This window comes from Marinobacter fonticola, assembly GCF_008122265.1.
In the GTDB taxonomy this organism is placed as follows: domain Bacteria; phylum Pseudomonadota; class Gammaproteobacteria; order Pseudomonadales; family Oleiphilaceae; genus Marinobacter_A; species Marinobacter_A fonticola.
On sequence record NZ_CP043042.1, the window covers coordinates 2,356,551 to 2,414,221 of the forward strand.

Here is a 57,671-nt window from a genome sequence, read left to right on the forward strand (position 1 = left end):
GAGCCATGATTCGCCAGGACGCCGCACGCAATGCCATCAACTTCGTGCTGTTTCAGGCCGGGTGGCTGACCTGCACGCTGTTTCCCGGCATCGCGGCAGTGGGCGCCGCTACCGCTATCGTCGCCATCCACCTGGTTCTGGTGAGTTGGAAGCCCAAACGGGAGATTCAGTTTATTCTCCTCGGCACGGTGCTAGGCTCGCTGTTGGACGGGCTCTGGTTCAAGCTTGGGGTCTTGGTCCAGCCCGGCACAGCGCCCTTGTGGATACCGGTATGGCTGGTGGGTTTATGGGCGGTTTTTATGACGACCCTGGCTCACTCGCTGGCCTGGATGGGCCATAATCGCTGGCTTCCTTTTGTACTGGCACCGGTCGCCGGACCGTTTGCCTATTGGAGCGCGACGCAGATCGGCCCCATCCGGTTTGAGGATCAGACGTTCAGCCTTGTGGCCCTGGCCGTAGGCTGGGGCCTTCTGTTTCCCGCGTTGATGCAGCTCAAGCATCGTTACTTCAGGGAGATTACGCCACCATGAAATTGATCGCTGCGGCTTCCCTAGCGTTTATGGGCCTGTGTATCGGAGCTTCGCCGGCATTAGCCCAAACGTACCGACTCTCCGCAAAAGCAGAGTCGTTCGATGGACAGCCAATTTACCGGGAGCAACATGTCATCAGCGGAGAATGCCGAGACGGGCGATACCAGGCTTCGGATGATCGCGTCGAGTATGTCTCGATGACTAGCTCACTTGGCACCAAGGGTGAGGTCTTCGCCACCAAACAGCTCGACTACGACATCGCGCGCCAGCGCCCGTCAGTGATTTTCGATCAGCCATTGTTCGATGAGCGCATGAAGATTACGAACGTCGACGACAGCGAAGCCCGTATCGTCTGGAACACACCCGAAGGAAACACCGAAACTTCCTCGGTAGCGCTGACAACGGAGGTGGTGATCGATTCCGGCTTTGTCCACTTCGTGCGGGACAACTGGAAAACGCTCACCGAAGGCCGCCAGGTTGATTTCGAGTTCCTGGCGCCGACCCGGGGCGATGTTTATCGCTTTGTCGCCGAGCCCACTGAAAACGAACACATCGACGCGCCTCTTGTCGTCTCGATGCGCCCCTCGCAGATGTTCCTGCGCTGGATTGTGGATCCGATCTACCTGGGATTTGACGACCAGGGGAGAATCACCGACTACCGGGGCCTGGGCAACATCCGCAAAAACGACGACCGCAACTACACCGTGCACCTCCGTTACACGTCCGAAGAACCGCCCTGCCCCTTGCTACCCTGAGCATCACGGCGTCACGGTCGGTCATTCCACCTATAATACGCTGACAGTGGAATTTACTGGCGGCTTAAGGGTGAAGACAGCCGAGACTAAACGTGTTGGCTAACCCTTCGCCCCCGACCTATGCCTCCTAGACGGCTGTGATAGACTTTGAGAAATTTTGGCACACGCTCAAAGAAGACTTTACCCAAGCCACTGCAGGCAGCAAGACGCTCAGGTATTCAGACAGCAAAGGAAACCCGGCTCCCATGATTGTCGTCTCGTTCAACGTCAACAGCATTCGCACGCGTTTACACCAGCTTCAAGCCGTCATCGACACCTACCATCCGGATTTCATCGGTTTGCAGGAAACCAAGGTGACCGACGAGGCGTTTCCTGAAGAAGACATCCGCGCCATGGGCTATGAAGTGCATTTCCACGGCCAAAAAACCCACTACGGTGTGGCGCTGCTTTCACGCCAGACCCCCGAAATCGTTCAAAAAGGTTACCCGTGGGACGATGGCGTATCGCAACGGCGATTGATCATGGGGCGGTTCAACGTAGGCGGCCAGCCACTGACGATTATCAATGGCTATTTCCCTCAGGGCGAAAGCCGCGATCACCCGGTTAAATTCCCGGCCAAGCAGAAGTTCTACGCCGATCTGAACCGTTACCTCGACACTATATGCAGCCCGCAGGACGCGCTCATCGTCATGGGCGATATGAATATTTCCCCTCGGGATCTGGATATCGGTATCGGCGCCGACAATGCCAAGCGCTGGTTGCGTACCGGTAAATGCAGCTTTCTGCCCGAGGAGCGTGAATGGATGGGTACCCTGGAAGGCTGGGGGCTGACCGACGTCTTCCGCAGGCTTCACCCTGAAGAAGACAATACCTTCAGCTGGTTCGACTACCGCAGCAAGGGCTTTGAGAGGGATCCCAGGCGCGGACTCCGTATCGACCTGATTATGGCGAGCAACGGCTTGCTGCCCAAAGCCAAGTCCGCTGGCGTGTCTTACGACATCCGAGGCATGGAGCGGCCCTCGGATCATTGCCCCATCTGGGCTGAATTCGATCTCTGAGCCGGGGCTCGAAACGCTCGTGTAATTTCCCGACGTGCTCGCCTACCGGACAGGCATGCGATATGAAAAAGGACGTCCATGAAGGTTAAGACCCGTGACAGGATTCTGGACACCAGCCTCACCCTGTTCAATGTCGTGGGCGAGCCCAATGTAACGACGCTACTGATTTCCGATGAGCTGGATATCAGCCCGGGGAACCTCTATTACCACTTCAAGAGCAAGGGCGATATCGTTGGCGAGCTGTTCGAGCACTATGAGGCGGAAATGCTGGACTTGCTCGCCGTCCCCGAGGACGTTGACGTCAGCCTCGAGCAGATCGGCATCTTTCTGCATCTAACATTCGAAGCTATCGCGCGCTATCGCTTTCTTTACCAGGACCTGGTGAATGTTCTCTCCCGCTACGACAACCTTCAGCGTCGTTTCCGCAACATACTAAGGCTGAAGCGCAAGGCGTTCACTACGCTCTGCAATAGTCTGCGCAGTCAGGGACTGATGTCGATCAGCGATCACGAGCTGGACGCGCTCTGCGAGCAGCTTACCCTGACCCTGAGCTACTGGGTCAGCTTCGAGCTGCTCTCTCATCTCAACAACAAAGACAACGTGGATCTGGGACGGGGCGTCTTCCAGATGATAAATCTGGTCAGCCCCTATCTGGCGGAAGACACCCGGATGCAGGCCAACCTCATGGCCGAAGAGTATTTATAACGAGAACACCATCGAGAAGACGATAAAGAGAACACCCGGAAAAATACCTGAGAAAATACTTTGAATGATTTTTTGCCAAACAAAACCGGGTATTTACTGCTTACTGTTATCCGCTTTACGAGCTTTCTTTTGCTCCTTGCGAACCGTCGAAAGTTCCGACTCCAACGCGGCGATACGTGCTTCGAGCGCCTCGATTTCTTCCCGGCGGTGGATGCCCAGACGTTTCAACGCGCCGGAGACCCGCTCGTCAAACAGGCCTTCCAGTCGATCCCATGTGCCGGTGGCCCGTTCCTTCACTTCCTCGACACGCCCCTCTACGTTGCGAACGTGACGCTCGACCACGCCGCGGGTTTTGCTTTCCAGCTCCTCGCCCTCATGGACAAGCCGGTCAAAAAATTTACCGGCGTCTTCCTCCGCCTTGGTGTAGGCGCCCAGCCCGGCAAGCCAGATCTGCCGGGCTGAACCCTTGATCTTGCCCGCAAGCTGGGCATCGCGATCCTGATCGTTTTGATTGTCACTGCTCATGAGTCGTACTCCACTTGCCGATTGCCGGGCTGTCAGCCGTCATTGTATTACAGACTGGGTGCGGAATCAGTCTCCCGAGCGGCGCGATGAGCTCTAAACCGATTTCTGATATTTGGCATCGCACGCATCTGAGTAAAGTCGGACGGCCCTGTTAAATCGCTCCAAACAACCATTTAAAACGACCGGTTCCGCAACGCTATAAGAGTTCGTTAGTTAGAAGAAAATAGTTTCAATTGTTTCCGATAAAAACTTGAGATGTGCAAAATATGAACAATACTGTGAATACCGGCATCCCTGCTGATGCCGGTTTGTCTGGAAGTCTTTCATGGATACTACTCGCACGCCTCTGCCCGGCCTTTTGTGCCGGGCTTTTTTCTGCACGGCTATAAAGCCAACCCTCGGTTATTTATTCTCCATCTTCGGTTTTAATGGTTTATTACATCTATTATTTTCTTATCAAAGAACGCCGTTATAACACGGTTTTTTATGCATCGTTCTACACCGATAACGCCTTTAGCGTTGTTATGGCCTGGACTGTTACGACTTGGATTGTTATGACCTGGCGTCAGCGAGGAAACGCCGTGTCGTCACCGGCGGGCGCATCCAAGTCGCCCCTTAAATGTTAAGCTGTTGAAAAGCTGTCGTTATCCCCTCCAGAAAAGAACCCTATGGGCAAGCGCCCGGCGAAGAAGGAGACGCTGTATGGAACTGCACAAACTCGACGATGATTTGACCGTGGCTCCGCAAATTTCGGTGGACGATGTCGCCAAAGCAGCACAAGCCGGTTTTCGCACGCTGGTATCGAACCGTCCGGACCGGGAAAGCGAAGACCAGCCCGCCACCGAAGCCATCGCCGAAGCCGCCCGCGAACACGGCATGGAATGGATACATCTACCGGTACAGTCGGGCAATGTCACCGAGCGGGACGCCCAGACGTTCACCCCTATCTTGCGGGATGCACCGAAACCCATTCTGGCGTTTTGCCGCTCAGGGACCCGTTGCGCAACACTCTGGGCTCTATCGAGGGTGCGCAAAGACAATATCGACCAATTACTGCAAACCGCGCGCTTCGAGGGTTATGACCTGAGCCCTCATCGTGAACGCATGATGGAGCTCTCCAACCAGACCCACGACTGATCGTCCGGACGATGCCGACTCGACTGCAGCGATTGTTCCCGCCACTGGTCTGGTTGCGAGGCTATCAGCGCCATACCTTGGCGCAGGATATCCTCGCAGCCTGCATTATGACCGTTCTGGTCATCCCGCAATCGCTCGCTTATGCGCTACTGGCCGGCCTGCCACCGGAAACAGGTCTCTATGCGAGCATTCTTCCGCTGCTGGGCTATGCGCTTTTTGCCAGCAGCCGCACGCTCGCCATTGGCCCTGTGGCGCTCATCGCGCTAATGAGCGCGACTGCGGTAGGATCTATCGTGGATCAGGGTTTGGCCGGGTACGGCGCCGCGTCACTGGCGCTGGCCCTGCTGTCTGGCGTTATTCTGTTTTGCATGGGCGCGGCCAGGCTCGGGTTTATTGCCAATTTCATCAGTCATCCCGTGATCTCCGGCTTTATCACCGGATCGGCACTGGTCATCATCGTGAGTCAACTCGGCTCGCTGTTTGGCGTCGACACCCGGGGGGCTAACGTTATCGCCCTGTTGCGGTCGTTGTGGACCAACCTGGCGAGCTTCAGTTTGGCGACCCTCGCCATCGGCGGCAGCGTCATCGTTTTCCTGGTCTTGGCACGGCGCTTTGCTCGGCGGTTACTGGAAAGCATGAAGCTGCCGCCAACGGTCGCGTCGACCCTCGCCCGGCTGGCACCGATGGTGGCGGTTGTAGCAACCAGCTTGCTGGCGGCCGGCATGCAGCTGGATAGCCAAGGGGTAGCCGTTATTGGCAATCTCCCCCAAGGCTTACCTCCGCTGGCTATTCCGCAGGTCACCTGGACGCTACTCGAAGCGCTGGTCGTGCCGGCGTTCCTGATCAGTCTGGTGATTTTCGTGGAGTCCACCTCCATTGCCCACCGCATGGCCGCACGACGCGGCGAACGCCTCGACCCTAACCAAGAATTGATGGGTCTCGGCGCCGCCAATGTCACGGCTGCATTCACGGGTGGACTGGCGGTCGCCGGTGGCTTCTCCCGCTCGGTGGTGAATGACGAGGCAGGTGCCCAAACCCAAATGGCCAGCGTGTTCACGGCAATCGGTATCGGCTTGGTGACGGTTTTCTTTTCGGGCCTTTTCTACTTTCTTCCCGAAGCCACCCTTGCGGCCACCATCATCGTTGCGGTCACGACATTGGTGGATCTGCGTGGCTTAAAAGACACTTGGCGTTATTCCCGGCAGGACGGAATGGCGCTGGTTGCCACGCTATTGGTCACCTTGCTGATAGGGATAACCGAAGGGATCGTCGTTGGCGTAGGCCTGTCGCTTTTGCTTTACCTGTATCGTACCAGCCGGCCGCATATCGCCATCGTTGGGCGCATCCCGGGTACAGAACATTTTCGCAACGAAAAGCGTTACCAGGTGGAAACCGATCATCGGGTCGTGATTATGCGTGTCGACGAGGCGATCTACTTTGCCAACGCCCAGTATCTCGAAGACCGTATCGGTGGCGTGATCCGGCAACGGCCGGAAGCGACAGACCTGATTTTGATGTGTACCGGCGTCAACACCATCGACGCTTCGGCTTTGGATATCCTCGACACGATCAACACGCGACTGCAGGGCGCGGGTCTGCGCTTCCACCTGTCCGAGGTCAAGGGGCCGGTCATGGATAAGCTGCAAACCACGCGGTTTATGGCGAACCTCTCGGGCCGGGTTTTCCTGAGTACGTTCGAGGCTTGGCACACCCTCACCGTAAGGCCACCTCAAACAACGACCGAGGTTGCTCCGTAGATAAAATCATATAGCATTACAATAAACGATTAAGATTAGCTATCAACGTTCAGCATTGACTCGCTGTAAAAAAAAACTAATCCTTCCCGCCCAGATAGGCGTAAAGCCTGTGCCGTCATTGATACCTTTTACCCAAGGACACGTCGAAGATGCACTATCAGGGTCCAACCGGATTCCACCACCAACAACCGGATCGAACCGGTGTCCTCATCACTAATTTGGGGACGCCAGACGCCCCGACAACCAAAGCGCTACGCCGCTATCTTCGAGAGTTTCTCTCCGATCCCCGGGTTGTCGAGTTTCCCCGCCTACTCTGGTGGCTGATCCTCAATGGCATCATCCTTCGTATCCGTCCCTCTCGCTCGGCCGCAGCTTACCGCAAGGTCTGGAAACCAGAAGGTTCTCCGCTGTTGCTACATACCGCCGATCAATGCGAGAAACTTCGCGAACGTCTTCACGCCCGTTACGGCGATAAGATCGTGGTGGCATTTGCCATGCGCTATGGCTCGCCCTCGATTGCGTCGGGGCTGGAACAGCTTCAGCAGTCCGGCGTACGCAAGCTGGTGGTATTGCCCCTTTATCCCCAGTACTCGGGATCGACGTCGGCATCGACGTTTGACGCCATCGCGGCAGATTTCACCAAGCGCCGCTGGCTACCGGACTTTCGATTTATAAGCCACTATCCGGATTACCCGCCCTACATCGAAGCGATGGCCCGGCATATCGAGTCGTTCCGACAGGCCCACGGTGCCGGCGAGAAGCTGATCCTCTCCTACCACGGCATACCGAAGAAGTACCTGCTACGGGGCGATCCCTATCATTGCGAATGCTTTAAGACGTCGCGGTTGCTGGCCGAACGACTGGGCCTGAACGACGAACAGTACATGACCACCTTCCAGTCACGCTTCGGCCGTGAAGAATGGCTCCAGCCCTACACCGATGAAACCCTCAAATCACTACCGTCGACGGGTATTAAATCGATTGACGTCTTCTGTCCGGGTTTCTCGTCAGATTGCCTGGAAACCATCGAGGAGATCGACGAAGAGAACCGGGACTATTTTATGGCGGCCGGCGGAGAACGATTCCAGTACATCCCTGCGTTGAATGCCGAGAAGCCGCATATCGATGCCCTGGAACAACTGATTGAAGAAAACCTCAAGGGATGGTCCATCGGCGCCACATCGAGCGAAGAACTCGTAGAGCGGGACCGGCGCGCTAAAACGTTAGGCGCCGAGCGATAGGCTCGGCCCAATTGACCGCTATTTAAGCCGATAGTCCATGAGTATTCATCGATGCACCAACCGTCCATAAACGTTGCAGCGCATTAAAATTTATTGTCAAAGACTGGTAAAACCCCGCGTATAACCTCTAAGTTATACATTACGCATTGTTGGATCCTCAATATGAGGCTTTGCCCTGACAATTCGCGGCTTTAGGGGCCCGGTCGCAAGACCTGTCCGTCGTCCATTTCGTGACTGTCTGGCTAACCAGGAGAACGCCAATGAACAACGCTGAATTGCAAGCCCTCAAAGAAAAGTATGTTGCTGCCGGGGCAGCGAGCCCCAACAACCAATTCGCAGACCGGGCCGAAAACGCCGAAGTCTGGGATGCGGACGGTAAGCGCATGGTCGATTTTGCCGGGGGTATCGGCGTATTGAATGTCGGCCATCGCCATCCCAAGGTGGTTGCTGCGGTGAAGGCCCAACTCGACAAACTCATGCATACCTGTCAGACGGTCATGCCCTACGCGCCTTACGTACAGCTCGCTGAAAAACTGTGCAAGATTACGCCCGTCACCGGCGACAGCGCCAAGGCGTGCATGTTCAACGCCGGCGCCGAAGCTCTGGAAAACGCCGTTAAAATTGCCCGTTGCGCTACGGGCCGCCATGGCGTGATCTGCTTCGACGGCGGCTACCACGGCCGCACGCTGATGACCCTCGCCATGACCGGCAAGGTCGCCGGCTATAAATTCGACTTCGGCCCCATGCCGGGCGGCGTCTTCCGCGCCCAGTACCCCATTCCCTACCATGGCGTCAGCGAGGAGGACAGCCTCAAAAGCCTGAACATGCTGTTCAAGACCGACATCCCGCCCAAAGATGTGGCCGCAATTGTGATCGAGGCTGTCCAGGGTGAAGGCGGTTTCTACATTGCGCCGCCGAGCTTCATGCAGGCGCTGCGAAAACTCTGTGACGAGCACGGCATTGCCCTAATCGTGGATGAAGTGCAATCCGGCTTCGGGCGTACCGGCAAGATGTTCGCCGTCGAGCACAGCGACGTGAAACCCGACATTATCACCATGGCCAAGAGTATGGCCGGTGGCATGCCGATCTCGGCGGTGGTGGGTAATGCGAAGATGATGGATGCCTCGGGTCCCACCAGCCTGGGTGGCACCTACAGTGGCAACCCGCTTTCCTGTGCTTCCGCCCTGGCCGTGATGGATATCTTCGAGGAAGAAAACATCCTGGAAAAAAGCGTCGCCCTGGGCAAAAAACTCGAGCAGCGCTTTACCCAATGGCAGGAAACCTTCGAGCACGTAGACTTCGTGCGCAACCTCGGCCCCATGGCCGCGTTTGAATTGGTCAAGGACAAGCAGTCCCGCCAACCGGATGCGGAAATGGCCGGCGCGCTGGTCAAGAAATGCAAGGAGAAAGGCCTGATCCTGTTGAGCTGTGGCCTCTGGGGTAATTCCATTCGTGTGCTCATGCCCATCACGATCCAGGACGAGGTACTCGAAGAGGGCCTCAGCATTATCGAGGAGAGCCTGAAAGAGCTTGAGTAAGCCTGCTCCAGCCCTAGGCCCGGAGCCTTAGCGCTCCGGGTTTTCCCTTCGCTTCCCGCTGCTTTACCTTATCGCTCATGGCGCTTTCGATTTGAGCGTCAGACCGGTTCAGATGACTAACCGCCTTCTTTTCATCGAGAGCCCGTCCATAGGTGGTTCTGAAGACCTGCGCTCTCCGCTAAATCTGGAAACGGGCGATCAGGGCTTGAAGCGATTCTGACTGCTCTCGCAGTTGGACGCTCACGGCCGTGGTCTTGCCCACGTGTTGCTCGAGTCCTTGAGAGCTTTCTCCCAGCGCATCCGCGCGCCGGCCGACACGGCCAATCTCGTCACGCTGGACGACAATCGCTTCGTCGACCTCGCTGGTAAAGTGTTTGAGATCGTCGAATGTTCCCTTGAGCGCCACCAGGTGCGTCTTGAGCGTTGCCAGGGTTTCCCGGTTGCTGGCCCCAGCATCGCGGGTTTCTTTCAGCAGGCCGTGAGCGCTATCGACCTGCGCTACCAGTTCGCCGACCCACTGACGGATCTGGGTGGTGGACTCGCCGGTGCGGCGAGACAGGTTTCTAACCTCCTCGGCCACGACCGCGAAGCCGCGCCCCTGCTCCCCGGCCCTTGCCGCTTCAATGGCGGCATTGAGAGCCAGTAGGTTGGTCTGCTCGGCGATACCGGCGATAACGCTGATGACCTGTTCGATCTTCTCGCTGGAGCCCCGCAAGGCCTCAATCGAAGAGGCCACCCGGCCAATAACCTCCACCGCATGTTCCGCGGCGTATTCGCTTTCCCGTAGCTGGTTCTGAACCTCGTCGTTGCCTGATACCGCATCGGTTACTTTTTGCCGGGAATCCTCGGCGGCCTGCTCTATTTGCCCTGCGCTTCCGGTAATCGCCGACATTGAAGACACCACATCGCGAACTTGCGAGTGGGTATTCGCAGTCGAGCGGTGGACCGCTTCGGCCTGTTCGTCCAGAGAGGCCGACCGCTCTTGCAGCGCTATGGCGGCCCCGGTTACATCGCCGACGAACATCGTGAACTTGTCAATCAGACCGTTAATGGCCAGTGCCACCGAAGTGACCTCGTCGTGGCCGGACAGCGGCAGCGGTGTCGACAGGTCCGATGCCGACTCCATCTTGCGCAAACGGCTGGCGATCATCTGCAAGCGCGTAGTGACTGTCTTGCGTAGCCACCAGGTGAGCAAAACCACCCCCACGAGCACGACAACCGCCCCGATAACCAGGAGCCGCTGTTGCCGATCGAGAAATAAGAGAAGCGTCTCGGTACCTTGGTCCGTTTGCCGGCGACCGGCAGCGCGCTGCTCGTCAATGAGTGCAAGCATGGGATCGATGGCCGGATAGAGCTTGAAGTCGACCACCTTGCCAACCGAGTAATAGCTTTGTTCTTCAATGCCCTCGCGCATCTGCGCCAGTAGCTCCAGCACAGAAGCATGCTCTTCTTCGTGAGCCCGGGCCCAGGCCATCATTCGCGGGTTGTCGAGCACGCGCTGCCATTGATCGCGGATGGCTTCGGCTGTCTCCTCGAAGCCTTCGTTAATTTCGTCCCAAAGCAGCAACTGGGCTTTAATCTTGTAGGCCAGATCCTTGAGCTGGCGATGACTTCGGTCAAGGTCGGTCAGCAACCAGACATCGGCCATCTCTTCGCGTATAAGGCGATCCGTCGCCTTTTCCGCCTCGTGCACCACGGACATGGACAGCCAGGCTAGTCCCGCAAGGGCAATCAGACAGAACCCGGAGAAAACGACCAGGCGCAGACGGACGGTTAACCGCATAACATGAACTACCTCTCATCACGTTCACCGTGAGCGTATGCGGCTTATGTGTCACTTTTATTTCAACCCAGCGGCAACGTCTTGACTTGGCGTGTAATAATCAACTTTTGACTTGATTTAACAGAATACCCCTCCTCGAAGCGAAGGGGCTTTACCGCCCGACGGCGGCTGTTATCCTGAAACACACAGATCAGCGATTGGAGAAACGATTGAAGCTCAACTGCGATTTGGGTGAAAGCTATGGCGCTTGGACCATGGGACAGGACGAGCAGGTCATGCCCCTGATCGATATGGCCAACGTGGCTTGCGGGTTTCATGCATCGGACCCCACTATCATGCACCGTACGGTACGTTTGGCCGCTCAGCACGGCGTAGCGATCGGCGCCCATCCAGCCTATCAGGACCTCCAGGGGTTCGGTCGCCGTTCCATTCCGCATACGGCTGACGAGATTCGTGCGTTGCTCTGGTACCAGATCGGCGCGCTGGCCGGCATCTGTAAAGCAGAAGGCCAGCACGTTGGCTACGTCAAACCCCACGGTGCGCTGAATAATGACATGATGCGTAGCGACTACATTCTGGACGCGGTCATGACGGCGGTTGCGAGCTACGACGCTGAGTTGCCGCTAATGATTCCAGCCACGTGCCGATTCGCCGACCACAAGGCGCTGGCTGAACGCCTTGGATTACCGCTGCTACTGGAAGGTTTTGCGGACCGAGCCTACGACAACGAAGGCCAACTGGTCTCGCGCAGCAAAGCGGGTGCGGTGCATCACGACCGGCAGGTCATCGTCGATCAGGCGCAAAGCTTCGCTGACAAAGGCGGCCTCAAGAGCATGGATGGCCAGTGGCTCGATCTACCGGTGGACAGCCTCTGCGTTCACGGCGACAACCCGGAGTCGCTCGCTGCAGTCAAAGCCATTCGCTCGGCGCTTGGTCCCCGCCCGTGATTGTCGAAGCCGTCGGTGAAAACGGGCTGCTGATCCGCTTTGGCGAGGAAATGGACGAGGCGTTAACGCCATACATTCTGCACGTACGGAATGCGATTGCGGCGCAGCTTGGACATTGGGTGACAGACCTGATTCCAGCGTACACCACGCTATTGTGCCTTTACGATGTTAGGAAGGTGGACTTCCGCCGCATGCGCAATGCGGTTCAGGCGGTCGTTAACGAAGCGGCCGACCCAGCCTCGGACATCGATGGGACCGGACGACTCGTCGAGCTACCGGTGTATTACGCTGCCGAAGTCGGCGCCGACCTCCAAGCAGTCGCCCAGCGGGCGGAACTATCCATCGAGGAAACGATAGAACGGCATAGTCAGCGCACCTATCGCGTCTTCGCTATGGGGTTTAGCCCTGGGTTTGCCTTCATGGGTTCAGTCGATCCCCATATCGCCACTCCCCGCAAAGATACGCCACGCGACAGGGTGCCCGCCGGCAGCGTCGGCATCGCCAATCGGCAAACCGCCGTTTATCCGTCCGTGTCGCCCGGCGGTTGGAATCTCATCGGGCGTTGCCCCTATCGATTGTTCTCTATGGACACCCTCTCGCTGCTGCAGACGGGTGACCGGGTTCGGTTTAGGCCCATTGACCGCGACGCGTTTCTCGACGCCGGTGGAGAGCTATGACGACGCTCCGGGTGACCAAACCGGGCTTGCGCGCCACCCTTCAAGACGAGGGCCGCCAGCATAGTCAACACCTGGGTTTGGCGCCAGGCGGCGTGGCCGATCTGCATGCCTGGCACTGGGCGAACAAGCTGCTTGATAACCCGCCCCATGGTGCTTGCGTTGAGGTGCTGCTGGGTCAATTCGAGGCGATAGCGGAAGGCTCGCTGAGTATCGCTGTCACGGGCGCCTCCACCCAAGCCTGCATCAATGGTGAGGCGGTGGGCAACTGGCAAACCCACCATTTGAGCAAGGGCGACCGGCTGACGCTAACCGAAACCAAATCCGGCCTGATCAATTACATCGCCGTCTCTGGCGGCTGGCAAGGCGACACGTTCTGTAATAGCCGATCAATGACCCCCAGGGAGGGCCTTGCGGGCTTCACCGTGATCGGGGAAGACACAACGCTGACTGCAGCACGGGAGGCTGGCCATCCAAAACGCTTTGTTCCCGCGCACTTCATCCCGGACTACACCTCACCGTTAGTGCTCCGCGTTGTCCCCAGTTACCAATATCATTGTTTCGACAACGCCGCCAAAGCAGCGTTTACGCAGCAACTCTACGCCGTTAGTGACCGCATCGATCGCATGGGATACCGGCTCTCCGGTCCTGCCCTGGACGTACCGAATATCCAACTACTTTCCGAAGGTATCGCCCTGGGCGCCGTGCAAGTTCCCGCCGACGGTCAACCCATTGTGTTGTTGAACGACAGACAGACCATCGGCGGCTACCCCAAGATCGGTACCGTGGCCGCTCTGGATTGCAGCAAGTTGTCTCAGCGCGGTCCAGGCACTGACGTACGGTTTGCTTTTGCAGACCTGGCAGACATTCAAGGCGAGCGAATGATATTTGAGGCGTTCTTCGCGCAGACCGGCTGGACGGACGACGGGAAACTGATCTGGCGTTGAATAAACAAACAACATCACCCGCCACAGAAGTACGGTAAAACTGAATCCTTACGGCTCACTCTGTTGCCCGCCAGAACGGAATATTCATTGTGACGATCTCTAAAGCACCCTGTAACCGGCTGTTCAAAAACTGCACTCCACGTTGTTTTTGCACGAAAATAACGAATGACAGTTGCCAAACCCTGGCAAAACCATTAGAGTTTGCGCCCTCAGATTGGCAACCCCATCTGGACCTGTTTATTGGAGAGGTGGCCGAGTGGCTGAAGGCGCACGCCTGGAAAGTGTGTATACGTTAATAGCGTATCGAGGGTTCGAATCCCTCCCTCTCCGCCAATAAAGAAACCCGGCTCCAAGCCGGGTTTTTTATTGGCCGATTGGGCGGGTGAAAGAACCCTCGCGGGTTCGACCGGAGCAGGCGCAGCCTGCGGAGGAACGTCGGAGCGAATGCGACGACGGCCCCGAAGGGGTGAGGCGCGAAGCGCCGAATAATCCCTCCCTCTCGACCAATAAAAACCCGGCTTCAAGCCGGGTTTTTATTGGTCGATTGATCCATCCTGAAAGACGGTCATACAACGAATAGAAAGCCTGTCTGTTCTTCTATTTCTTCTTCGCCCGGTAAATAATTCCCGGCTGACACTGCACCATCTCGTAGAGATCCGGTAGGCCGTTCAAGGATTCCGAGGCTCCTAGAATCAGATAGCCCCCGGGATTCAGCGTAGAGTGAATACGCGTCAAAATGTCCTTCTTCAATTCCGCTGAAAAATAGATCAGCACGTTGCGGCAAAACACCAGGTCGAATTTTCCAAATACGTAGCGTTCCAGCAAGTTGAGTTCCTTGAACTCGACCATGCTCTTAATCGACGGCTTTATCTGCCAGCCGCCGGTAGAACTCGCGGTGAAGAAATTCTTCTGGCGTTCCGGCGATAGGCCGCGGCCGATGGCGAGCATCTCGTACTCCCCTTTTCGCGCCACGTCGAGCACGCTACGGGAAATGTCAGTGGCGACAATACGCACATCGCCACGGAGTTTGCCCGGTTTTGTACGCCGGAACTCATCGACCGCCATGCCTATCGAATACGGTTCCTGGCCGGTCGAACAGGCCGCCGACCATATACGTAGCGATTGTGCCCCTTTGGTTTCGGAAAGCTCCGGCAACAGGCGATCAGTGAGGATACGAAACGGGTGAGTATCGCGAAACCACAGCGTCTCATTGGTGGTCATTGCATCGATAACCACCTCACGCAAGGGATTGCGTCCGGGGCGCTGCAAGTGTTTAACCAAATCGCCGAGGGTCTCGTGACCGTTTTCTTCGAGAATTTTGCGCAACCGGCTCTTGACCAGATACTGCTTATTTTCGCCCAGCAAAATGCCACACGCATCCTGCAGGAACGTCTTGAATGCTTCGTATTCCTGGGGAGTTATCTCAGATTTCATGTGCTCTCAGCAGTTGCGGTGACAGCCTGACCTGCCACCGTTGGTTTGGATCAGAGCTTGTCCATCACTTCCATCACGCGCTCGGCGAGTTCATCAGGACTGAACTTGGCCATGAAGTCGTCGGCACCGACCTTTTGCACCATAGCGCGATTGAAGACCCCACTAAGCGAGGTATGGAGCATAATATAGAGCGATTTGATCTGTGGCTGTTCTTTGCAGCGCGTGACCAGTGTGTAGCCGTCCATTTCCGGCATCTCGACATCGGAGATCATCAGCGATAGGTGATCTGAGATGTCCGAGCCGTCGGCTGTCAATTCCTTGACATAATCCAGCGCCTGCTTACCATCGTTTTTGGTGACCACCTGCAATCCGATAGCCGTCAAGCACCGCTCAACTTGCCGTCGCGCTACCGTCGAATCGTCTACCACGAGCACCGGGCGACTGGCTGTGCGGTCGGTTTGCGCACTGCGAGTAACCAATTCTTCACCCACATCCTCCTTGAGGGGAGACACCTCGGACAGGATCTTCTCAACATCGATAATTTCGATCAACTGGTCTTCGATTCGGGCCACCGCCGTCAGGTAAATTTCCCGGCCGGCCCCTTTGGGTGGCGGCGACACACTTTCCCAATTGAGGTTTACGATGCGGTCGACGCCGCTCACCAGGAAGCCCTGCGTACGGCGGTTATATTCGGAGATAATAATGAAACTGTTGGGCAATTCAGCAGCCGGAATTTCCGGCAGTTTAATCGCTAACCCGAGATCGATAATGGGGATGGTTTCACCGCGGATATGAGCTACGCCGCGGACCACCGATCGACTTTGAGGAATCGAAGAGAGCTTGGGGCATTGGAGAACTTCTTTCACCTTGAATACGTTGATGCCGTAGACTTGGCGCCCCCTGAGCCGGAATAGCAGAAGCTCCAGGCGATTCTGCCCGACCAGTTGGGTACGTTGGTTTACACTGTCCAATACGCCTGCCATAACGCTCTACCTGTTGTTTTTCGCTTTCGTGCGATCCGCTCTTCCGAATCTGTGCCGGTGAAAGAAACCAGGCACGGTTCTTGCGATATCTTTTTCCCACAGGCCTCGATGATCCGTCGAAGACAAAAAATCGTCAATGGGCCGTAGGGGGAGTTGACCTTATTTACCCCCACCGTTCAACTGTAAGCATAGGACATACTGCCGGTTATGCGCATCATCATTTTATTGCTCCTGGCTGGGCTGGCCCTGAATTCCTCACTGCAAGCCGCCGAAAAAACGACGTCCGAGGATTTAAGGCACGCCGCGAAAGCGTTCCTTACCGACTTTGCCGAACAAAAAAAGAATGAAGGTTATGCCGTCAAGCACAGCCTGGGCACTATCGATTCGCGCCTCAACCTCGCGCCCTGCCCGGCCGGTCCCGCCGTCAAGTTCTCCAGCAACCCGTTGGAGACCACACAGCCCACGCTAGAACTGTCCTGTTCTGGCAAGCGCCCATGGCGATTGTTTCTGTCCACATCCGTAGAAATCCGTGGCGAGGGCTTGGTCGCTGCCCAGCCTCTCAGCCGGGGGGACCGAGTCACAGCGGATATGATCGATAGCCACCCCATCGTTATCAACTCAGTCCGCCGCGGCGCTGTCACCGACCGGAAGAACCTGATCGGTATGGAACTGCGCCGCTCGGTGAATGCCGGAACCATATTTACGCCCGACATCGTGATAAAGCCGGATGCCGTCGCTCGCGGAGATCATGTTATTATCGTAGCCCGTAGCGGACCCATTGCCGTCGAGTCGCGCGGCAAAGCGCTCGCCAACGGTCGTATTGGCGAACAGGTACTGGTTCAGAACCTGCGTTCGGAACGCACCCTGAGGGCCATGGTCACCGCACCGGGACGGGTGGAAGTGCCGATGTAATCACCGGGTTCGGATTTGCGGATCAGACTTGCCGCAAGGCGGCAGAATCTGGCCGTAAAATTCTTGCAAAAGACGCTAAAGGTTTGCCCGCTCCGGCCGATACACAATGAAACCGGATTGCGTAAAGCAACTCATCAGCATGTGCAGGTATCGTTATGACAGTTGACTTCAATGGAATTGGCCCCGGCCAGGTCAACACCAAAACCAGCTCCACCAATACCGACAAGGCGGCTCCAAAGAGCCCGGCCACGCCTACCGAGCAAGCCCGTACCCAAGGCTCGCGCCCGGATAATGTCAGCCTGAGCAGTCAGGCGCGAGACCTCAAGAAGCTTGAGGAACGCCTGGACAGTTACCCGGAAGTCGATGACGCGCGCATCGAGCAGATCAAGTCGGCCCTGGCAGACGGCAGCTACAAGATCGATGCAGAAAAACTGGCCCAAAAAATGCTTGATATGGATAAAAGCATTTTTGGGTGAGTAAACCATGGCTGCTATTGACGAGTTAAGATCATTACTGCAACAAGACATCCAGCAACTCGAGCAATTGGGCGGGTTGCTGGCTGCTGAAAAGAACCATCTCAAGTCTTCGGATGTGGACGGTCTTCAGGCACTGACGCAGGAAAAGAACAGAATTCTCGGCGACATTCGAGAACGCGCCAAGCGTAAGATCCGCGCGCTAGTGAACATGGGTTTTAAGCCCCAGCAAGGCCAACCCTCAACGTTCATCCGTAGCGCCGGGCTAACGGAGCTGACCCAGCTCTGGACCGATGCCGAGAATCGCCTTAAGGCGTGCCAGCGCATGAACCAGGTCAATGGCCGAATTATCGGCAATTTGCAACTTCGCCTGGGTCGCCTCACCGAAATCTTCCGCGGCTGCTCCGAACAAGCCAAGTTGTATGGCGCCAAAGGCCAGTCGGCGGCCGTCAGCCACAAGAACGTTCTGGCAAGCGCCTGATCAGGCTGTATTTCGAAGGGCTGGCACTATTTCGAAAGAAAGACGGTTCGAAAGAGAGACGGGCTTCAAAGAAAAACAGGTACTGTTTCGAAAAGAAGGGGCGTTGAACACTCGTCCGTAAAGCCGGGGCCGAATCACTATTCAGCTCCGGTTTTTAATTGTTTATTGCGCGGCTCGCAGCTCAGTGCGCGTAGATCGTCATGCTCGACGCCGGAGCGAAGCGGATATCGTGTAGGCTCACATTGCCCATGGATGGCCCGCTGGAGCCGGAAACGCGAATGTCGTTCATCTCGATTAACTCAATCCGCTCCGGCAACGCCAATCGCAGGCCGCCATCCGCCAGCACCTCAAAGCGCGGCGTATCGGCCCGGTAATGTACGCCTGAGATCGTTAGATCGGAGTCGAGAAAGTTCAGCATCGGTACGAACGTGTTGGCGATCAGCTTTAATCCTTCAACGGCATCCGCCCGCCCCTCTTTCCCGGCCTCGACATCGGCGGGCATCTGCCCCACACGCGCGATTCGCGCGAGCAGAGAATTCGAGCCCTGCCCGGCTACACCACTCATTTCATTCTCGGACAGGGGTGAAAAGCCCGATGTTCCCGAATACGTCTGCGCTGGCTGATTCGCTGCCGCCGCCGAGCCCGGCGCTGACGCGGCTAACGTCACTATGGGCTGAAGCGGCAACGTGACCATGGCGACAAGCGCCGCGGCATTGCGGTAGCGTTTCTGGTGTTTCAGGACGCGACCCAACTCGCGCTCGGTGATCCAGCCGGACGCGATCAGCACCTCGCCCAGTAAAGCCCCTGACGCGCGTTGCTGTTGCAGCGCATTATCCAGCTCATGATCGGAGATGTAGCCCCGGTTGACGAGGAGACGCCCAAGACGCGATTTTTCCTGATGACCTTGAGTAACTTTCACTCCATTCCCCCGTGGTTAAGGCTACTAACGCATCCTTCAATCAGAAGCATGGATCGAAGAGTCGAGCCTGTACAGAAACCGTTCGATTTGTTGTGTGACGTTGGGTGATCAACCCCAACACATTGCTGGCGTTCTCAACGAATTCCAGTTTCTCTTTCCTAGCTCCTAGCTCCTAGCTCCTAGCTCCTAGCTCTAAGAGGCCTCTGATCAGCGTCCCGCCAAGTAGCATTCTTCGATAATTGCGCGCCTTGCATGAACTTGGGGGCCGAGAGAATCTGCTAAACTCACCCCTACGTTGATCAAAGCATGAGGATGCCCACGTGACGAGCTTGGTGTTAAAAAACAAGGTTAAATCTTCCGGTTATGTGAACCTATGCCGCACACTGCTGATCGCTGCTTTAGCTTTCAGCCATACCGCCTGCGCTGAAACCCCCACCACGAAAGCTCAATCAGGCGACTTTACAACCGTGAAGATACAAACCACCGAAGGCGTGATGACCGTGCGGCTGCGGCCGGACGTGGCGCCCAAGACGGTCGAAAACTTCCTGCAGTATGTACGTAACGATTTCTACGAAGGCACCGTTTTTCATCGGGTGATACCGGGTTTCATGATCCAGGGCGGCGGCTACACCGAGGATCTCGCCGGCAAGCCTACCGGTGCGCCGGTTGAGAACGAGGCCAAACGCACCTTCGGCAATGTGCGCGGGTCAGTTGCCATGGCTCGCATGAACGACCCCGATTCGGCCACCGCTCAGTTCTTTGTCAACCTTGTGGACAACCAGTTTCTCGACGAGGGCGTTCGCGGTCCTGGATACACGGTATTCGGTACGGTGGTCGAGGGTATGGGCGTAGCCGATGCCATTGCGTCGGTACCCACGACAAATAAACGCGGAATGGCCGATGTACCGGTCGATACGGTGACGATTCAGTCGATTGAGGTGGTTGAAGCCGGAGAAGCCGGCCAGCCCTGATGAGCACGAGCAACGCCGGACCCGATAACCTCGGGCCGGCCATCCAAACCGCCGATATCGAATGGCGGGATGGACACCCCGTCTCCAGAACATTTGGCGATGTCTACTTCAGTCGGGAAAACGGCCTGAAAGAAACCCGCTATGTGTTTCTGGGGCACAACCGTATTGAAGAACGCTTCGCCGCGCTCAAGCCCGGCGCCGCCTTTGTGGTGGCAGAAACCGGTTTCGGTACCGGGCTAAACTTCCTTGCCACCTGGCGAGCTTGGCAAGCGTATGCACCGTCCGACGCGACGCTGCATTTTGTCTCTGTCGAGCGCTATCCTCTTAGCCTGGAAGATCTCGAACGCGCGCTGTCGTTGTGGCCGGAGCTAAAGCCAATGGCGGAAGCCCTGCACCAACGCTATCCTGCGCTCGTCAAAGGTAGCCATCGCGTTGTATTCGCAGAGGGACGCATACGGCTAACCCTTTATTTTGGCGACGCCAGCGAGGCCTGGTCTAACCTTCGGTTCACCGCAGATGCGTGGTACCTCGACGGTTTTTCGCCTGCGCTAAATCCCGGTCTGTGGTTTGAACGGCTGATTGGCCAAATCGCCGAACACAGCCGGCCTGGCACGACGGTAGCCACTTTCACGTCGGTCGGCGCGGTGCGCCGGGCATTGCAAGCGGTCGGCTTCGCGATGAAGGAAGCCCCCGGCTTCGAACGCAAGCGAGACATACTGGCGGGCGAAATAACCCATAACCCTAGCCTCGCCTCGTCAAGCGACAGACACCGGCTTCCCGCGACAGCAAACAGAGATCTACCTTCGGTAACGATCGTCGGCGCCGGTATCGCAGGCGCTTTGACGGCCCGCAACCTCGCCGAACGTGGGCGGCACGTTATCGTTTATAGCGCTGGCGCCATGCCGGCGGACGGCGCCTCCGGTAATCCGCAGGCGGCCCTGTACGTTAAGCTCGGTGTCGACTACGGACCTGAAACCCAACTTGCCTTACGCGCCCTGCTCCATGCACAGCGTACCTACAGTCGATACGATCCCGAACACACCCGATTCTGGCACCCGACCGGGCTCATCCAACTGGCTACGGATCCGAAGGAAGCGGATCGCCAACGGCGTTTTTTGGAGCGTCACCGCTATCCGGCCGATATCCTGCGCGACGTTTCCCCGGATGAAGCAAAAGCGCTGAGCGGAAGCCCGGTCGAGATGGGCGGGCTTTGGTTTCCCGATAGCGGCTGGCTTGAGCCTCCACAACTTTGCCGTTGGCTACTGGACCACCCCAATATCGAATGCAAGTACGGCCACACCGTAACCGGTGTCTATGCCCAGAGCGAGCGATGGCGCCTGTCCTTTTCCCATGGCGACCCACACCTTTCAAGCCAAGTCGTCCTCACGGGCGGCCACCGGGTCGCCAGTCTTCTACCCGAAGGGCACCTTTACCGCTTTAAATCCATTCGCGGCCAAGTCACCGAGCTCCCCACAAATTGCATTCAAAATCCCAGAACGGTGCTGTGCGGCCAGAGCTACCTTAACCCCGCCCACGGCGACTACGCGGTGACCGGTGCCACATTCGACCTGAAAACCCAAGATTCCGCCGTGCTCCTTGCCTCGCATCAGCAGAATCTCGACAGCCTCTCCCGCTGGCTACCTAACGTCTGGTCCAAGCGCACCCCGCCGGCTGCTGCAGATTTGTCCGGCAGAGTCAGTTTCCGCTGTACCACCCATGATTATCAGCCGGTGATTGGCGCTGTCGAGGGCAAAGGGGAACCTGATGGCCTCTATGTATTCACCGGGCTGGGAAGCAAAGGGTTCGCCCTGGCGCCGTTGCTGGCCGAGTGGCTAACGGACCGCCTCTGCGGCGAGCCGGAATGTCTTGAACAAGCGCTCGTCTCACGCCTGGCGCTGGCCCGATGCAGGATTCCGTTAGACGGCGCCTAATAGGGTATAGACGGGCGAGTAGCGTCATGACGAGCTAGATCTTCCTCCGCCGGTAAATCGCACACGGTTACGATAAAAAGATTCACTTTTTCCAGATAATGGCCGATAAGGTCATTATTGGAGTCTATTTCTCCTAAACCTGTACTGAGGACGACAGATGCCAATATTTGTCAGTGAGCCTGGACGCCCCCAGCAAACCCGCTTGCCGGAGGCACTCCGCGGACGCCAGATCGGTGTGGTCGATGAAATGAACCAAGGTCAGGCCGCACACGAAAGCCGCAACGACGCTGACGACCCATCAGGCGAGTACCAAAATCAGGCGGCTGCACGGCGCGCCATTGACGAGTATGGCGAGCAGGCGCAGGTCGATCCGAACGATGTCGCCGCTTATCTACCGCTTTCACGCATGGCGTCACCGGCGGTCTACACGCTTCCTACGCTGGCGACATTCGACGAAGCCCTCAAGGAAATGGCCCGGCATACGATTCATCATATGGTGATTACCGCAGACGATAGCGTTGCCGGTTTGGTGGACCAACGCTGGTTGCTGGCCTGGCTGCATCAACACGGGGACGATGCGCGGCTGGTACGCTTTTCGACCGTGGAATTACCCTCGTTTTTGACCGCGACGCCGGAAACCGATGCCCACCAGCTGGCCCGGCTGATGCTGGCCCACCAGTTAAGTGCCGCGCTGGTGATCGGCACTCAAGGCCAGCCCAACGGCATTGTCACTAAAACCGATTTTTTGCGACTGTATGCCGAGAGCAGCGCCCAGGAAGGCGACGTCTAGACATGATGTTTAGGGCCCCGGATTCAGCCAGCGGCCATCTCCGTTAAACAGAAGGATCTCGTAGACCCGTCCGCCAGCTTCACGTGAGACCAGCGCGGTTATTTCCGCATCCTCGAAACTATCGAGTGCCTCTATCCTCGCCGATGCTCCCAACGACGGATATTGGGTGCGCCAGACTTCCTCCAGCTTGCCGAACGTGTGCTCAATGATTTCGTCGGGATTATCCTGATCTTTTTCCTCGACAATTTCGGTGTCGCGCTCGACCCGCGCCAGGAATAAACCACCGGCGGCGCTCTTGTCTTGGAATTCGCCCGTCGTCTGCCCTCCTAACACGGTGTCGCCGTCAAAGCGTGCCAGGCCGGTCAACGATTCCGTCCCGGCGTCACCCTTGTCATTGAGCGAAATCGCCGCATCGAACTCGCCGTTCAAGTTATAGGTCAGCAAATACCCGAGCTTTGAATTAGACTGGGGCCGGGCTTCAAGCCTCGCAATGTATTCCTCTTCGTCGATGACGCGATTGTAGCCAAACAGGCCGTCACCCATCATCCAGACAAACGAATCGGCCACCAGCGCTCCATTCAAAGTGTCGCTTTTCTCGGTGCCTAATTGACGAACCGCCGGGGGCACTTCGATAGACCCCGAGTACTCCGTAAGGTACAGATCCTGCCCGCCCAAGGCCGTGTCCTCAGCAATTTGGCCGAGAGTCGTGCCAATGCCATAAGCCACAGAGTTGCTGACTCCTAACCCATAAACGGCCTCCTCCGCAGATGAGCCGTTCTGGGCCGTCCAGGCTATTTCGGCCCGCTCGACGCCGCTGCTGGTCGTGGTGTCGATGCGCTGGATATAGGGGTCGGTCCCGCCACCGCGAGATTCGCCAGGCCAGGTGCCGGTTGTCGTTCCGGTCAGGAAGACGCTGCCATTGCTGTTCAGCGCCAGCTCGACGGGGATATCGTTACCTGAGGTACCGAACTGCCCACGCCAGACCTCCGTGTATTCGGCATCGTTGGCATCTCGTCTAAAGTAGTAGATCGCCGTGTCCACCCCGCCTGCGTGGTTACCGCCCGCGATAGCGCCATCGGTCCGGATAGCCACCGCAAACTCGCGGCGAGTGCGGGTTTCATTGGCCACAGTGTTGGTACGCTCTTGATAAGCGATGATCGGTTGCGGGGCGACAGCGCCCTGTGTTGGGAAGGTGAAACCCTGTTCAGGTTCGCTATCGCCAAACCGGTTGAAAATCTCGATGCGCAGATGATGGACGTCCGCGCTGTTTAACGAGCTGGCTACGAAAATACGGCCGCCGTCACCCACGGCGATATCCCCAGGCACCAGCCCTGCAGCGGCATCGCCAACCATCAAGGGGGCTGTCATTTCATTAATCCAGAGCTTGAGGTTATTGCCCTCGCCAGTGTATCGAGGCCGGCCATCGTGGTAGCTTTTATCGACCGTGATCGTCAGGTATTCATCACTATCGGCACCCACGTTCTCTTCCGGGTTTTCTTCCGCTGGGGGCGGATCCGCATCGTCGATGGCCTTAACCTGGAAGTTCACGGTGTTTGTCCCAGCCGGGAAAGTAAGGTCATTGCCTGGCACGAAGTTACCGGGAGCGTTCTCGTCGGCAACCAGGAACTCATAGTCTTCAGGTTCCGCGCCCCCGCTACTCTCCTCGTCATTGGTCAATCGCGCGTAGTAAACCTCTTGGGCGGGTGCGTCGCCTCGGTCGAGCACTGCTTTGAAGGTCTGTGTTTCACCCTCGTTGAGGGTCGATACCGTTTGATCGCGCAGTGAACGGAAGCTGACGGTGGGCGCGTTGTCGGCAATCGACAGGCTCCGCGCAACCTCACCCGTGGTCTCTGCCAGTGAGACGAGCCCCTGTCGCACCTCGGTCAACGCCAGTTCAAGAAACTCCGTCGGCTCGGCAAACCGGTCGTCTACGACTTCCAGGCGGATGAAGCACTCGGTAATGCCCCGCTCCAGAGTAATCACGCCGGACGTTTCACTGATGACCTGAATATAGTCCGGTTGGGGTAAGCGCTGGGAGCCGCCGCTGCCATTTTGGTTGCCAGCCAGTACCACATCGTTAACCAGCTGTGCCCTTTCCCGGTTTAGAGACGAAAATTCGCAGGCTTTGCTGGGCGGCGTCGCGCTATCGTCGCAATCGGCGGGGTCGTACTCAGACCTGAGCTCGAACGCGATTTGGGAGGTTTGCACGGAAGGCTGGTCGAGCAGTACTTTGACCAGCACCGGGTAGGTTTCCAGAGTTACCGTATTATCGGCACTCTTGAGATAGCCATCGTCAGCGTAGCTATTGTAGGTAATGGCGTGGCGTCCGGTGCCCTCCATATTGGGCATGGCGCAGATTTCACCTTCGCCGGCGCCTTCGACATCCGCACTTCGGCTACCTTCGACGAATCGCTCGGCACTCAGGCTCAGCTTGTTGGTTTTCACCTGTATATCGAACGGCTGTACGCCTAAGCGACGGCCATCCGTCGTCGTAAGGTTGATGTTGTCGTAGTCCCCAAGATCATCCTGACCACGCTCGCCACCCGTTACGCCCGGCACCCCGCGCATGATGATGCCCTGACGTGCCTTGTTGGATGTATCTTCCAGGCCCAGCCATGAAGGCGCATTGGTTAAAGAGTAGTCGAGGATGCCATCGCCCCCGTAGGCCCCGAAATTGTAATAGTACTCAACGCCGAGGTAGGCAGTACTCGATGGTGTGCCGATCACCGTTGGTGCGTCCGGAGACTTCTCGCTCTTACAGCCCGCCATAGCGAGCACGGCTAGGAGAACCCAACCCGGACGGAGACTTTTGGGACGACGAAAGACGGAAACCCGCAGGTAAGACAGTACGCAAGCAGATCGCAGGATCGATTCGGCACGCATTCAGAAATCCATTTACCGGAATTGTTGTTGTAATACACCGGCCCGGAGCGCTCAGTTAAGCTAAGCAGAGCACCGTTACAGGCCGTTACATACCAACGCCATGGTAAAGAATTTCGGCAAGGAGCTATCTGCACGAGTTCTCAGAATGAGCCTGTGCCGGGAACTTACGAAGACCCAACCCGGCCTCCGCTGCATAGCTGCAACGGCGCTGACTCAGGATGTCGAGTGGGCTGACTCATCGTGCTAGCGTTGATCAGACGCCTTGAGCTTCCAGAAACCGGAGGAATTCGACCTCATCCATAACCGGCACGCCCAGAGATTCCGCCTTCGTCAGTTTCGACCCAGCGGCCTCGCCGGCAACCACGTAACTGGTCTTGCCGGATACGCTGCCGGACACTTTTGCCCCCATCGCTTCCAGCTTTGCCTTAGCGTCGTCCCGGGTCATTTCGGTCAAGGTGCCCGTGAGCACAAAGGTCTTGCCACTGAGTGGCGACGAACGGGCGCTCGGCGCTTCCTGCTTCCAGCGAACCCCCGCATTTTTGAGGGCTTGAATAATTTCCTGATTGTGCGACTGCTCAAAAAACAGCCGGACATGTCCCGCTACAACCGGACCCACATCCGGAACGACCTGCAAGGCGTCCTCATCTGCCTCCATGAGCGGCTGTAGATCGCCGAAATGTGCTGCAAGCCCTTTGGCGGTCGCCTCGCCCACTTCACGGATACCCAGCGCATAGATAAAGCGCCAGAGTTCGGGCTCACGGGAGCCAGCTATGGCATCCACCAGGTTACTGGCGGACTTTTCGCCCATGCGATCCAGCGTTTTGAGATCGTCGATGGTGAGCGTGTAGAGATCGGCAACGGTCTTTATCATTCCACGATCGAACAGAATGTCGATCCACTTCTCGCCAAGACCTTCGATATCCAATGCCCGGCGTGAACCGTAATGCTTGATGGCCTCCCTCTGCTGGGCGCCGCAATAAAGTCCACCGCTACAGCGGGCGACGACCTCGCCTTCAAGCTGTACCACCTCCGAATCGCAAACCGGGCAGCGCTCCGGTCGCTTAACGTCTTGGGCACCCTTAGGCCGTTTATCCGCCACAACCTTAACGACTTGGGGAATCACGTCACCCGCGCGCCGGATAATCACGGTATCGCCTACGTGGAGATCGAGCCGTTCAATCTCGTCCATGTTATGCAGCGAGGCGTTGCTGACCGTCACGCCGCCGACGAAGACCGGTTTGAGACGCGCGACCGGCGTGACGGCGCCGGTGCGACCGACCTGAAACTCCACCGCCTCGACGACGGTCATTTCCTCTTGAGCCGGGAATTTCTGAGCAATCGCCCAGCGTGGCGCCCGGGAAACGAAGCCCAAATCCCGCTGCAGTTCCAGGGCGTTCACCTTGAACACGATCCCATCGATTTCGTATGGCAGCTCGTTGCGTAGCTCCAACAGATCGCTGTAGGCCTCGAGGCACTCGTCAACACCGGTTGTCTTGCGCATCTCCGGGTTAATGCGAAAGCCCCACCCTTTGAGCTTCTGAATACAATCCCAGTGCCTGTTAGGCAGATCGTTTTCGTTATCGACCGCCACACTGTAAGTGCAAAGCTCCAATGGCCGGCGGGCGGTGACGCGGGCATCCTTTTGGCGCAAGCTGCCTGCAGCGGCATTCCGGGGATTCACAAAGGTCTTTTCACCGCGGTCGGCCAAGGCCCGGTTCAGTTTTTCGAACCCGGCTTTGGGCATATAGACTTCGCCCCGGACCTCCAGCATGGCCGGATAGTCCTTACCGCGCAGCCTGAGCGGCACCGAGTAAATCGTCCTGATATTGGCGGTAATGTCTTCGCCGGTGTAGCCATCACCCCGCGTGGCGGCACGCACCAGCCGACCGTCTTCGTAGTGCAAGCTGACCGCAAGACCGTCGAGCTTGGGTTCTGCGACATACTCGACGGGCTCCGCCCGCTTCAGCCGGTCCCGAACGCGCCGGTCGAATTCGGTCAGCTCTTCGGCACTGAAGGCATTGTCCAGGGAAAGCATCGGCACCCGGTGGGTCACTTCCTCGAACGTATTCGAGGGCATAGCGCCCACACGTTGAGTTGGCGAATCCGGCGTGACCAATTCCGGATGTTTAGATTCGAGATCCCGCAGCTCACGCATTAGCCGGTCGTATTCGGCATCGGGAACAGCCGGTTCATCCAGAACGTAGTACCGGTAATTATGTTCGTCGATATCGGTACGTAACTGCTCAATGCGCTGAGTCGCTGAATCTACCATGATCTTTGCCTGTCAAAACTGGAACGAAAAATGCCCGGTAAAAACCGGGCATTATTGCATAAGGCAATGCCGCAGATAACGGCGAATTATCCCACGCGCTGGGACCGGCGTTTGCGTTCAAACTCGCGAATACGTTGCCTGCAGTGCTCAATCGTTTGCGGCGTCATTACGCTACGGCGTTCGTCCTTCAGCTCGCCGCCAAGGTTGTGCGTTACGCACTGCGCTGTTTCCAGCATGAATTCGAAGGCCTTCAGGGAATCAGACGGACCCGGCAGGCTCATAAAGAAACTGATGCCTGGCGTTTTCATATCCACCATGTCCTTGGCTCGGAACGTGCCCGGTTCCACCGCATTGGCTACGCTGAACTGGACCGGGCTGCGCGTATCGCTCGCCTCGTGGCGGTGGTAGATGTCCATGTCGCCAAATTCCAGACCGCAGGCCTCGAAAAGCTTCTTCAAGGCGGCGCCGTCGAACGCCTTCTCCTTACGGGCTAACACATTGATGACGATGACTTCTCGGGCGTCCGGCCGGTTGGCGCCCGCTTTTGGGCGATCATTGTCGACCGGTTGCGGCGCTGATTCGCCATTGCGTGTCGCCGTATCTTTTTCGACGGTGCTATTGCGGATAGGTTCGGGCTCTTCGGCGACCGGTTCCTCGGATTCAAATTCAGCTTCATCGGAAAGGACGGGCGGAACATGATCGTCGTGGCGAGGCTCACTCGACTCACGCTCTAAAATCGGCTCCTCGTCGTCGAAGGCCCGATCATCGACGCGGCGCTCGTCGCCGCTCCAGTCGTCGTGAACCTCCCCGTCTCCGTAGTTATCGTCTAAGGCGCTCAGATGTTCGACAGGTTCATCGAACATCTCGTCGTTCGTCGTATCCGTTTCCGATGACGGCCAACGGTCTTGATCCTCGCGTTCTTGCCGTTCCTTCGCTTCGGCGGACACGACCGGACGAGTGGGTTTCTGGGGGGGTAAGCCAAACCGGGACTTGGCAGCGGAGCGCACATAGCCCCGCTCCTGCAGAGTGTCCGCTGTCACCGGACGCGAGCCGCCATTGGGCAGTTCAGGATTGAAGCCCTCGTCAATGGGAGATGCTTCGATATCGTCAGCCCCCATACCGGAGGAGATGGCCTGGGCCTCTTTCCGGGACCGATGCATCCGGCGCACACCGTCTATTACGATGCCCAGAATGATCAGGGCTCCAATGGCAATTAACCATTCACGCAGCGACATAGAAAAGCTGTCCTGTTAATTCTTTAATCCATGAGTCCGTTTTTGCACAGGGATAACAGGCTCATTTATAACGCCTTCGAGGGCCCCGCGAGCGCCTGACGACGCCGATTGGGATACTCTAAGCAATGACTGTCAGGAATACAACGCAGCGCACCTCATATGGCAGTATTGTCATCGAATACGGCATAAAATTGACGTTTGCGTTTTGGAGCCCACTAGACCCATGCAAAGTGTAGGAGCCTCTGGATACCCGTTTCCAGCCACAAGAGCCCCCTTCATCCGCCGACAAGGCAGTCCGGCTATGGAAGGGCATTAGGCGGTTCTCAACGGTTCCTTAGGCCTCGGCCAGCGCGGCGGCCTCTTCCACATCAACCGACACCAGTCGCGAACACCCCGGTTCATGCATGGTCACCCCCATCAGCTTGTCGGCCATTTCCATGGCGATCTTATTGTGGGTGATATAAATGAACTGCACCTGGGATGCCATTTCCTTCACCATGTTGGCGTAACGGCCCACATTGGCGTCGTCTAGCGGCGCATCGACCTCGTCAAGCATACAGAACGGCGCCGGATTCAACTGGAAGATGGAGAACACCAGCGCGATGGCCGTCAGCGCCTTTTCGCCACCGGAAAGCAAATGGATCGTACTGTTCTTCTTGCCCGGCGGCCGCGCCATAATCGTCACGCCGGTTTCCAGCAAATCTTCGCCGGTGAGTTCCAGGTAGGCATTGCCACCACCAAACACCTTCGGGAACAGGGCTTGCAGTCCACCGTTCACCTTGTCGAAGGTTTCCTTGAAGCGTTGGCGGGTTTCACGGTCGATTTTGCGGATCGCCGTTTCCAGGGTGTCCAGCGCTTCGATCAAGTCCTCGTGCTGCGTGTCCAAGTAGGTCTTACGCTCGCTCTGAACCTGATATTCGTCGATTGCCGCGAGATTGATGGCACCCAGGCGCTGGATGCGTCCGGCGATGCGCTCCAACTCTTCGGACCACACCTGATCGGTTGCGTCCTCAGGCAACGTTTCCAGGATTTCACTGAGCTTGACGTTCAGTTCCTGTAGCTGCTCCAAATGGTTGCTGGAACGGATTTCCAGTGCCTGGGACTCCATCTTGACCTTCTCCAGACTGGCGCGAATGTCCTGAATCTGGTGCTCGATACGGCTGCGATTCTGCTCCAACGCCCGCACCTGGCTGTCGATTTCCTCCAGCGAATCCCGGGCCGAGCCCAGTTTCTCCTCTTCCGCCAGACGGCGATCCAGCAGGCCTTCGAGTTGCAGAGACAAATCCTCGATGGGCTCCTCGGCACTCTCGCGGTTTTCCTTCAACACCATGATGCGCTCTTCCAGGCGTTCTCTTTGCAGCTGCATGCGGTCGAGAGTCTGTTTCAGACCGCTATGCTGGCTTTGCAGCGACTGGATCTGCAATTCCACCTGGTGGGCGTGATCACGATCATGGCGGGCCTGGTGTCGCATCTGATCAAGTCTTTCCCGCACCGAGTCCCGACGATTAAGGAGCGATTCCTTTTCGTTGGCATGGTCTTCGGTAGCGTTAAGCGCCTCCTGCCATACCGAGCTCACATCCTCGAGTTTCCCGCGCTCTGCCTCAAGCTGCTCGCGGACATCCGTGGTGTCGTCATCGATACGTCCCAGGCGCGATTCGATTTGTTCGGCGCGGGCTTCCAGTCCACTCGTGCGCGAACCAATAGCGCTAAGCTCCCGATCAACCTCCGAAAGTCGCTGCTGCGCATCGTCACGCTGCATCTCCGCCGCCTGTGTCCGCTCTTTAAGATCGGTCAGTCGCTCGCTGGACAACTGCCAACGTTCGGTCAATTCGGCAACGTCTTCGCTGAGGGCCTCAACCTTTTCCTGGCGCGCGATCACTCCCACCTGCCCTTCGTCGGACGCCGGCGTTTTCAGCCAGTGGCGCCCCATCCAGATCCCTTCCCGGGTTAGCAGGCTCTCGTGCGGCGCCAGGCCATCCCGCCGGGCCAACGCATCGTCCAGTGTATCTGCGGTATGGATGGAATCGAGAAACCCATGTAAACCGCCGGATTCCCGGACTTCACCGGAAAGCCGCCCCGGTGTGGCACGCTGTTCCACGGCGCCGGGCATCACCAGCGACAAGCCTCGTGGGGCATTGCCTAACATGCCGGCCAGGGAATCGACGGCGTCGACACAAACACTCTGAGTGAAGCTCCCTAAAACTTGTTCCACAGCATACGCCCAGGCGCCAGTTGCCTTGATCTGCTGTGCATAGCGCGGGCAATCGGCCAATTGCTTGTCCTGCAACCACGTCTGCAAGGCATCGTCGTTGCTACCCAGCTGCTCGGCCAGCAGCGCTTCCTGGGAGGTCAAATTGGCGCGTGCGGTCTGCAACCGCTCGCGCAGATCGCTACTTTCGGTTTCGACGTCGCCCTGTTGATCCCGAGCTGTCTGCAAATCCAGACTGGCAGCTTCGATTTGCTCTTGCGCTTCCTCTCGACGCATCGCCAGTATTTCGCGTTGTTCGCGCAGCTCGTCGAGTTCTTCCCGGTTGATTTGCCCTTCCAACAGCTCCCGCTCGTCGGTCAGACGCTGCAAACGGGTCTTAAGGCTATCTATGGCATCTTCAGTCGCACGGATACGGGATTGAGCAAGTTCGGCACGCTGGCGTGCTTCCGAGGCGCGGCTGCTGAAGCTTTCCCATTCCTGCTGCCAGTCGCCCATGGCCTGCTCAGCGTCGTGCAAGGCGTCTGCCGAGGCTTCCGACCGGGCGGCCAACTCTTCACGCTCAGGCTCGAGTATCGCCAATTCCTCTCCGACGCTATGCATCTTCTCTTCGTCGGCGCCCAGTTCCTCTGCCAGCTCGCGCTGATTGGCCAGAGCCTGATCCAGCTCCGCAGCCATTTGGCGGGATCGTTCACGCTGATGCTCCAGGCTTTGCTCGATCCGCGCGATATCGGCACCCGCCTCGTAGTAACGCGCCTGGGCTTTGTTGAAATGCTCGGTGCGTTCCTGATGGTCTTCGCGCAGTCCCTCAAGCCGGGTTTCTAGATTGACGCGTTCGGTAAGCAGGCGTTCCAGCTCAAGCTCGGTATCGCGCGTGCGTTCACGGGCTTTCTGCAGTTCGCGGTCCAAAGACTGCCAACGCAGTACCGTCAACTCGGCCTTTTTCTGTCTTTCTTCCTGCTTGAGTGTCTTGTAACGTTCCGCGGCCTGGGCCTGGCGCTGCAGATGCTGAAGTTGCCGCCCCAACTCGTCACGCAAGTCGGTGAGGCGCTCGAGATTCTCCGTGGTCCGGCGAATGCGATTTTCGGTTTCCCGACGCCGCTCTTTATACTTGGAAATACCCGCCGCTTCCTCGATATAGGTCCGCAATTCTTCCGGCTTGGCTTCAATCAGGCGGGAGATCATACCCTGTTCGATTATCGCGTAACTGCGCGGTCCCAGCCCCGTACCGAGGAACAGATCGGTAATATCCCGACGGCGGCATTTGGAACCGTTAAGGAAGTATTCCGACTGCCCTTCGCGAGAAACCCGGCGTTTGACGGAAATCTCGGTGAACTTGACGAACTCTCCCGGTGCGGAGCCGTCGGCATTGTCGAATACCAGTTCGATGGAGGCCTGGCCCACCGGCTTGCGCGCACTGGACCCGTTGAAGATAACGTCGGTCATCGATTCGCCACGCAAATACTTGGCGGAACTTTCACCCATGACCCAGCGGACCGCGTCGATAATATTCGATTTACCGCAGCCATTGGGGCCGACAACGGCGGTCATGTTCGATGGGAAAGGCACCGTCGTCGGGTCGACGAAGGACTTGAAACCGGCGAGCTTGATTGATTTAAGACGCATGACTGCCCGTAATCCTAATCTGCCAATCTCTGCTGCTTATCCGTGGCGGGCAGCGTTGTCTTCGGTTTGTAGGGTGCGGAGCACCAATTTCCGCTGATGCTCGCCGAACGTCCGGATGGCTCCGGCCATCCTTTCCGGGTCCCGCTCGGCGGCAGCCTCGGCCAGCTTTGCAAAGAAGCGACGGGTTTCGGCAATCTCGCCCCGGAAATGATCCATCGCCAGATAATAGGTGCGACTGATTGCAGGCTTGAAATTTTCCAGCGTTTCTTCGAGGAAGGGATTGTCCACGATGCGGTAAGCGAGCCGCATAATCTCGAAACCCGCGTCGATAATACCCTCGTTGGGTTGATCGCCAGTGTCGATCATTGTATTCAGCGACCGGACCTGGTTAACCAAAGGCAAAAGATCCGTACCTTCAGTGGCGTAAACCAGGCGCCGCGCCAGCATGCTTAGCAATTCAATATAAATGTCGTAGAGGCTGTTCACCCATTCGGGTGTCAACTGGGAAACCACGGCGCCCTTTCGCGGGAAAATTTCGATCAGGTGGCGCCGTTCCAGTATCAAGAGCGATTCACGCACAGACCCTCGACTGACGTCCAGTTCGCCGGCGATGCGAAGCTCCTGAATCCGATCACCCGGACGTAGCTGGCCAACAATAATGCGCTGACCTAGATGCTGAGCAATCTGTTCGGAAAGGCTTTCTGGCGCTTGAAACCGCATGGCTTACTTCATGGCTGTAAATTAGCGCCGGAGTGTAACACAACCCCAGGCTGCCTCGAACAAGTCCACGCGGAGTACGCAACGTGTCTTCCAGCCCCAGCCCAATCAACCGGCACCCTCGCGCCATGGACGATCGTCGGTAAAAGTCGCATCGGCAAATGGCTCAATCTCCCGAACCGGTCGGATCTCGACAGAGCCTAGACGGGCCGGCGGAATCTTCTGCGCCAATTGCAGCGCCTCGTTCAGGTCCCGGGCGTCGAGCATGTAGAAACCGGCTAACTGCTCCTTGGTTTCGGCGAACGGGCCGTCGATGATGGTCGCCTTGCCGTCCCGCACACGCACGGTGGATGCCGTCTCCACGGGCTGTAACGCTTGACCGGCCAGGAAGTGGCCTTGGGTCTGCAGGTTATCGACACAAGCCAGACATTCACGGTTGAGTGATGCCCACTCCTCGCTCGACATCCCTTTGACGATGCTCTCATCGTAGTAAACCAGTGCCAGGTATTTCATGAGCTGCCCCTTCATTGATTCTGTTGATTTCAATGGGTAGTCGAACAAATCGAGGATAAATCGACAGGCGACACGTTTTCTTGCTCTTATTTAAGCAGCGCTGCCATTTGTTCGGTGCGAGCCTGAAGGAAGCGACGCTCCGGTCCTTGCTCGGCCAGACTTAGGGCCTGCTCGTAGGCGGCCAACGCCTCCTCCGGCCTATCGAGACGGCGCAGAAAATCCGCCCGCGCAGCATGGGCCAGATGGTACTTACGCAGGTGACGATCCTCCAGCAAGGCATCGACCCGCACGAGCCCCGCAGCCGGCCCGTCGCGCATAGCGATTGCGACCGCGTAGTTCAGCTCGATAACGGGGGTATGGGCATGTTGCAGTAGCGCTTCGTACAGCCCGGCGATCTGAACCCAGTCGGTCGCCTCGGCGCTGGGAGCTTCGCAATGTACGGCCGCAATAGCCGCTTGCAAGGTATAGGCGCCAAACGCCCGGGTATTCAATGCGCGGGTCACCAAGTCCGCACCTTCGGCAATCTGCGCTCTATTCCATAGTGCACGATCTTGCTTATCCAACGGAATCAGGTCGCCGTCATTATTCATGCGGGCGTTGCGGCGAGCGTCGTGTAGCAGCATGAGCGCCAGCAGACCCAGCACCTCGGGTTCAGGCAGCAGTTCCAGCAGCCGGCGCCCCAAGCGGATAGCTTCATCCGCCAGATGGCGACGAGTCACGGTTTCACCTGCCGATGCGGAGTACCCTTCGTTAAACACCAGGTAGACGACGTTTAGAACCTCATCCAGCCGCTCGCCGAGCTGGGAGGGTCCGGGTACTTCGTAGGGGATGCGAGCGTCACGGATCTTGTTCTTGGCGCGCACAATACGCTGGGCCAGCGTGGACGGTGTGGTCAGGAAGGCTCTGGCAATCTCTTCGGTCGTCAGGCCACAGACTTCCCGAAGGGTCATGGCGACCTGCGCTTCTGGCGCCAGACTGGGGTGGCAGCAGGTAAAGATCAGCCGCAGTTGATCGTCCTCCAGTACCTCGGCGTCTTCGTACTGGTCGGTACTCTCAATACTCCCAATACTCCCGGCACTTTCCAGACCCATCTGCCGGGTCACCCTTTCGAAACGCGCACGCCGGCGAATCTGGTCGATGGCGCGGAAGCGGCCGGTAGAAACCAGCCAGGCGGAGGGGTTGGCAGGCACGCCTTTCTCCGGCCACTGCTCAACCGCGCAGACAAATGCTTCGTGCAGGGCTTCTTCGGCCAGCTCGAAGTCCCCGAGCAGCCGAATCAGCGTCGCCAGTACCCGGCGCGAATCCCGGGCGTAGATTGCCTCGATACGGTCGCGCATCCTGCGCTCCTCGGTGTCACTGTCGCCCTTGGTTTGACGACCACGCTTGATGTCAAAGGCAACTTGGCGACGGTTATATACGCCTGGCCCGGAACGAACGACCTTTCAGCTTACCTGAAGAAAGCTTGGCAAGTGCCTGTTTTGCATGGTCACGCGTTACGGCGACAAAGGCATTTGTATCCGTAACATTTATTTTGCCGACGGCTTTACCGGGTACTCCGTCCTCACCGGTCAGGGCGCCGAGAATATCGCCGGGCCTCACTTTCTGTTTTTTACCACCATCGATCTGCAAGGTCACCATCGGTGGCTTGTAAGTGGTCTGATTGCGCTGATTGGCCGCGGGAAGACTGGCCTCTTTAATCTTTATGCCGGTTCGTTCCGCCAGTGCATCGATTTTGTACCGCTCCTTCTCCGAAAAGAAGGTGAATGCCAGCCCGGTGCTCCCCGCCCGGCCTGTCCGGCCAATCCGGTGAACGTGTACATCCAGGTCGCGCGCCACATGAAAATTGAATACGGCGTCGAGATCGTCGATATCCAGTCCACGTGCAGCGACATCCGTGGCCACCAAGACCGTCGCGCTCTTGTTGGCGAACCGCACCAGCACCAGGTCTCGGGCTTTTTGCTCCAGGTCGCCGTGCAGTGGCAAGGCCGTAAAGCCGATACTGCGAAGCGCATCGGCAACCGTTTCTGTCTCCACCTTCGTGTTGCAGAATACGATGGCCGAATCCGGGCGATGCTTTATCAACAGCAAACGAAGCCCTTCAATCCGCTCGTCGTCGTTGTTGACGGGATAGAAACGCTGCTGGATCGACTGACCGGAATGGCTGGTTTCGACCTCGATGCGCTCCGGGTCGTGCATGACGCGCTCGGCAATACTCGCAATCTGCTCGGGATAGGTCGCGCTGAACAACAGCGTTTGGCGGGAGGCCGGAAGCTGTCCTACGATCGAGTCCAATTCATCCTGGAAGCCCATATCCAGCATTCGGTCCGCCTCGTCCAGCACCAGCATCGCAACATGATCGAGTTGAAGCGTGCCTTTGCGGATATGGTCGCCAACACGACCCGGCGTACCGACAATGATGTGCGCGCCATGCTCCAGGGAGCCGATCTGTGGACCTATGGGCTGTCCACCGCACAGCGTCAGAATTTTAATGTTGTGGATGGCGCGCGCCAGCTTGCGTAATTCCCGGGCCACCTGATCCGCCAGCTCCCGCGTGGGACAGAGCACCAGTGACTGAATGCGGAAACGCTCGACATCGAGCTTATCGAGCAGCCCGAGTCCAAAGGCGGCCGTTTTGCCCGAGCCCGTGCGAGCTTGGGCGATAACATCGCGGCCGTTCAGGACATGCGGCAGACTGGCTGCTTGGATGGGAGTCATGGCTTCATAGCCCAGCGACGCAAGGTTGCCCAGCAGATCGGAACGTAGTCGAAGCTGGCTAAAATCGGACATGAACAATATATCCCTGTGACGATGGCGCCAGAACGACGCCTGAAAATGAACCCTCTATTCTACAGGAACTCCAGATTCTCAGCTTCCGAACTAACCCTTATCGGCGGCTTACCGAAGTCCGGAGCCTTACCCATGGATAGAGCTTTTGCGAAGGTTCCTTGTGTTAAGGGTCCCCTGTATTAAGGAACAGAGTGTTAAGAAACACGGGCGCAACGCTGATGCGTCGTCTTTAAACACTTGTCATTGACCTTTTCTGGCTCAAGTTCCAAGCCTGTGAGAGACTAGAATTCGTTTGAGCAGGTCCAGAACGCCCGACCGGCCCGCATATTTAGAGGGCTTGGCTCAGAGAACTGGCGAGTTTTTTTGCTCAACATAAAGGAGAAGTTCCGATGGAATCTGATGGCATTCTCAGCTTGATCGGACCGCAGCCGTTGTTGGTGGTCGGTGGATTGCTGTGCCTTCTGGCACTCATCGCCTTTTTCCTCATTAACCGCAAAGTTCAGCAAGCTTTGAGCGATGTGGATCACATCGACCATCGCCTTAATACGCTCTGGCACGAACTGGACACCTTACGCCTCGATCCTGCTCCGTCAGCAGATCAGCCGTTGAAGAGTGGCCACGCACCTGAACCGTCACCCGAGAAGTTCGCTGCTGAGCGCGCAGTCTACGAAACGCTTTGGCCGTTGATTTGGACGCTGCATGACAAGGTAGGCACTTTCCTGCGCGCAGTCGATAACCGCGAATCTCACAGTGAGAGCCGTTTGGCGGCCCGGCACGCCGCGCTGGAAGTACGCAGCCAAGTCAACCGGATGCGGCCTTTCTTCGACGAAAATATCGACAGGCTGCTCAGCCAGCTGCTCGATGTCGAGATCAAGGCACATCTGACCGCCTGTCAATATCTCGATCGTGGCCAGTCACAAACGGCCGTTGGGGCGGAAGGCATAGAGACTCAACCGGAAACGCTGCGCCATAAATGGCGGATGCTCTACGACAGCGAAGCGACCGAACTGGTCAATCAGCTTGTGGATGCCATCCGTCGTCGCACCCTTCCGCCCGGCGCTCCGGGCCTTTAAAGGTTGTTGCAAAGGCGTCGTACTCGCTGTCGTTCGCTGGCATAAGACCCTGTATTGCCGATCCCATCGGCTAAACCGCGACTGTCAATTTCTCGCCGGCCCCTGCAAATACTTGCCGGTGACTGCAACCAAACGCCCACAATAAACTGTTTAATATACATATTATAATTCAGGCATGAATAGTGCTTATTTAGCGCTAGACCTGATAAGAGTATTGTATATGCCGTCTACTCCATCACACCTGTCCTCCAATGCGCGCCAACGTGAGCAGGCCCTGGCTGACCTCGAGCGTTTAAGCCGGGCGTGGCAGAACGACAACGATGTGTTCGCACGTCTATGCCGCCGGTTGATAACAACCCTTGAGCTGAACGAGCTTATCGCCATCTTCGCTGAAGAATTGCGCTCCGTGGTGCCTTTCGACCGACTGACGTATAGCCATTCGATTGCGGGCATACCCATCGAGCTGGCAGCCGGACAAGGCGGAAACCACCGGTGTGAATACAGCCTGACGATGGCGGGAGAGAACTTCGGCACTCTACGGGTCTTCCGCCGCATGCGGTTTGCCGAGCAGGAGCTGACCGTCATCGAGCAAATGCTGGGTAGCGCGATCCATGCGATTCGCAACGGGTGTCACCACGAATCCGTGCGTCGCGCGGCATTGACCGACGTCGTTACGGGCATTCCCAATAAGCGTGCATTCGATGATGCGCTGAATCGAGAGGCCTCTTTGGGCAACCGTCACGGCAAACCCTGCACACTCATTCTTTGCGATCTGGACCATTTCAAAAAGGTCAACGATACCTACGGACATCTGACCGGCGATCAGGTACTGCGTGCCGCAGCCCTGGCCATCCAGGACGCGACCCGCAGTAGCGATGCGGTATTTCGTATCGGCGGAGAAGAATTCGGAATTATATTGCCCCATGTGGGCGAAGCAGAATGCATTCGTGTGGCCGACCGGATCCGCGACACCATCGCGATGATCACTCTACCGCTCACCGGCACGCTAGTTGGCGGCTCGACAGCCCGCGTCAGTGCGAGTGCCGGTGTAAGCGTCCACGTTAAGAACGAATCGGCTGATGCCTGGTTCCATCGGGCGGATGACGCGCTCTATCGCGCGAAGCACGAGGGGCGCAACTGCACGCGAGCGGCGCAGCCTGGTGTATCGGCCGACGTCACCTCCATCGATGCCGCAAGGAAATAGGCCGGGCGTTATTAACGTCCCGGTTTTCCCGTCCCCGGCTTGCCCCGACGGCTAGGTGCATTGCCGGGAGCGCGTTTGGTCTTATTACCTTTATCTTCGGTGCGTTCCTGCGGTCGTGTAGACACGCTGCCTTTGCGATACCCCCCCGGTCCGCGGGAAGGTTTTTTGCGCTGCTGGCGCTGCTGTGCGACCTCCTCGCCGGGAGTCTTGGCGGGCAGCGCCAAGGGTTCGAGTCCAACCTTGTGACTCAGTGCATCGACCGCCTTCTGATCCATCTCTTCCCAGCGCCCCATGCTGAGGCGACTCGGTAAGAAGGCCGGTCCGAACCGGACCCGTTTCAATCGGCTAACCTTGACGCCCTGGGATTCCCAGAGGCGGCGAACCTCCCGGTTACGTCCCTCAAACAAGGTGACATGGAACCATTGATTGATGCCTGAACCACCCGCCGATGAAATATCGGAAAAGTGAGCCATGCCATCGTCCAACAGCACGCCGTCGAGAAGCCGCTTGAGCATGTCCTCATTCACTTCGCCGAAGACGCGAACGGCATATTCCCGGTCAACTTCGTAGGACGGGTGCATCAGCCGGTTGGCCAACTCACCGTCGGTGGTAAACAACATCAGCCCCGTGGTGTTGATATCCAACCGCCCAATGGCGATCCAGCGTTGGTCCTTGAGCCGGGGCAGGCGATCAAACACTGTGGGCCGCCCTTCGGGATCACTACGGGTCGTCACTTCACCTTCCGGTTTGTTGTAGATCAACACCCGACGAACCGGAGCCTGGGCCGCCTCGATACTGATAGGCTTGCCATCCAGAAGAATCGAGTCGCTGACAGTGACCTTCTGACCCGGCACCGCGACTTCTTTATTGACGGTAATCCGGCCGGCCTCGATCCAGGCTTCAACCTCACGCCGCGAGCCCACGCCAGCACGTGACAAGATCTTCTGCAGACGTTCGGGCGGCAGTGGCTTGCGCGTTGGTTGGTGCTTCGAGGGTACCGGCCGCTCTGCTGGAGCTTTTCGGGGGTTGCGCTTAGGCGCCATGGATTTTCCTTAAGCCTGTCGAGTAACCGGATTAATGCAGGGTTCCGGATATGGATTCGTCATGATCGTCACCCGGAGAGGCGGCATCCTCTCCATCCGGGCTGGGCGTGTCAAACTGAATTTCAGCCTGGATTTTCGCCTCAATCTCGCGACCGATTTCTTCAAGATCCCGAATGTCCGATAGCGGCGGTAATTGTTCCAACGACGTCATACTGAAATAGTCGAGAAACTGACGGGTCGTCGCGTACATCGCCGGACGCCCGGGGACATCCTTGTGGCCGACAACCCTCACCCATTCACGCTCCATCAGGGTCCGAACAATCGTGGTGCTGACGGTGACACCCCGAATGTCCTCAATTTCACCGCGGGTGATTGGCTGGCGATAGGCGATTAGCGCCAAAGTCTCCAGCAGTGCCCGGGAATAGCGCTGAGGCCTTTCCTCGAATAGGCGACCAACCCAGGTGGCGTACTCTTCGCGGATCTGGAAGCGATAGCCGCTGGATACCTTGCGCAATTCGTAGCTGCGATGGGCGCAGGCCAATTCCAGTTGACTCAGGGCGTGTTCGATAAGCTGGCGGGCAGGCCTCTCCGTTTCCGTAAAAAGGTCTCGAATCTGCTCAAGGCTCAATGGCTTGCCAGCGGCCAGCAGCGCCGCTTCAATGATATTTTGGATCCGACGGATCTGCTCTTCGTTCATTCTGATTTAACCCTTTTAAGCTACCGTCCCTTACAAGGGGCACTAGTAAGGGATGCTAGTTCACCGCCCGCGCTCTCACGTGAATGGGCCCCAGCACTTCGGCCTGAACCACTTCGATCAACTGCTCTTTGACCAGCTCGAGCGTCGCCAGGAAGGTCACGACCACGCCCAAACGGCCTTCTTCGACCGTAAATAAACTTTCGAAATTAACGAACCTGTCATCCGTCAGACACGACAGGATGTGAGACATTCTCTCGCGAGTTGACAGCTTTTCCCGTTCCACGTGGTGACTGGTGAACAAATCGGCGCGATGTAAGACATCACGCAACGCCAGCAACATGTCCTTCAACTCCACATCGGGGTGAACCTGACTACCGGGAAGTCTGGGTAATGCCGCCGATGAACCGAACGTGTCGCGCTCCATTCGCGGCACGGCATCCAAGTCCTCCGCCGCTTTCTTGAAACGCTCATACTGCTGAAGCCGCCGGATCAATTCGGCCCGGGGGTCAACCTCGTCTTCTTCCTCGCTTTCCTGGCGCGGCAATAGCATGCGCGATTTAATCTCAGCGAGCGTGGCCGCCATAACCAGATATTCTGCCGCCAACTCAAAGCGCATGGCCTCGACGGCGTTGATATATTCCATGTACTGGCGAGTGATTTCGCTGACATCGATGTCGAGGATATCCATGTTTTGACGGCGGATCAGGTAGAGCAGCAAATCCAGCGGCCCTTCAAAGGCCTCGAGAAAAACGGCAAGGGCGTCCGGTGGAATATACAGATCCTGCGGCAAATCCCTGAGCGGCTTACCCGAGACCCGTGCGATCGCCTGAGCTTCGGCTGAGGCTTCTGCGGAAGCCGGCGCTTCCGCAGGATCCTGTTGTGGATCGGGAACGGAATTCGCCTCCTGGAGGCCTTGCTTCTCGGTCATTCTGTCTCCCGGCTCAGGCACGCCCCTTAACGGTACGCCAGCCCCATGGCCTGACGCACTTCATCGAGAGTTTCCCGGGCGGCATCACGCGCCTGTTCGCAGCCTTCTTCGATAATGGAGCGAATCAACTCCGGGTTGCTCTCGTATTCCCGGGCGCGCTCATGGAGCGGACGCTGCTCTTCGACGATGGCATCGATTACCGGCTTCTTGCAGTCCAGACAACCAATACCCGCGCTGCGGCAGCCTTTTTGGACCCATTCCTGGGTATCCTGGTCGGAATAGACTTTATGCAGGCCCCACACCGGGCATTTCTCCGGCTCGCCGGGGTCCGTACGCCGCACTCGCGCAGGATCGGTCTGCATCACACGGATCTTCTGAGCCACGGCATCCGGCTCTTCACGTAGCCCAATGGTGTTGTGATAGGACTTGGACATTTTCTGCCCATCCAGCCCTGGCATTTTTGACTCTGGCGTCAACAATGGCTGAGGCTCGGGCAGGATAACCTTACCGCCACCCTCGATATAGCCGTAAAGCCGCTCGCTGTCGCCCATCGAGATGTTTTGCTGCTCCTTGAGCAGAGCCCGGGCGCGGTCGAGAGCCTCAACATCGCCCTCTTCCTGATATTTGCGCTTGAGCGTGCGGTAAAGCTTGGCGTTTTTCTTACCCATCTTGGTGATGGCAGCTTCCGCCTGCTCTTCGAACCCTGGCTCCCGCCCGTAAATGTGGTTGAAGCGACGCGCGACTTCTCGGGTAATCTCAACGTGGGAAACCTGATCGGCGCCCACCGGAATCCGGCCGGCCCGATACATCAGGATATCGGCGCTTTGCAGCAAGGGATAGCCGAGAAAACCATACGTTGCGAGGTCTTTTTCACGTAGTTTCTCTTGCTGATCCTTGTAGGTCGGCACCCGCTCCAACCATCCCAGCGGCGTGATCATGGAAAGTAGAAGATGCAATTCGGCATGCTCGGGCACCTTGGACTGGACAAATATCGTCGCAGACCCCGGGTTGACTCCGGCAGCTAGCCAATCGATCACCATTTCCCAAACACTTTCCTCGATACCGCGCGGATCATCGTAGTTGGTCGTCAGCGCATGCCAGTCAGCGACAAAAAAGAAACACTCGAATTCATGCTGGAGTTTGACCCAGTTCTTCAGTACGCCGTGATAGTGACCCAGGTGCAGTTTACCGGTAGGACGCATTCCAGACAGCACGCGCTGCTGGGGATCTACAGAACTCAAAGCATGAACTCCTTATGAATGTTTGAGGCTAGCTTTAGCCCGCGATTATAGACGGATAAGCCGGTCAGGTTAACGTGAAAACGGCGAATCGCCTAGCCAGACAGCAAACATACCCCCTTAAACGAAAAAACCCCTGCTTTCCTTTGGGGAAAACAGGGGTTTGGGGATCAGGCGGTTAATTTACCAGCCAGTCACCTCTTTGAGCGCCTGACCGATCTCGGCCAAACTGCGGACGGTCTTAACGCCGGCACTTTCCAGTGCGGCAAACTTGTCGTCAGCAGTGCCCTTGCCGCCGGCGATGATAGCACCGGCATGGCCCATGCGCTTACCCGGAGGCGCAGTAACGCCCGCGATATAAGACACGACCGGTTTGGTGACGTTGTCCTTGATGAACTCCGCGGCTTCTTCCTCCGCGGTGCCGCCGATCTCACCGATCATGACGATCGCTTCGGTTTCAGGATCTTCCTGCAGCAGCTTCAGGATATCGATGAAGTTGGAACCCGGAATCGGGTCACCGCCAATACCGACACAGGTAGACTGACCGAAACCGAAATCAGTCGTCTGTTTGACCGCTTCATAAGTCAGGGTGCCTGAACGGGAAACGATTCCCACACGCCCTTTCTTATGGATGTGGCCGGGCATGATACCGATCTTGCACTCGTCCGGAGTAATGACGCCCGGACAGTTCGGACCAATCATGCGTACGCCCTTGACATCCACGTACTCCTTGGCGTAGAGCATATCGATCGTGGGGATACCTTCGGTAATACAGACAATCAGCTCGATACCGGCATCCGCAGCTTCGACGATGGCATCCTTACAAAACGGCGCTGGAACGTAGATGACTGTCGCGGTAGCGCCGGTCGACTCGACGGCTTCACGCACAGTATTGAACACGGGCAAGCCGAGGTGTTCGGTACCGCCCTTGCCGGGGCTCACGCCGCCGACCATTTGGGTGCCGTATTCGATGGCCTGCTCAGAGTGGAAAGTGCCCTGGGCACCGGTGAAACCCTGGCAGATCACTTTGGTGTCTTTGTTAATCAGGACGCTCATTACTTACCTCCCGCGGCTTTAACGACTTGCTGTGCAGCATCAGTCAGACTGGTGGCCGCGATGATGTTCAGGCCGCTGTCTGCCAGCACTTTGGAACCCAGTTCGGCATTGTTGCCTTCCAGGCGTACCACGACAGGCACTTTGACGCCGACTTCCTTAACGGCACCGATGATGCCTTCGGCAATCATGTCGCAACGAACGATACCACCGAAGATGTTCACCAGAACCGCCTGAACGGCACTGTCGGACAGAATAATCTTGAAAGCCTCGGTCACGCGTTCTTTAGTCGCACCGCCACCGACATCGAGGAAGTTGGCCGGCTGGCCACCATTGAGCTTGACGATGTCCATGGTGCCCATCGCCAGGCCGGCGCCGTTGACCATACAACCGATGTTGCCGTCGAGCGCCACATAGTTCAGCTCCCACTTGGCGGCATCGGCTTCACGCTGATCTTCTTGCGACGGGTCGTGCATCTCACGAATTTGCGACTGACGGTAGAGGGCGTTGCCGTCGACGTTAATCTTGGCATCCAGACAGTGGAGGTTGCCCTGCTCGGTGATCACGAGCGGGTTGATTTCCAGCAGCGCCAGATCCTTGTCTTCGAATAGCTTCGCCAGTCCCAGGAAGATCTTGGTGAACTGTTTGATCTGGTCACCTTTCAGGCCCAGCTTGAAGGCCAGCTCACGCGCCTGGTAAGGCTGCGCACCTACGAGGGGATTGATTTCCGCCTTGAGGATCTTTTCCGGGGTTTCCTCGGCGACCTTTTCAATCTCGACGCCGCCTTCGGTCGATGCCATGAACACGATCCGACGGGTCCCGCGATCGACGACCGCACCCAAGTACAACTCCTGGTCGATGTCGGTCAGGTCTTCAACCAAGATCTTGCTGACCGGCTGACCCTTCTCGTCCGTCTGGTAGGTCACCAGGTTGCGACCCAGCCAGTACTCGGCAAACTCGCGAATCTCGTCTTTGCTGCTGACGAGCTTGACGCCACCAGCCTTACCACGGCCACCGGCGTGAACCTGAGCCTTGACGACCCAGCGGTCGCCGCCGATCTCAGCAGCTGCAGCAACAGCATCCTGCGGCGTATCGCAGGCGATGCCCTTGGAAACCGGCAGGCCGTATTCAGCGAATAGCTGCTTGCCCTGATATTCGTGCAAATTCATAGCGTTATCCCACTCTTATATGGAGGAAAACCATTCTGGAGCAACCGAAGCCGCTTCTCGCAGCGCCTGTCGTTACCCCCCTGGGAATGTGAACCCGCGTACCGCGAATTCTGGACCGGCGCATCGGAATCATCAGGATACACCCGGACGACGCAATCGAGCCCGGCTCCTTGTGCCACCGCAAATACGGTGGCGCGAAGCTCTCATCGATTGATCACTTGCACCGCGCCGAGAGAGCGTCCTGCTGAAACCACAGGCGCCACGTTGCGCCCCTCTCCGTCTGTGCGAGCCAAGCCGGGTTGCCCCGGCCACCCGTTATTATTTTTTCTTGCGCTTGTTGGCGACGTGGATGGCGCCGCTTCCTGCTGCAAGAGCTGCCTCGTGGACCGACTCCGAAAGTGTCGGATGCGCGAAGCAAGTCAGTGCCAGATCTTCTGCACTGGCACCGAATTCCATGGCAATCACGCCTTGGGCGACAATCTCGGAGGCCTGCGGGCCGGTGACATGGAAACCAAGAATGCGGTCGGTCTTTTCATCGGCAATGATCTTGACCAGCCCCATGGCCGCGTTAGCCGCCATCGCACGGCCATTAGCCGCGAACGGGAAGGTGCCTACCTTGTACGCTTCACCTTCGGCCTTGAGCTGCTCTTCAGTCTTGCCGACCCAAGCCACTTCCGGATGGGTGTAGATAACGTTGGGAATAGCGTCGTAGTTGACTTGCGGCTTATGGCCGGCAATGCGCTCGACGACCATGATGCCTTCCTCGGACGCCTTATGCGCCAGCATCGGACCCCGGACCACGTCACCGATAGCCCAAACGCCCGGTGCATCGGTCTGGCAATAGTCATCGACAAAGATAAAGCCGCGCTCGTCGAGGTTAACGCCACTGTCCGCTGCCAGCAGGTTATCGGTATTAGGACGACGACCAACGCAGACGATCAGCTTGTCGAACTTCTGTTCCTGTTCGCCCTTGCCGTCTTCGTAGGTGACGTTAACCAGATTGCGCTTGACTGAAGTTCCGGTGACACGGGCTTTCAGCTTGATATCGAGCCCCTGTTTCTTGAACTGCTTCAAAGCATCCTTGGCGCACTGCTGGTCTACGGCTGGCAGGAATGTGTCCAGCGCTTCCAGCATGGTCACTTCGGACCCCAGGCGAGCCCACACGCTACCGAGTTCGAGACCGATGATACCGGCCCCGATCACACCCAGCCGCTTGGGTACTTCTTCAAACTCGAGCGCACCCTCAGAGTCGACGATGAAGCCCTCGGTCAGCGGTGCCGGGGGAATCTCAATGGGGTTCGAGCCAGTCGCGATGATAATGTTGTCGGCTTCGTAGTTCTTGGTCTTGCCATCGTTGTCTGTCACTTCGACCTGACGGTTAGCCAGAACACGGCCGCGCCCGTGAATCGGGGCCACGCCGTTAGCCTTGAAAAGCTGCGCGATACCGCCGGTCAGTTGCTTAACGATGCTTTCCTTACGCTCCATCATCTTGCCGATATTCATGGAGGCGTCCTTCACCTCAATGCCCTGCTCGGCAAAGTGATGGTTGGCATCTTCGTACTTGTGGGAAATCTCCAGCAGTGCCTTGGACGGGATACAGCCCACATTCAGACAGGTGCCACCGAGCACCTGCTGCTTTCCATCCTCCGAGGTCCAATTCTCGACACACGCAACTTTCAAACCCAGTTGTGCGCCTTTGATGGCAGCTACGTAGCCGCCAGGGCCCGCACCGATGACGATAACGTCGTACTTATCAGACATGACTTATCCTGTTCCTAAAATGTGTTGATGGACCCGATCAGACATCCAGCAGGATGCGCGCCGGATCTTCAATCATTTCCTTGATCGCGACGAGGAACTGCACTGCTTCCTTGCCGTCGATCATGCGGTGATCGTATGAGAGTGCGAGATACATCATCGGCTGGATTTCTACCTGGCCGTTGACCGCCATCGGACGTTCCTGGATTTTGTGCATGCCCAAAATCGCAGTTTGCGGCGGGTTCAGGATCGGCGTGGAGATCAGCGAACCAAAAATACCGCCGTTGGTGATGGTGAAAGTACCACCGGTCATCTCCTCGATGCCCAGTTTACCGCCCTTCGCCTTGGTGCCGTACTCAACGATTTTCTTCTCGATGTCCGCCAGGCCCAGACCATCGACGTCGCGCACTACCGGAACCACCAAACCGCGGTCGGTCGACACGGCAACGCCGATATCCTGATAACCGTGATAGACCATATCGTTGCCGTCGATGGAGGCGTTAACGGCCGGGAAACGCTTCAATGCTTCGGTAGCGGCCTTGGCGAAGAAGGACATAAAGCCCAGCTTAATACCGTGACGCTTCTCGAAGCTCTCCTTGTACTGCTTGCGCAGATCCATCACCGGCTTCATGTTGACCTCGTTGAAGGTCGTTAGCATGGCCGCACTTTGCTGGGCGTTCACCAAACGTTTGGCGATACTTGCACGCAGGCGCGTCATCGGTACGCGCTTTTCGGCACGTTCGCCCGGACTAATATCGGATGTCGGGACCTCAGCTTTGGGAGGCGCTGCAGAAACAGAAGGTGCCTCAGCGGCTTTGCTGCCTGACTCGACATGCTTTTGCACGTCTTCCTTGGTTACACGACCGTCTTTGCCCGTTCCCTGAACGGAATTGGGATCGACATCGTTTTCCTCAGCCAGTTTTCTCGCCGCCGGACTCAGGATCGCTTCGCCACCGGCAGCAGCCTCCTTCTTGGGTTCGGCAGGCTTCTCGTCAGAGCCGGAAGATGCCTCTTCCTTTTTTTCTGTCTTGTCTTCGGACTTTTCCGACGAAGCGCCACCGGAGGCGCCTTCTTTGAACCTACCGACAACCTCTCCGCTTTCGACGGTATCGCCCTCATCCTTGACGATTTCCTCGATAACCCCGTCTGCAGGAGCAACAACTTCAAGGACAACTTTGTCGGTTTCGATATCGACAATCAGCTCGTCACGCTCACAGGCTTCGCCCGGCTTCTTATGCCAGGTCGCTACAGTGCCTTCGGCAACGGATTCTGGAAATACGGGAGCTTTAATTTCAGTTGACATCTCGGATCCTTAAATTCGGTAAGTCGTCAGACTTCAAACGCGTCGTTGACCAGTTTCTTCTGCTCTTCAATATGCACCGAAAGGTGTCCACAGGCGGGGGCTGCGGAGGCAGCGCGCCCGGCATACTGCAGGTACAGCTTCGGATTATGGCGATGAAGCGCCTGGCGCATATGATGCTGGCTCGAATACCACGCTCCCTGGTTCATAGGCTCTTCCTGACACCAGACCGCCTGCGTCAACTTGCCATAGGGCTTGAGCACTTCATCCAGATCGTCCGCCGGGAACGGATACAGCTGCTCCAGTCGAACGATAACGACATCGTCCCGTTCATCGGTCTTTTTCTTCTCCAGCAGGTCAAAATAAACCTTACCGCTACAGAGAATCAGGCGACGCGCTTTTTTGGCATCGGGTGGCTCCTTCTCCGGCAAAACCGTCTGGAAGGTACCGTGGGTCAAGTCGTCTAACCCGGATGTCGCTTCCTTGTGACGCAAGAGGCTCTTCGGTGTGATGGCTACCAGCGGCTTACGAAGTGGTCGCTTAACCTGGCGGCGCAGCATGTGGAAGACCTGGGACGGCGTCGTCGGCACGCAAACCTGGATATTGTGCTCGGCGCACATCTGCAGGAAGCGCTCGATACGGGCGGAGCTATGCTCCGGGCCCTGCCCCTCGTAACCATGAGGAAGCAACAGCGTCAAACCGCAAAGACGGCCCCACTTGTGCTCACCACTGGTGAGGAACTGATCGATAACGACCTGGGCGCCGTTGGCAAAGTCCCCGAACTGAGCTTCCCAGACAATTAACGCGTCCGGTGTGGTTGTCGAATAGCCATATTCGAAGGCCATGGCCGCTTCTTCGGAAAGCAGCGAATCGTAGAGATCGAATCGAGGCTGGTTCTCGGAGATATCCTTTAGCGGGATATGGGTCGTACCGTCCTTTTGGTTATGCAACACCGCATGACGATGGGAGAAGGTACCGCGCCCGACATCCTGACCCGTAAGGCGGATAGGATGTCCTTCGTTGATCAGTGTCGCGTAGGCCATGACTTCGCCGTAGCCCCAGTTGATCGGTAGCGCGCCCTGGGTCATCTTCTTTCGGTCGTCAACGATCTTGGACACCTGACGCTGAACGGCGAAACCCTCGGGGAGCTGGCCCATCTTTTTGCCCAAGCGCTGCAGCGTACGTAACGCAACGCTGGTCTTACACTTAGCGGTCCACTCATGCCCCAGGTACGGGTGCCAGTCTACATAAAGCTCCTTATTGGGCTCCTTGACCAGCGCTTTAACAACATGATCGCCCTTATCGAGGGCATCACGATACTCCAGCTCCATCGACTTAACGTCGTCTTCGCCAATCACGCCGGCTTCAACGAGCTGCTGGGCATAGAGGTCGCGCGTGGTCTTGCGCTTACGGATCTTTTCGTACATGACAGGCTGGGTGGCGGACGGCTCGTCAGCCTCGTTATGGCCGCGACGGCGATAACAGACCAAATCGATAACCACATCGCGCTTAAACTCGTTGCGATAGTCCATGGCCATCTGCGTGGCGAACATCACCGCTTCGGGATCGTCACCGTTGACATGCAGGATCGGCGCCTGAACCATCTTGGCGACGTCGGTGCAATACTCGGTGGAGCGCGCATCTTCTTGCTTACTGGTGGTGAAACCAACCTGGTTGTTGATAACGATATGGATCGTGCCACCCACGCCATAGCCCCGAGTCTGGGACATCTGGAAGGTTTCCATGACCACGCCCTGGCCGGCGAAAGCCGCATCGCCATGCATGATGATCGGCACAACCTGAGTACCGTTCTCGTCGTTGCGACGGGTCTGGCGCGCACGGACGGAACCTTCTACTACTGGTGAAACGATTTCCAGGTGTGATGGGTTAAAGGCCAGCGCCAGGTGCACTTCTCCGCCTTCGGTCATCACGTTGGAGGAGAAGCCCTGGTGGTATTTCACATCCCCGGAACCGGCGTCAGCCAGCTTCTTGCCTTCGAACTCGTCGAAAAGCTCACGCGGATTCTTACCCAGGGTGTTCACCAGCACGTTCAAACGGCCGCGATGAGCCATACCGATAACAATTTCTTTCGCACCGTAGCCACCCGCACGCTGAATCAATTCGTCGACGCACGGAATCAGGCTCTCGGCCCCTTCCAGACCAAAGCGCTTGACGCCGGGATAACGTGAACCGAGGTACTTTTCCAGACCTTCAGCGGCCGTAAGGCGCTCGAAAATGTGGCGGCGGGTCTTGGCTTCATATTCGGGACGGGACCGCGCGGGCTCCATACGCTGCTGGAACCAGCGTTTGATGCGGGTATCCACGACATGCATGTACTCCGCGCCGATACTGTTGCAGTAGGTCTGCTTCAGGCCATCGACAATATCGCGTAGCTTCATGGTTTCGGCGCCGAAGCTGAGAGAGCCGGTCTGGAACTCCAGATCCAGATCCGCTTCACTCAGTTCGTGGAAACCAATATTCAGGTCTTCAACTTCCGGCCTCGCCCACACACCGAGCGGATCGAGACTGGCCTGCTGGTGGCCGCGGAAACGAAACGCGTTAATGAGCTGAAGAACCCGGATTTGTTTGCGATCGGCATCGGATGTTGCTGACGCAGGGACGCCACCGGCGGCTAGTCGGCGCTGGTTGCGAGAAATATGCTCAAACTGTTCGCGGATGGCGGTGTGGGAAACATCCCTGCCCGGAGAACCGTCGACACGGGGCAGTTTGTCGAAATAATTTCGCCACTCCTCGGGAATAGCGTTGGGGTCGCTCAGGTAGGTTTCGAAAAGCTCTTCAACATAGGCCAGATTCCCACCTTGAAGATGGGAGGTCTGCCATAACTGCTCCATGATGCTTTCATGCATTTTGAATAGCTCACCTCGGACTGGTGCGGGGAGCAACCCTGGATGGCAGGGGGGATAAACGACAGTCACCCAAAAAACTAACCGATGACTGCTGCCACCACAGAGATCGCACGGATGTTTTCCGTTCCCCGGTGGTTAAACTCAGCAAAGCCGTATCGCGAACATTTTGTGTCCACGAAACGGCTTCCGTAGTTTGCCTTCCTTACTCGCCGTTGAGTATTAGCCAATGGTTTAAGTGCTCGATAGCCTAAACCCATTGGCAAAGGAAGACTGGATTCATCAGAACAGTGTAGCTTTTATGCCACTCTTTGCAGATTAAGTGGCTCGCTGCAGCAATAGGTTCCGAATATGACCGATAGCCTTGGTCGGATTCAACCCTTTTGGACAAACGCTGACGCAGTTCATGATGCCACGGCAGCGGAATACGCTGAACGGGTCATCAAGGTCAGATAAGCGCTCGTCCTGCGCCTGGTCCCGGCTATCCGCCAGGAACCGGTACGCCTGAAGCAGGCCGGCCGGGCCGACAAACTTCTCGGGGTTCCACCAGAACGACGGGCAAGAAGTAGAGCAGCACGCACAAAGAATACACTCATACAGGCCGTCCAGCTTCTCCCTGTCCTCTGGAGACTGCAGGCGCTCGATGGCCGGCTCCGGATCGTAGTTGATCAGGTATGGCTGCACTTTCTCGTACTGCTGATAGAACAAGCTCATATCGACCACCAGGTCCCGGATTACGGGTAGCCCCGGAAGCGGACGGATAACCAGCTTGTCCTTCTTGACCACCTCCGAGAGCGGCGTGATACAGCCAAGGCCGTTCTTGCCGTTCATGTTGAGGCCATCGGAACCGCAAACACCTTCGCGGCAGGAGCGACGATAAGCCAGTGACGGGTCCTTCTCTTTAAGAAGAGCCAGCACATCCAGCACCATCAAATCCCTACCTTCAGGAACATCCAGATCAATATCCTGCATGTAAGGCGCGTTGTCAGTTTCGGGATTGTACCGATATACGCTTACCAACATTCTTGCGTCACCCCCTAGTAGGTCCGAATCTTCGGTTCGAACGTGTCCACCGTCTTCGGCGCGAAGTTAACATCGCGCTTACCCACCCGCTTCTCCAACGGGAAGTAAATAGAGTGCTTCAGCCAATTCTCATCGTCACGCTCGGTAAAGTCGTTGCGCGCATGCGCTCCACGACTCTCTTTGCGCTCAATGGCTGAAACCGCAGTGGCGTAGGCGACCTCATAAAGGTTGTCCAGCTCCAGGGCTTCGATACGCGCTGTATTGAACGCATTGCTGCGATCTTCAAGCTTGGTCTTGCGAACACGCTCGCCAAGCTCATCCAGCTTCCCAAGCCCTTTTTCCATGCTTTCGCCGTCCCGGAATACGCCGAAGTACAGCTGCATGCAGTTTTGCAGGTCCTTACGGACCTCAGCAACACTCTCGCCCTCGGTCGCAGCGTTCAGGCGATCGATACGCGCCATGGCGCGCTTGATATCTTCTTCGGAAGCCTCCATGGCCTCCTCGCCTTCCCGCAGCAGCTTCTCGATGTGCAGGCCAGCCGCACGACCGAAAACCACCAGATCCAACAGCGAGTTGCCACCCAGGCGATTGGCGCCGTGGACCGAGACGCAAGCCGCTTCACCACAGGCAAATAGCCCTTCGATGAACACATCTTTGCCATTCTCATCCTGGGTGATGGCCTGCCCACCGACGTTCGTCGGAATGCCGCCCATCATGTAGTGGCAGGTCGGCACAACAGGAACCGGCTCTTTGACCGGATCGACGTGAGCGAACGTTCGCGACAGCTCACAGATACCCGGCAGGCGCAGGTTCAACGTTTCTTCACCCAAGTGATCCAGCTTCAGCAGCACGTGATCCTTGTCCGGACCACAACCGCGGCCCTCCAGGATCTCGATAACCATTGAGCGCGCGACAACGTCACGGCCAGCAAGGTCTTTGGCATTGGGTGCATAACGCTCCATAAAGCGCTCGCCCTCGGCGTTAATCAGATAGCCGCCCTCGCCCCGACAGCCTTCAGTCACCAGCGTGCCGGCACCATGAATACCGGTCGGGTGGAACTGCCACATCTCCATGTCCTGGACGGGGTAGCCGGCGCGCAACGCCATCCCGATACCATCGCCGGTATTGATAAGGGCGTTGGTTGTGGAAGCATAAATGCGACCCGCACCGCCTGTCGCCAGAACGGTAGCCTTCGACTTGATATAGGCCACTTCGCCGGTTTCAATCTCGATAGCGATGACGCCGACTACCTGATTCTGACCGTTTTTAACCAGATCGATGGCGTACCATTCATTCAGGAAGGTCGTACCGCCTTTGAGGTTGGCCTGGTAGAGGGTATGCAGCAACGCGTGACCGGTACGGTCGGCTGCAGCACAGGTGCGGGCAGCCTGACCACCTTTACCGTAATCCTTGGACTGGCCACCGAACGGTCGCTGATAGATGCGGCCTTGCTCGGTACGGGAGAACGGAAGCCCCATGTGCTCCAATTCAAACACCGCCTGAGGCCCCACCGAGCACATATACTCGATAGCGTCCTGATCACCGATATAATCGGAACCCTTGACGGTGTCGTACATATGCCAGCGCCAGTCGTCATCGGGATCGGCACTCGCAATCGCACAGGTTATACCGCCCTGGGCGGATACGGTGTGTGAACGGGTCGGGAATACCTTCGTGATACAGGCCGTGTTAACGCCGGACTCCGTCAACTGAAGCGCAGCGCGCATGCCAGCGCCACCACCGCCGATGACGATTGCGTCGTAGGAAATGGTCTTGATATTAGACATGGATTAAAGCCCCCAGAGAATCTGTACACCCCAAACGGTATAAACGAACATCACCACACCACAGAACGCCTGCACCAGAAAACGCGGCGCCGTAGCCTTGATGTAATCCGTTGTTACAGTCCAGAGCCCGACCCATGCATGAGCGCCGATGGACAGGAGCGCCATCAGACTGAAAATTCGGAACCAGGATTGGTTGAACAGACCCGCCCAGCTGGCGTAGTCAACATCAGTAAAGAGAAGAAACCCCAACAGGAATAGCGTGTAGAGAGCAAGCACATAAGCCGTGACACGCTGTATCAACCAGTCGAAGACCCCACTACGCCCAAGGTTGGTTACGCTTCTTACCATACCCAAACCCCCGCGAGAACGATCAAAATAACTGAAATGACGATGGTAGCCTTGGCCGCCAGTCGGCCTGTATGCAGCTCTTCGCCGTAGCCCATGTCCATCAGCAGATGCTTAATACCTGCCACCAAGTGAAAAATAAGGGCCGCTAGGATGCCCCAGACAATTAGCTTCGCCAGGAAGCTGTCCAGCAGGTTGCTTACCGCATTGAAGCCACTCTCTCCTGAAAGAGACAACTGCAGGCCGTAGAGAAGGAAAGCAATACCCGCAAAGATAATGATTCCGCTGATACGGTGCAGGATCGAGGTGATCGCCGGCAATGGGAAATGAAACTTGCTGAGATCGAGATTTACTGGTCGTTTGCTATTCACAGCTCTCTCACACTCTTTTTGCCCAGCCGAAAAGCGTTGCCGGGCGGATGGTTGGTGTAGTTGACGTTCTTCTTAGATCCGAACATGGAGGAAGGACACATCACTGGCGAAACGCCGTCGTTGGCGTTCCGGCTTGATGAGCCCTCGATTCCGGGCTACGGATTATAAGGAGTGCCCCCGTGAATTACAAACCGGCAATCGACCGAAATCCTACGTCGAGCCGGCAGTTAGCGCCAATCGGCGTCATAGTCTCGGTTAATAATTAGGAACCTAACAGCGAATTTTAGACCAAGGTCTAATCCCTATGTTTCGCCTCAAAATGTCGACGCCAGCTAAAAGAATTCATAGCTCCAAAGTCTAAAACGCCACTCGAACCACTATACATAACTTGGAATTCCAGCTTCATCCATTGACAAAAAAAGCCAACTCCCTATATTTTGCCGCCACGCTTCAAAACTGTGTGTCGGTCCAACGCCGGGCAAAAACACTTGAATTGAGGCGGCGTAAACAGACAATTAGCTTAGGCCAAGCGACGCAAAATTCGGCGAAAAAACCCAGCTTATAGATAATAAATAAGCACTTTTAGCCGAACTTCGATGATGCAAAGCCAAGCGAAATAGAGTGTGCACAGTCTCGAATCACCGGTTTTGCGGAATAATAACGCAAACACGCCTGACTGCCTCGCGCAGCCATGGACTACCTGCCCCATAGGTATTCCGACCGTGACCTGACGGGGCGATATTGCAATAATATGCGTTTTCGATAGAGCAACCCGGCGGCAGGCGATTTCTTTGCCCTGCTGCAGCAACGCGTGCGGGCGTCCGGGGGCCCTTTCTTACGCTGGAAATGCTGATTATAGGAGAGCACCATGACCGACAAGAAAGCGACGCTTTCGGTGGGTGATAAGTCACTAGAGCTGCCCGTATATGCCGGCACTGAAGGTCCAGACGTAATCGACGTCAGAAATCTCGTCCAGGAAGGCGTCTTTACCTACGACCCGGGCTTCGTATCGACCGCAGCCTGCGAATCCAAGATCACCTACATTGACGGCGCCAACGGTGTTCTTCTTCACCGCGGCTATCCGATCGAGCAGCTGGCCGATAAATCCGATTATCTGGAAGTGTGTTACCTGCTATTGCACGGCGAACTCCCCTCCCCAGAAGAAAACGCACGCTTCCGCGACACCGTTAAACACCACACCATGATTCACGACCAGATGCGCAACTTCTTCCACGGCTTCCGCCGTGACGCGCATCCGATGGCCATCATGTGCGGGGTGGTGGGCGCTCTTTCAGCTTTCTACCACGACCAGATGGACGTCACCAACGAAGAGCAGCGCGAGATTACCGCGCATCGCCTGGTGGCCAAGATGCCAACGATTGCCGCATGGTGTTATAAGTACGCCAATGGCCAGCCGTTCATCTACCCGCGTAACGACCTGGATTACGCCGAGAACTTTCTCCAGATGATGTTCGGCAACCCCTGCGAGGATTACGAGGTCAATCCGGTCCTGGCGAAGGCCATGGACAAGGTCTTTATCCTGCATGCTGACCACGAGCAAAACGCATCGACCTCTACCGTACGGCTGGCCGGCTCTACCGGCGCCAACCCTTATGCCTGCATCGCCTCTGGCATTGCTGCTTTGTGGGGACCGGCGCACGGGGGCGCGAACGAGGCGGTGCTGGACATGCTGGCCGAGATTGGCGACGAAGCCAACATCGAAAAATTCGTGTCCAAAGCCAAAGACAAGAACGATCCATTCCGCCTTATGGGCTTCGGTCACCGGGTATACAAGAACTTCGACCCGCGCGCCAAAGTGATGCGCGAAACCTGTCACGAAGTCCTGTCCGAGCTTGGCCTGGAAAACGATCCGCTGCTGCGCATCGCCCAGCGTCTCGAGAAGATTGCTCTGGAAGACGACTATTTTGTTGAGCGTAAGCTCTATCCGAATGTCGACTTTTACTCCGGCATCATTCTCAAGGCGATCGGCATCCCGACCTCGATGTTCACCGTCATCTTTGCCATGTCCCGGACCATTGGCTGGTTCTCCCACTGGAACGAGATGGTTAGCGGCAACTACCGTATCGGACGTCCGCGCCAGCTTTACACCGGCGCCAGCAAGCGCGACTATCCTACAAAGTAAGCGCCTTGTTGGATTCGCCAGAAAGGGGCTGCACGATGTGCGGCCCCTTTTTTGTTTGAGGCTGTTCGTTTAAGGCTGTTCGTTTTTAAGTGCCGTTCTCGGTGCTTGGGTACCCGCAAGCTCATCCCGGGGCCCAAACCTAAAACCCAACTGCAATTGGAGGAAACCCACCCATGTCAGCGAACGTGACGTTTATCGGGCTTGGCGTAATGGGCTACCCGATGGCGGGCCACTTGGCTCGGGCCGGCCACAAAGTAACCGTTTTCAATCGCACAGTTTCGAAAGCCCGGGATTGGGTCCAGGATTATGGCGGCCACGCGCGCGACACCATTGCCGAGGCCGTGACAGACGCCGATTTCGTGATGACCTGCGTCGGGGCCGATCCTGACCTGAGAGAGGTCTACCTCAGTGCCACCGGCATTATCGACAACGCCCCTGCCAATGCCATCCTGATCGATCACACGACAGTATCGGCGGAGGTCACTGTCGAAATCGCTCGGGCCGCACTTGATCGAGGTCAAGGCTTCATGGATGCGCCGGTGTCCGGCGGCCAGAAAGGGGCCGAAGACGGCAAACTGACGATTATGTGCGGCGCATCCCAGGACGCTTTCGACCGCGCAAGACCCCTGCTCGATACCTATGGCAAGGCGGTGACGCTCATGGGTGAGCCGGGCAAGGGCCAACTGACCAAAATGGTGAACCAGATTGCTGTTGCCGGGTTGGTTCAGGGTCTATCGGAATGCCTGTACTTCGCGGAGCAGTCCGGTCTTGACCAAAAACTAGTGATCGATGTCATTTCCCAAGGCGCGGCCCAATCCTGGCAAATGGAAAACCGGTCCCCGACCATGATAGCGGGCAAATACGACCATGGTTTCGCGGTCAACTGGATGCGCAAAGACCTGAATATCTGCCTGACAGAAGCCCGGCAGCGAGGCATCACGCTGC

General features: G+C 57.1%; 48 protein-coding genes, 1 tRNA gene and 1 other RNA gene (2 of these 50 cut by a window edge). 24 read left to right on the top strand and 26 right to left on the bottom strand.

Annotated elements, in window-relative coordinates:
- The 5 genes from FXO11_RS10455 to FXO11_RS10475 all read left to right on the top strand — a co-directional run.
- On the top strand, window positions 1-9 hold the 3' end of the coding sequence (locus FXO11_RS10455) for an SAM-dependent methyltransferase (RefSeq protein WP_148862917.1). Its footprint begins 1,251 nt before the window's first position; 9 of the gene's 1,260 nt are visible here — the last part of the coding sequence; its start codon lies beyond the left edge, outside the window; the stop codon is at window positions 7-9.
- On the top strand, window positions 6-530 hold the full coding sequence (locus tag FXO11_RS10460; RefSeq protein WP_148862918.1) for a DUF2878 domain-containing protein: 525 nt from the start codon (window positions 6-8) through the stop codon (window positions 528-530). The genes FXO11_RS10455 and FXO11_RS10460 overlap by 4 nt, the downstream gene beginning before the upstream one ends.
- Before the next feature lie 197 nt (window positions 531-727).
- Entirely contained in the window at window positions 728-1,285 is a 558-nt protein-coding gene (locus tag FXO11_RS10465) for a hypothetical protein (RefSeq protein ID WP_148862919.1), read from the top strand.
- A 245-nt stretch (window positions 1,286-1,530) separates the two neighbouring features.
- Window positions 1,531-2,343, top strand: a complete 813-nt coding sequence (gene xthA / locus FXO11_RS10470) for an exodeoxyribonuclease III (RefSeq protein WP_148862920.1) — start codon at window positions 1,531-1,533, stop codon at window positions 2,341-2,343.
- Between the two features lie 78 nt (window positions 2,344-2,421).
- The gene (locus FXO11_RS10475) at window positions 2,422-3,048 is read left to right on the top strand and encodes a TetR/AcrR family transcriptional regulator (RefSeq protein ID WP_148862921.1); all 627 of its coding nucleotides are present in this window, start codon (window positions 2,422-2,424) and stop codon (window positions 3,046-3,048) included.
- A gap of 93 nt (window positions 3,049-3,141) precedes the next feature.
- On the opposite strand, the gene FXO11_RS10480 is transcribed toward FXO11_RS10475, so the two are convergent.
- Entirely contained in the window at window positions 3,142-3,573 is a 432-nt protein-coding gene (locus FXO11_RS10480; RefSeq protein ID WP_148862922.1) for a phasin family protein, read from the bottom strand.
- Window positions 3,574-4,275: 702 nt separating this feature from the next.
- Here FXO11_RS10480 and FXO11_RS10485 point away from each other — a divergent pair.
- The 4 genes from FXO11_RS10485 (at window position 4,276) to gabT (ending at window position 9,246) form a co-directional block, all read left to right on the top strand.
- Window positions 4,276-4,710 (top strand): TIGR01244 family sulfur transferase, encoded by a 435-nt coding sequence (locus FXO11_RS10485; RefSeq protein WP_148862923.1) that lies wholly within the window; start codon window positions 4,276-4,278, stop codon window positions 4,708-4,710.
- An 11-nt stretch (window positions 4,711-4,721) separates the two neighbouring features.
- Window positions 4,722-6,467 (top strand): SulP family inorganic anion transporter, encoded by a 1,746-nt coding sequence (locus FXO11_RS10490; protein WP_148862924.1) that lies wholly within the window; start codon window positions 4,722-4,724, stop codon window positions 6,465-6,467.
- Window positions 6,468-6,616: 149 nt separating this feature from the next.
- On the top strand, window positions 6,617-7,708 hold the full coding sequence (gene hemH, locus FXO11_RS10495) for a ferrochelatase (protein WP_148862925.1): 1,092 nt from the start codon (window positions 6,617-6,619) through the stop codon (window positions 7,706-7,708).
- A gap of 260 nt (window positions 7,709-7,968) precedes the next feature.
- Window positions 7,969-9,246: a 4-aminobutyrate--2-oxoglutarate transaminase gene (gene gabT / locus FXO11_RS10500; protein WP_148862926.1), complete on the top strand. Its 1,278-nt coding sequence runs from the start codon at window positions 7,969-7,971 to the stop codon at window positions 9,244-9,246.
- 178 nt (window positions 9,247-9,424) lie between these two features.
- Here gabT and FXO11_RS10505 read toward each other — a convergent pair whose 3' ends face one another.
- Window positions 9,425-11,029, bottom strand: a complete 1,605-nt coding sequence (locus tag FXO11_RS10505; RefSeq protein WP_148862927.1) for a methyl-accepting chemotaxis protein — start codon at window positions 11,027-11,029, stop codon at window positions 9,425-9,427.
- Between the two features lie 209 nt (window positions 11,030-11,238).
- Between FXO11_RS10505 and FXO11_RS10510 the strand changes: the two genes are divergently transcribed.
- The 5 genes from FXO11_RS10510 (at window position 11,239) to FXO11_RS10530 (ending at window position 14,103) form a co-directional block, all read left to right on the top strand.
- Window positions 11,239-11,976 carry a 5-oxoprolinase subunit PxpA gene (locus FXO11_RS10510; RefSeq protein WP_148862928.1) on the top strand — a complete coding sequence of 246 codons (738 nt, stop codon included), beginning with the start codon at window positions 11,239-11,241 and terminating at the stop codon, window positions 11,974-11,976.
- Window positions 11,973-12,653, top strand: coding sequence for a 5-oxoprolinase subunit PxpB (gene pxpB, locus FXO11_RS10515; protein ID WP_227545850.1), 681 nt, complete (start codon window positions 11,973-11,975; stop codon window positions 12,651-12,653). Before FXO11_RS10510 ends, pxpB begins: the two co-directional genes overlap by 4 nt.
- Window positions 12,650-13,597: a 5-oxoprolinase subunit C family protein gene (locus tag FXO11_RS10520; protein ID WP_148862929.1), complete on the top strand. Its 948-nt coding sequence runs from the start codon at window positions 12,650-12,652 to the stop codon at window positions 13,595-13,597. The genes pxpB and FXO11_RS10520 overlap by 4 nt, the downstream gene beginning before the upstream one ends.
- Before the next feature lie 242 nt (window positions 13,598-13,839).
- Window positions 13,840-13,930: transfer RNA gene (locus FXO11_RS10525), tRNA-Ser, on the top strand.
- A gap of 29 nt (window positions 13,931-13,959) precedes the next feature.
- Window positions 13,960-14,103, top strand: a non-coding RNA gene (locus FXO11_RS10530) — RtT sRNA.
- A 91-nt stretch (window positions 14,104-14,194) separates the two neighbouring features.
- On the opposite strand, the gene FXO11_RS10535 is transcribed toward FXO11_RS10530, so the two are convergent.
- Both FXO11_RS10535 and FXO11_RS10540 read right to left on the bottom strand, forming a co-directional pair.
- A complete protein-coding gene (locus FXO11_RS10535; protein WP_148862930.1) occupies window positions 14,195-15,031 on the bottom strand; it encodes a CheR family methyltransferase in 837 nt (278 codons plus the stop codon).
- A gap of 50 nt (window positions 15,032-15,081) precedes the next feature.
- Window positions 15,082-16,014, bottom strand: a complete 933-nt coding sequence (locus tag FXO11_RS10540) for a chemotaxis protein CheV (protein ID WP_148862931.1) — start codon at window positions 16,012-16,014, stop codon at window positions 15,082-15,084.
- Between the two features lie 207 nt (window positions 16,015-16,221).
- Between FXO11_RS10540 and flgA the strand changes: the two genes are divergently transcribed.
- From flgA to FXO11_RS10555, 3 genes are all read left to right on the top strand, one after another.
- Window positions 16,222-16,926: a flagellar basal body P-ring formation chaperone FlgA gene (gene flgA / locus FXO11_RS10545; protein ID WP_148862932.1), complete on the top strand. Its 705-nt coding sequence runs from the start codon at window positions 16,222-16,224 to the stop codon at window positions 16,924-16,926.
- 155 nt (window positions 16,927-17,081) lie between these two features.
- Complete coding sequence (gene flgM, locus FXO11_RS10550) at window positions 17,082-17,402, top strand: flagellar biosynthesis anti-sigma factor FlgM (protein ID WP_148862933.1); 321 nt, start codon at window positions 17,082-17,084, stop codon at window positions 17,400-17,402.
- A gap of 7 nt (window positions 17,403-17,409) precedes the next feature.
- On the top strand, window positions 17,410-17,880 hold the full coding sequence (locus FXO11_RS10555) for a flagella synthesis protein FlgN (protein WP_148862934.1): 471 nt from the start codon (window positions 17,410-17,412) through the stop codon (window positions 17,878-17,880).
- A 181-nt stretch (window positions 17,881-18,061) separates the two neighbouring features.
- Here the strand turns inward: FXO11_RS10555 and FXO11_RS10560 are convergent, their stop codons facing one another.
- A complete protein-coding gene (locus tag FXO11_RS10560; protein ID WP_148862935.1) occupies window positions 18,062-18,799 on the bottom strand; it encodes a pilus assembly protein PilB in 738 nt (245 codons plus the stop codon).
- Between the two features lie 467 nt (window positions 18,800-19,266).
- Here FXO11_RS10560 and FXO11_RS10565 point away from each other — a divergent pair, with 467 nt between their 5' ends.
- The 3 genes from FXO11_RS10565 (at window position 19,267) to FXO11_RS10575 (ending at window position 22,491) form a co-directional block, all read left to right on the top strand.
- On the top strand, window positions 19,267-19,770 hold the full coding sequence (locus FXO11_RS10565) for a peptidylprolyl isomerase (RefSeq protein WP_227545851.1): 504 nt from the start codon (window positions 19,267-19,269) through the stop codon (window positions 19,768-19,770).
- Window positions 19,770-21,701: a bifunctional tRNA (5-methylaminomethyl-2-thiouridine)(34)-methyltransferase MnmD/FAD-dependent 5-carboxymethylaminomethyl-2-thiouridine(34) oxidoreductase MnmC gene (gene mnmC / locus FXO11_RS10570; RefSeq protein ID WP_148862936.1), complete on the top strand. Its 1,932-nt coding sequence runs from the start codon at window positions 19,770-19,772 to the stop codon at window positions 21,699-21,701. The genes FXO11_RS10565 and mnmC overlap by 1 nt, the downstream gene beginning before the upstream one ends.
- Window positions 21,702-21,858: 157 nt before the next feature.
- Window positions 21,859-22,491 carry a CBS domain-containing protein gene (locus FXO11_RS10575; protein ID WP_148862937.1) on the top strand — a complete coding sequence of 211 codons (633 nt, stop codon included), beginning with the start codon at window positions 21,859-21,861 and terminating at the stop codon, window positions 22,489-22,491.
- Window positions 22,492-22,500: 9 nt separating this feature from the next.
- On the opposite strand, the gene FXO11_RS10580 is transcribed toward FXO11_RS10575, so the two are convergent.
- From FXO11_RS10580 to dbpA, 8 genes are all read right to left on the bottom strand, one after another.
- Window positions 22,501-25,374, bottom strand: coding sequence for a hypothetical protein (locus FXO11_RS10580; RefSeq protein ID WP_148862938.1), 2,874 nt, complete (start codon window positions 25,372-25,374; stop codon window positions 22,501-22,503).
- Between the two features lie 253 nt (window positions 25,375-25,627).
- Entirely contained in the window at window positions 25,628-27,646 is a 2,019-nt protein-coding gene (ligA, locus tag FXO11_RS10585; RefSeq protein WP_148862939.1) for an NAD-dependent DNA ligase LigA, read from the bottom strand.
- A gap of 86 nt (window positions 27,647-27,732) precedes the next feature.
- Window positions 27,733-28,881, bottom strand: a complete 1,149-nt coding sequence (zipA, locus tag FXO11_RS10590) for a cell division protein ZipA (protein WP_148862940.1) — start codon at window positions 28,879-28,881, stop codon at window positions 27,733-27,735.
- Between the two features lie 334 nt (window positions 28,882-29,215).
- Window positions 29,216-32,713 (bottom strand): chromosome segregation protein SMC, encoded by a 3,498-nt coding sequence (gene smc, locus FXO11_RS10595; protein WP_148862941.1) that lies wholly within the window; start codon window positions 32,711-32,713, stop codon window positions 29,216-29,218.
- 36 nt (window positions 32,714-32,749) lie between these two features.
- Complete coding sequence (locus FXO11_RS10600; RefSeq protein ID WP_148862942.1) at window positions 32,750-33,433, bottom strand: GntR family transcriptional regulator; 684 nt, start codon at window positions 33,431-33,433, stop codon at window positions 32,750-32,752.
- 105 nt (window positions 33,434-33,538) lie between these two features.
- Entirely contained in the window at window positions 33,539-33,943 is a 405-nt protein-coding gene (locus FXO11_RS10605) for a YciI family protein (protein ID WP_148862943.1), read from the bottom strand.
- Window positions 33,944-34,029: 86 nt separating this feature from the next.
- Window positions 34,030-35,280, bottom strand: a complete 1,251-nt coding sequence (locus FXO11_RS10610; protein WP_148862944.1) for an RNA polymerase sigma factor — start codon at window positions 35,278-35,280, stop codon at window positions 34,030-34,032.
- 73 nt (window positions 35,281-35,353) lie between these two features.
- The gene (gene dbpA / locus FXO11_RS10615) at window positions 35,354-36,730 is read right to left on the bottom strand and encodes an ATP-dependent RNA helicase DbpA (RefSeq protein WP_202980218.1); all 1,377 of its coding nucleotides are present in this window, start codon (window positions 36,728-36,730) and stop codon (window positions 35,354-35,356) included.
- Between the two features lie 389 nt (window positions 36,731-37,119).
- Here dbpA and FXO11_RS10620 point away from each other — a divergent pair, with 389 nt between their 5' ends.
- Both FXO11_RS10620 and FXO11_RS10625 read left to right on the top strand, forming a co-directional pair.
- Window positions 37,120-37,803: a hypothetical protein gene (locus FXO11_RS10620; RefSeq protein WP_148862946.1), complete on the top strand. Its 684-nt coding sequence runs from the start codon at window positions 37,120-37,122 to the stop codon at window positions 37,801-37,803.
- 220 nt (window positions 37,804-38,023) lie between these two features.
- Complete coding sequence (locus FXO11_RS10625; RefSeq protein ID WP_148862947.1) at window positions 38,024-39,007, top strand: GGDEF domain-containing protein; 984 nt, start codon at window positions 38,024-38,026, stop codon at window positions 39,005-39,007.
- Window positions 39,008-39,018: 11 nt separating this feature from the next.
- On the opposite strand, the gene rluB is transcribed toward FXO11_RS10625, so the two are convergent.
- From rluB to sdhC, 13 genes are all read right to left on the bottom strand, one after another.
- Window positions 39,019-40,050: a 23S rRNA pseudouridine(2605) synthase RluB gene (gene rluB, locus FXO11_RS10630; RefSeq protein WP_148862948.1), complete on the bottom strand. Its 1,032-nt coding sequence runs from the start codon at window positions 40,048-40,050 to the stop codon at window positions 39,019-39,021.
- 31 nt (window positions 40,051-40,081) lie between these two features.
- Entirely contained in the window at window positions 40,082-40,747 is a 666-nt protein-coding gene (gene scpB / locus FXO11_RS10635; RefSeq protein ID WP_148862949.1) for an SMC-Scp complex subunit ScpB, read from the bottom strand.
- Window positions 40,748-40,802: 55 nt separating this feature from the next.
- A complete protein-coding gene (locus FXO11_RS10640; RefSeq protein ID WP_148862950.1) occupies window positions 40,803-41,675 on the bottom strand; it encodes a segregation and condensation protein A in 873 nt (290 codons plus the stop codon).
- 26 nt (window positions 41,676-41,701) lie between these two features.
- Window positions 41,702-42,877 (bottom strand): tryptophan--tRNA ligase, encoded by a 1,176-nt coding sequence (locus tag FXO11_RS10645; protein WP_264766224.1) that lies wholly within the window; start codon window positions 42,875-42,877, stop codon window positions 41,702-41,704.
- A gap of 219 nt (window positions 42,878-43,096) precedes the next feature.
- Window positions 43,097-43,969, bottom strand: coding sequence for a succinate--CoA ligase subunit alpha (gene sucD, locus FXO11_RS10650; protein WP_148862951.1), 873 nt, complete (start codon window positions 43,967-43,969; stop codon window positions 43,097-43,099).
- Complete coding sequence (gene sucC, locus FXO11_RS10655) at window positions 43,969-45,135, bottom strand: ADP-forming succinate--CoA ligase subunit beta (RefSeq protein WP_148862952.1); 1,167 nt, start codon at window positions 45,133-45,135, stop codon at window positions 43,969-43,971. Before sucC ends, sucD begins: the two co-directional genes overlap by 1 nt.
- Before the next feature lie 318 nt (window positions 45,136-45,453).
- Complete coding sequence (gene lpdA, locus FXO11_RS10660; RefSeq protein WP_148862953.1) at window positions 45,454-46,896, bottom strand: dihydrolipoyl dehydrogenase; 1,443 nt, start codon at window positions 46,894-46,896, stop codon at window positions 45,454-45,456.
- A 37-nt stretch (window positions 46,897-46,933) separates the two neighbouring features.
- Window positions 46,934-48,196, bottom strand: coding sequence for a 2-oxoglutarate dehydrogenase complex dihydrolipoyllysine-residue succinyltransferase (odhB, locus tag FXO11_RS10665; protein ID WP_148862954.1), 1,263 nt, complete (start codon window positions 48,194-48,196; stop codon window positions 46,934-46,936).
- A gap of 26 nt (window positions 48,197-48,222) precedes the next feature.
- Entirely contained in the window at window positions 48,223-51,060 is a 2,838-nt protein-coding gene (locus tag FXO11_RS10670) for a 2-oxoglutarate dehydrogenase E1 component (protein ID WP_148862955.1), read from the bottom strand.
- Window positions 51,061-51,375: 315 nt separating this feature from the next.
- Entirely contained in the window at window positions 51,376-52,080 is a 705-nt protein-coding gene (locus FXO11_RS10675; protein ID WP_148862956.1) for a succinate dehydrogenase iron-sulfur subunit, read from the bottom strand.
- 14 nt (window positions 52,081-52,094) lie between these two features.
- Window positions 52,095-53,867, bottom strand: coding sequence for a succinate dehydrogenase flavoprotein subunit (gene sdhA, locus FXO11_RS10680; RefSeq protein WP_148862957.1), 1,773 nt, complete (start codon window positions 53,865-53,867; stop codon window positions 52,095-52,097).
- Between the two features lie 3 nt (window positions 53,868-53,870).
- Window positions 53,871-54,215: a succinate dehydrogenase, hydrophobic membrane anchor protein gene (gene sdhD / locus FXO11_RS10685; RefSeq protein WP_148862958.1), complete on the bottom strand. Its 345-nt coding sequence runs from the start codon at window positions 54,213-54,215 to the stop codon at window positions 53,871-53,873.
- The gene (gene sdhC / locus FXO11_RS10690; protein ID WP_148862959.1) at window positions 54,209-54,583 is read right to left on the bottom strand and encodes a succinate dehydrogenase, cytochrome b556 subunit; all 375 of its coding nucleotides are present in this window, start codon (window positions 54,581-54,583) and stop codon (window positions 54,209-54,211) included. The genes sdhD and sdhC overlap by 7 nt, the downstream gene beginning before the upstream one ends.
- 868 nt (window positions 54,584-55,451) lie before the next feature.
- On the opposite strand from sdhC, the gene gltA reads away from it, so the two are divergent.
- Together gltA and FXO11_RS10700 are read left to right on the top strand one after the other, a co-directional pair.
- A complete protein-coding gene (gene gltA / locus FXO11_RS10695) occupies window positions 55,452-56,726 on the top strand; it encodes a citrate synthase (RefSeq protein ID WP_148862960.1) in 1,275 nt (424 codons plus the stop codon).
- Window positions 56,727-56,899: 173 nt separating this feature from the next.
- Window positions 56,900-57,671, top strand: partial view of an NAD(P)-dependent oxidoreductase gene (locus FXO11_RS10700; protein ID WP_148862961.1) — the 5' portion only. It continues 113 nt past the right edge of the window; only the first 772 of its 885 coding nucleotides appear in the window; its start codon is at window positions 56,900-56,902; the stop codon falls past the right edge of the window.

Coding starts and splice junctions, on each gene's coding strand:
- FXO11_RS10460 (WP_148862918.1), top strand. CDS start 6: ATGATTCGCCAGGACGCCGCACGCAATGCCATCAACTTCGTGCTGTTT.
- FXO11_RS10465 (WP_148862919.1), top strand. CDS start 728: ATGACTAGCTCACTTGGCACCAAGGGTGAGGTCTTCGCCACCAAACAG.
- xthA (WP_148862920.1), top strand. CDS start 1,531: ATGATTGTCGTCTCGTTCAACGTCAACAGCATTCGCACGCGTTTACAC.
- FXO11_RS10475 (WP_148862921.1), top strand. CDS start 2,422: ATGAAGGTTAAGACCCGTGACAGGATTCTGGACACCAGCCTCACCCTG.
- FXO11_RS10480 (WP_148862922.1), bottom strand. CDS start 3,573: ATGAGCAGTGACAATCAAAACGATCAGGATCGCGATGCCCAGCTTGCG.
- FXO11_RS10485 (WP_148862923.1), top strand. CDS start 4,276: ATGGAACTGCACAAACTCGACGATGATTTGACCGTGGCTCCGCAAATT.
- FXO11_RS10490 (WP_148862924.1), top strand. CDS start 4,722: ATGCCGACTCGACTGCAGCGATTGTTCCCGCCACTGGTCTGGTTGCGA.
- hemH (WP_148862925.1), top strand. CDS start 6,617: ATGCACTATCAGGGTCCAACCGGATTCCACCACCAACAACCGGATCGA.
- gabT (WP_148862926.1), top strand. CDS start 7,969: ATGAACAACGCTGAATTGCAAGCCCTCAAAGAAAAGTATGTTGCTGCC.
- FXO11_RS10505 (WP_148862927.1), bottom strand. CDS start 11,029: ATGCGGTTAACCGTCCGTCTGCGCCTGGTCGTTTTCTCCGGGTTCTGT.
- FXO11_RS10520 (WP_148862929.1), top strand. CDS start 12,650: ATGACGACGCTCCGGGTGACCAAACCGGGCTTGCGCGCCACCCTTCAA.
- FXO11_RS10535 (WP_148862930.1), bottom strand. CDS start 15,031: ATGAAATCTGAGATAACTCCCCAGGAATACGAAGCATTCAAGACGTTC.
- FXO11_RS10540 (WP_148862931.1), bottom strand. CDS start 16,014: ATGGCAGGCGTATTGGACAGTGTAAACCAACGTACCCAACTGGTCGGG.
- flgA (WP_148862932.1), top strand. CDS start 16,222: ATGCGCATCATCATTTTATTGCTCCTGGCTGGGCTGGCCCTGAATTCC.
- flgM (WP_148862933.1), top strand. CDS start 17,082: ATGACAGTTGACTTCAATGGAATTGGCCCCGGCCAGGTCAACACCAAA.
- FXO11_RS10555 (WP_148862934.1), top strand. CDS start 17,410: ATGGCTGCTATTGACGAGTTAAGATCATTACTGCAACAAGACATCCAG.
- mnmC (WP_148862936.1), top strand. CDS start 19,770: ATGAGCACGAGCAACGCCGGACCCGATAACCTCGGGCCGGCCATCCAA.
- FXO11_RS10575 (WP_148862937.1), top strand. CDS start 21,859: ATGCCAATATTTGTCAGTGAGCCTGGACGCCCCCAGCAAACCCGCTTG.
- FXO11_RS10580 (WP_148862938.1), bottom strand. CDS start 25,374: ATGCGTGCCGAATCGATCCTGCGATCTGCTTGCGTACTGTCTTACCTG.
- ligA (WP_148862939.1), bottom strand. CDS start 27,646: ATGGTAGATTCAGCGACTCAGCGCATTGAGCAGTTACGTACCGATATC.
- zipA (WP_148862940.1), bottom strand. CDS start 28,881: ATGTCGCTGCGTGAATGGTTAATTGCCATTGGAGCCCTGATCATTCTG.
- smc (WP_148862941.1), bottom strand. CDS start 32,713: ATGCGTCTTAAATCAATCAAGCTCGCCGGTTTCAAGTCCTTCGTCGAC.
- FXO11_RS10600 (WP_148862942.1), bottom strand. CDS start 33,433: ATGCGGTTTCAAGCGCCAGAAAGCCTTTCCGAACAGATTGCTCAGCAT.
- FXO11_RS10605 (WP_148862943.1), bottom strand. CDS start 33,943: ATGAAATACCTGGCACTGGTTTACTACGATGAGAGCATCGTCAAAGGG.
- FXO11_RS10610 (WP_148862944.1), bottom strand. CDS start 35,280: ATGCGCGACCGTATCGAGGCAATCTACGCCCGGGATTCGCGCCGGGTA.
- dbpA (WP_202980218.1), bottom strand. CDS start 36,730: ATGTCCGATTTTAGCCAGCTTCGACTACGTTCCGATCTGCTGGGCAAC.
- FXO11_RS10620 (WP_148862946.1), top strand. CDS start 37,120: ATGGAATCTGATGGCATTCTCAGCTTGATCGGACCGCAGCCGTTGTTG.
- FXO11_RS10625 (WP_148862947.1), top strand. CDS start 38,024: ATGCCGTCTACTCCATCACACCTGTCCTCCAATGCGCGCCAACGTGAG.
- rluB (WP_148862948.1), bottom strand. CDS start 40,050: ATGGCGCCTAAGCGCAACCCCCGAAAAGCTCCAGCAGAGCGGCCGGTA.
- scpB (WP_148862949.1), bottom strand. CDS start 40,747: ATGAACGAAGAGCAGATCCGTCGGATCCAAAATATCATTGAAGCGGCG.
- FXO11_RS10640 (WP_148862950.1), bottom strand. CDS start 41,675: ATGACCGAGAAGCAAGGCCTCCAGGAGGCGAATTCCGTTCCCGATCCA.
- FXO11_RS10645 (WP_264766224.1), bottom strand. CDS start 42,877: ATGCGTCCTACCGGTAAACTGCACCTGGGTCACTATCACGGCGTACTG.
- sucD (WP_148862951.1), bottom strand. CDS start 43,969: ATGAGCGTCCTGATTAACAAAGACACCAAAGTGATCTGCCAGGGTTTC.
- sucC (WP_148862952.1), bottom strand. CDS start 45,135: ATGAATTTGCACGAATATCAGGGCAAGCAGCTATTCGCTGAATACGGC.
- lpdA (WP_148862953.1), bottom strand. CDS start 46,896: ATGTCTGATAAGTACGACGTTATCGTCATCGGTGCGGGCCCTGGCGGC.
- odhB (WP_148862954.1), bottom strand. CDS start 48,196: ATGTCAACTGAAATTAAAGCTCCCGTATTTCCAGAATCCGTTGCCGAA.
- FXO11_RS10670 (WP_148862955.1), bottom strand. CDS start 51,060: ATGCATGAAAGCATCATGGAGCAGTTATGGCAGACCTCCCATCTTCAA.
- FXO11_RS10675 (WP_148862956.1), bottom strand. CDS start 52,080: ATGTTGGTAAGCGTATATCGGTACAATCCCGAAACTGACAACGCGCCT.
- sdhA (WP_148862957.1), bottom strand. CDS start 53,867: ATGTCTAATATCAAGACCATTTCCTACGACGCAATCGTCATCGGCGGT.
- sdhD (WP_148862958.1), bottom strand. CDS start 54,215: ATGGTAAGAAGCGTAACCAACCTTGGGCGTAGTGGGGTCTTCGACTGG.
- gltA (WP_148862960.1), top strand. CDS start 55,452: ATGACCGACAAGAAAGCGACGCTTTCGGTGGGTGATAAGTCACTAGAG.